Raw genomic sequence first — 46003 nt, 5'->3', positions numbered from 1 at the left:
AGGATCAGAAAGCTTGTTTGAATCGATGTATTTCATCCGCAGATTATGCACGAATGCTAAGAAATCCGGAGTGCAAATATTAACCAAAAAGAAGATCGTTTTTTGATTTATGAAAGAGATCTAATATATTATTTATAATTAAACTATTTAAGTACGTCATTTGTATATGTTTAGGTCTATATAACAAATTTTAAAATGTATTGCTGAAAAAATGATAAAAATGAAATAAGTCCTGTCATACACAAAATTGGTAACATTCATATGTGAAAATAACGGAGAGTTTCAATCTAAGCTGAGTTGAAATATTTATTGGTATATTTGAAGTTCAACTCTGATTCATGGTTTTTCAAAATTTTAGATCTAAATCTGAGGAAGATTGAATCCGCTACATTGTTTAATATAAACTGATTAATAATTGATCATAATAAATTGCTATGTGAGGCACGCTATGTCAAATCAGTTTGATTTCGTCTCAGTTGTAAAAAAGCCTACGGTTCATTATGGCGGTAGATCTGTGAACCATGTATTAAAAATGGAAGATGGTAGTCAAAAAACCATCGGTGTATTTTTGCCATCAGAGCAACCCATGACGTTTGAGGCGCATGTGAAAGAACGTGTTGAAATCACATCGGGGCAGTGTGTTGTGCAAATTGGGGAGCAGGTCGAGTTTGTTCAATATACTTTTGGCGAAAGCTTTATTGTTCCACAAGATTCAATTTTAAAAGTGCAATATACTGATGTTGTCGACTATGTATTCCATTTTGATTAAGCATGCTTAGACAAGTTTGCAGTTGCTTCAGCTTACACCTCAAGATGTTTTAATCGCTAGTGATCGAATTTGATATTTTTTCTTAACCCTGCATTTAGCAGGGTTTTTTATATGATTTAATGAATGATTTAGCTTTCTTATGCGAAATCCTGTAGTTACTAAAATTAAAGAATTTAACATCACCTATAGTCACTGTTTGGCAGAGTTAATGTACTTTAGTTTTGCCGTGAATAAATATTGAATTAGCAAAAGGGGATGTGCAAATAATCACTACGCTGTATTTCATACAGCACATGACGGTTTAATGGGTGTTCTGCTGGTACAAGCGGATGATTAAACTCGCGTACTTTATGCATACCTATGCGTTGCATGACACGTTCTGATGGTGTGTTCAAACTTGCAGTGAAGGAAATAACTTTATCTAGTCTTAAGTTTCTAAAAGCATGTTTGAGTACAGCTTTTGCTCCTTCGGTAGCATAGCCTTGATGCCAATATTGTGGCAGTAGTTGTCAACCAATTTCAGGGGCATCAGCTATTTCGAACTCGGGTGGATGTGCGTGTAAGCCGATAAAGCCAATAAATTCTCCTGTAGCTTTAAGCTCGACAGCATATAAACCCCAACCGCGTATTTCTATTGCATCGTGTAGGCGTTGCATAAATGCAGTGGCTTCGGAAGCATCAAGTTTGTTAGGGAAATAGCGCATGACGTCATCATCTGCACACATGTGGATGAATGGAGCAGTATCGGAGTCTTGCCATTGGCGTAGGATCAGGCGAGGGGTTGGGAGTTGTATCATATATGTAATACTATAATTTCCTTATTCTTATTATAAAAAGACCGTGAGTAGATGTGATGTATATTTTTGAAATAATTATACTTGGGACTTGGCTTGATTATGAAGATCGTGAATGGAGTTGGGCGATTGAAAGTCAGCTTCGTTCGTTAGAAGCGCAATTTTTTGAGGCAAATTTAGCTTTAAATCTGTTTCATTCAATGGTTCACCAAGAATCAACTTCTAAAGATGATTGGCTTCGAGAAAATAATAGAAGAAGTGAAATAAGGAAGGAGATTGAAGTTGAGATTTTACAAGAGGGTAAGAATCATTGGGATTATATGGAAGAGATTAATTTAAAAACGGAAATTATTTTTAAAAGAGAAAAATGGAGTCAAGGTCGTATACCTAGGGAGTTTAATCATAATTTAGCATTTATATATGCACGAGCATTTTTATATGCTTTGGATACTTTTGATAAATTTCTTAAAGTGTTATCAAATAATAAAGATGTTCCAACGGAGCTGAAAACTACGTATTTGAAAATGTCAGAATATTTTCCTGATTTACGTGGTGTTAGGAATACCGCCCAGCATCTCGAAGATAGATCAAGGGGATTGGGGGCATATAATAAGCCTTTGGATTTAAAGCCTGTTGAGAATAGTTTTATTAATGCTCAACAAGGTGCATTAATATTAAATTGTTTAAATGGCTCTAAGTATGGATCAACTATGGCAGATGGTCATTATGGTGAAGTAGATGTTTCACCAGAATCAATGAATCACTTGCAGTCAATTTTGACAGAAGTTTTAAATTCTTTTAAATGGAAAGGAAGCCCTCAACACAAACCTAGTGCATAGAAATGTGACAATTAAAAAAAACCCGCATTTAGCGGGGTTTTTCTTAATCAAATGAATGATTAGGCATTTTCACGTGCAATTGCGCGGTAACCAATATCTTTACGGTATTGAACGCCGTCAAACGTTACTTTTTGGCACAGCTCTAATGCTTTCGCTTGCGCTTCGCCAATGGTGTTGCCTAGAGCAGTAACGCAAAGAACACGACCGCCTGCAGTCACAATATCACCATTTTCAAGTGCTTTAGTGCCTGCATGGAAAATTTTCGCATCTGCCATTTCAGTGTCTAAACCTGAAATCACATCACCATTGCTAGACGTTTCAGGGTAGCCACGTGACGCAAGTACGATACCTACAGTCTTGCGCTCATCCCATTCAGCTTCCGCAGGTAAGTTACCCGCAATACCTGCTTCAACTAGGTCAACTAAAGATGATTTTAAACGCATCATAATGGGTTGAGTTTCAGGGTCGCCAAAACGACAGTTGAACTCGATCACTTTAGGCTGACCTTGTTCATCAATCATTAAACCTGCGTATAAGAAACCTGTATAAACATGACCGTCTTTTTTCATACCTTCAACGGTAGGACGCATCACTTCATTCATGGTTTTTTCAAATACGTCAGCAGTCACAACAGGAGCAGGAGAGTAAGCACCCATACCGCCAGTGTTTGGGCCTTGGTCGCCTTCAAAGATACGCTTGTGATCTTGAGACGTTGCCATTGGCAAAATGTTGTCGCCATCAATCATACAAATGAAAGAAGCTTCTTCACCTGCAAGAAATTCTTCGATGACAACGCGTGAGCCAGCATCACCAAATTTGTTGCCTGCAAGCATGTCATCAATCGCATCAAATGCTTCTTGATTGGTCATGGCAACGATTACGCCTTTACCTGCAGCAAGACCATCAGCCTTGATTACAATTGGCGCACCATTTTTTTCAACAAATGCTTTCGCTGCATCTACTTCTGTAAATACATCATAGAAAGCAGTTGGAATGTTGTGGCGTTTTAAGAAGTGCTTTGCAAATGCTTTAGAGCCTTCAAGCTGTGCAGCAAATTGAGTTGGACCCCAAATTTTTACACCTGCTTCACGGCAAGCATCCACAACGCCATTTACAAGCGGTGCTTCAGGACCAACCACGATTAAATCAACGGCATTGTTTTTAGCAAAGTCGATAATCGCAGCATTGTCTAAAATATTTAGTGCAACATTTTCGCATTTATTTTCAGTTGCAGAACCCGCATTACCTGGTGCTACAAATACTTTTGTGACTTTATCATCTTGTGCGATTTTCCATGCTAATGCATGTTCACGACCGCCATTACCCAAAACTAAAATATTCATCGGTTCATACTCCATGAATCGAAAATGACATAAAGTCCTCAACCTGAAAGCAGGAGAGGACTTTATGCAAGATTATAAATCTAGTGTATTAAGCAAAAAACTGTGCTTAATTGTCATGATCACGTTGCCAACTTAGTGACGGAAATGACGCATGCCAGTGAAGACCATTGCAATACCAGCTTCATCAGCTGCAGCAATTGTTTCTTCATCACGCATAGAACCACCCGGTTGGATAATGCATTTGATGCCCGCTTTTGCAGCGTTATCAATGCCATCACGGAATGGAAAGAATGCATCAGATGCCATTACCGCACCTTCAACCACTAAACCAGCATGTTCAGCTTTAATTGCTGCAATACGAGCAGAGTTAACGCGGCTCATTTGACCTGCGCCAACACCAATGGTTTGACGACCTTTTGCATAAACAATCGCGTTAGACTTAACGTATTTCGCAACTTTCCAAGCAAAGATCAAGTCATCAATTTCTGCTTCAGTTGGCGCACGTTTAGTCACAACTTTAAGGTCATCTTTCGTGATCATGCCTAAGTCTTGGTCTTGAACCAACAAACCGCCATTCACACGTTTGTAATCTAACTGAGCTTTACGTTCAGTAATTGCAGGAAGCTCGCCGCATACGAGTACACGTACGTTTTTCTTCGCGCCAGTCACTTCAAGCACGCCTTCAGCAACGCTTGGAGCAATGATCACTTCAACAAATTGACGGTCAACAATGGCTTGCGCAGTTGCAACATCTAATTCGCGGTTAAATGCAATGATGCCGCCGAATGCAGATTCAGGGTCAGTTGCATAAGCAAGGTCATAAGCCGCTTGGATGCCGTCTAAAGATACTGCTACGCCACATGGGTTTGCGTGTTTTACGATGACACATGCAGGCTTAGCAAATGATTTTACACATTCAAGTGCTGCGTCAGTGTCTGCGATGTTGTTATAAGATAATTCTTTACCTTGAAGTTGTTTCGCAGTAGAAACAGATGCTTCAGTTGCTGTGTCTTCTACATAGAAAGCAGCAGATTGATGCGGGTTTTCACCGTAACGTAAGTCTTGAACTTTGTTCAATTGAGTATTGAAAGTACGCGCAAATTTATCTGCTTGACCTTCTTCCTTACCTACGCGAGCGCCTAAGTAAGATGCAATCATGCCGTCATACTGTGCAGTATGTTCAAATGCTTTAACTGCAAGGTCAAAACGGGTTGCATGTGATAATGCGCCTTCAGCTTTTAACTCTTCAACAACAGTTCCATAGTCAGATGCATTTACTACGATACCTACAGATGCATGGTTTTTCGCAGCAGCACGAACCATAGTCGGACCACCGATATCGATGTTTTCAATCGCATCAGCAAGTGAACAGTTTGGTTTTGCAACAGTTGCAGCAAACGGATAAAGGTTAACAACTACAAGATCGATTGCATCGATGTTGTGTTCAGCCATCACAGCTTCGTCTAGACCGCGACGAGCTAAGATACCACCATGAATTTTCGGATGTAGCGTTTTTACACGGCCGTCCATCATCTCTGGGAAACCTGTGTGCTCTGAAACTTCAACTACGGCAACATTATTGTCTTTCAACAATTTGTATGTTCCGCCAGTAGATAAAATTTCTACCCCTAGAGCAGCAAGTTCTTGTGCAAATTCAACAATTCCAGTCTTGTCAGACACAGAGATTAAAGCGCGTTTAATAGTCATGATCTTCGTCACAGTTTTCAAGGAACAGATTAAAACAAAATTAGCAAAATGCAGGTTAAAAAAAATGCCTGCGGAAGCCGCAAGCATTTTATCATTTATTCACTCATTAAACCGTGAGCTTTCAACTTTTTACGTAAAGTACCACGGTTTAAGCCGAGAATCTCAGCAGCACGGGTTTGATTACCACGTGTATATTCAAGAACTACAGATAGAAGAGGCTTCTCCATTTCCGCCAGCACCATATCGTATACCTGAGATGGTTGCTCGCCTTGCAATTGTGCAAAGTAATGGCGAACTGCGCGATCTACGTGAATACGAAGAGCGACATCAGATTGTGCAGTAAAAATAGGAGATTTGCTATTCATGCGAATTAATCCGAAAAATCAAATATCACTTGGGTAAAGTGATTTGTTAAAAGTGGTCTATAAACTTGAATGAACTCCGTTTTAGTTCCTAATGCGGAGTTCTAAAACTTGTACATTACTTGTAGCTTGACACAACTCGCAAAATTGTTCGAAAAATAAGCGTAACAATAGATTAATAATTGTTACAGCCTAAAAAACAAACAAAAAATCTACTCAATACGCAATAAATATTAAAGCGCACGGTTGGGATTGTATTTGTTGTGAAAAATTAGCGAGGAGTTTGCAGCACAAAGCTTTCGTGGCGCGTATCATACCATTGTCTAGGAAAAAGTGAGCAAGAAAACTGCATTTTTTTTATGTTTTTTTTACTTTTTTAATAGTTTTTTTCAATATTAGGGGCGAATCAACTCAATTGAATAATTATCGAAGCTTTTGCGTGCAATTGGTAGGCTAAATTGGAATTTAAAAGGACTACTTTTTGGGATCCGTTGGATGCCATGCAGACTTTCGTCCAAATACTCTTCAGGTAAAAGCGTATAGTTTGCTATTTCAGTACCATTTTCTTTTAGTGAAATTTTCATATTGGGTAAGGCAAGGCTACGGTCATGAAAATTGATCATTTCACCAGTAAAACGTGTTTCATTATTTCCAATGCTACGAATTTTGACTTTTTTGGTACTAATTAAACTGTAGTGTTCTTCGAGACGTGAACAATTAAAGACATCACACACTGCTGTGAATGCAGCACCCATTACTGGGCTGTTTTTTAAATATTGAGGATTGAACCAGAAAAACTGGAATATAAGTGCACCAAATAAGAAGGCATTAATACAGAACCACATAAAATAGTTCAGTGGGGTACGTTTTTTATCCTTTTCAGCCTGTTCTGCCCAATTTACAGCAGGAAGGTTGCCGATCGGTTCGGTGCTGAAATAATTTAAGTTATTTAAATAAGTTTTTAGATCGATATTAGAGTTTTCGACTTTTTGATCAAATAGTTTTAATAAATGGTGGGTTGGTGTTTCTTCAACAGTCACTGGTGTAAGCGTATTATTAAATTCGCTGACATTAATAATAGTATTGGAGTTTTTTTGAGGTGCATTTTCTTGCTCAGGGGTAGAAAAAGACAACGCTTTATCTACCACCAAATGAGACAGTGAATTAAAAGATGTAGAGCACTTTGGGCAACAAACCATGCCCTGAGCGACAGTAAGCTGCGGAACAGTTACTTTATATGTTGTAAAACAAGTTGGGCAGTTAGTTAATTTGTCGCTCATAAGTACACATTTTAAATTTTAATACTGTTGGCGTTTACCCGAAATTCGGCACCATGTTTCGTCACGTTTTTCTACGTCTAATATATCAAAAAAATCAGAATAAACACTAGAAACATCAGAAACTTGCTCTTCAATTACACCTGCAAGTGCGAACTCTCCCTCAGATTTAATTAAAGTTGAGAATTCTGCAGCCAAGGCCATTAGAGGGCCTGCAAGAATATTGGCAACAAACACATCGGCTTTTTGTCCAGCGAGCTCTTGGTTGAACTCTTCAGGTAGGCCTACATACAGATTTTCCAATACACCATTCAATTCGGCATTTTGTTGTGTTGCTAAAACCGCTTGTGGGTCAATATCAGTGGCATAAACTTTTTTGGCACCCAAAAGTAAAGCTGCAACACCTAAAATACCAGAACCACAACCGTAGTCGATGACGATTTTATCCTTAAGATCAACTTTACCTAACCATTGTAGGCATAGGAATGTAGATGCATGGTTACCAGTACCAAAAGCAAGACCTGGGTCTAGTTTGATGTTAACGGCATCTGCTTCTGGCGCTTCCATCCATTCTGGGACAATCCAATATTTCTCACCAATTTGAATAGGCTCATAAGCATCCATCCATGTGCGTTCCCATTCTTGGTCTTCAATGAATTCGCTACGCATTGGTGCTTCAGGAAGTAGAGCTTTAATAAATGTTTCTAATGCTGCAACATCAATTTCTTCATTATCTTCTTGTGCATATATACCAGTTACGATCACTTTATTCCAAAGTGGTGTTTCACCTGGAAGTGGTTCAAGTAAATCCTGATTTTCTGCATCATCTAGCGTGACACTGACTGCACCTAAAGAACTGAGCAGCGTTTCAGTGTAATCAACTTGAGCTTTTTCAACAGTAATATGAATTTGTAACCACTTCACGGACATAACCTAAATGAGTTTTATAAAAAGCTATTGTAACGGAACTCGGCAACTTGCAGCTAGCGATTATCAAAATTGACAAAAAATAAAAGGATGCACGTGGCATCCTTTTAACTTTTCAGTGCCTTAACTTTTAATTGTTTCGGTTGTCGTTGTCGAGATTGGTGCAAAACGTGTAATTAGGAAGCCAAATACAGCGGCAAAGATGTACATAAAGATTGAATATACTGCCGCAGGCATTGCAACTGCAGAGCTGGCCATCACTGTTAAGGCGATGGTCATGGCCAACGTGCTGTTATGAATCCCGATTTCAAATGCACATGCACGTGCCTGAGCACTATTGATGCCGAAAAGTCGCGGAACAAAATAACCGATACATAAGCTGAAGATGCAGAATAGAACCGTTGCTAAGCCAACTTGAGTTAGATAAGCCGCAATATTTTGTCGTTCAGAGTAAATAGCACCGATAATAATTAAGATGAGAAAGACCACAGCAAAGATACGGAGTGGTTTATGCAGTTTCTCAGTCAGTTTAGGTGCATAGTGACGAAGCAGCATGCCTATACCGACAGGGATGATAATGATGCCGAAAACTTGGAGGATTTTTCCAAACTGCAGACTGATTTGTTGCCCTTCTTGCATGAAGTGCATGATCGAAAAATTCACGATCAATGGAAGGGTTAATGCTGCAATGACAGAGTTGATGGCTGTCAGGGTAATATTTAAAGCCAAGTCACCTTTAAATAGATAACTAAATAAGTTCGCTGTACTACCACCGGGTGAGGCTGCAAGTAGCATCAAGCCGACTGCAAGCAGTGGTGGTAAAGCCAGCAGTTTACATAATAAAAAGGCAATGCCGACAAGCAACACGAGCTGGCAAAATAATGCAATCAACACGGCTTTAGGGTGCTTGGTGACACGTGCGAAATCTTTGGGGGTAAGTTCTAGCCCAAGCCCGATCATAATAAAGGCCAGTGCTAATGGCAAAAGAACTGTAATAATTTCAGAATCCATATTATTTATTCTCCTTGAGCATATTTAATGGTTTTTCACCAAAGTCCTTATGGTGATTGCGTTAGAAAAAATAGTTTAGGTTTTCACTTGTTGAATCAGGTGACTGCCACGGCGCGTCAAAATAAAACCAAATAAGGTCGCCAATAAATACATAAAAATAGAATAAACACCGGCAGGTATCGCCACTGTGGTGTTTTCAAGCACACTCAGTGCGATGGTTAGGGCGATACTAGTGTTATGAATGCCAATTTCAAAAGTACACGCACGTGCCTGTTTTTCCGGCACGCCCGCGAGGAATGGAATTAGGTAACCCAAAAATAAGCCACTGAAACAGAGTAAACAGGTTGCAATGCCGACGCTGGCAAAATACGTAATAATGTTGGATTGTTCACGCAAAACTGCGAGTGTAAAGATAAGAATTAATAAGAAAATAGATAACATTCGCATCGGTTTGTTGATGTGATATGCAATGGTCGGAAAGGAGTTGCGAATAAACATACCGAAACATACCGGTATCAAAATAATCAGAAATACATGTGTGATCTTATCAATAGGCATGCCAATACTGGTACTTTCACCAACAAAATGCAAAATGGATAGGTTGACAATAAACGGCAGTGTAAAGCACGAAACAACTGAGTTAATGGCCGTTAAGCTAATGTTTAATGCAACGTCACCTTTATATAGGTAGCTGAATAGGTTTGCTGTGGGGCCACCGGGTGAAGCCGCAAGCAACATGAGCCCCACCGCAAGTAATGGGGGTAACTCAAGCAACTTACACAGGAAAAACGCAATACTGGTCAGTAGAATAAGCTGAGTAAATAAAGCGATGAAAATAACTTTTGGATAGCGTCCAACGCGTAAAAAGTCTTTGACTGATAGTTCAAGCCCCAAACCCATCATCATGATGGCTAAAGCTATGGGCAGAAAAAATGCAAATAATCCCGAATCCATGGAATTTCCTGATATTTTTATCCTTATAGTATTTTTTGAGTTTATCTCAGTTTAATAAATAAGCAATAAATAAAAGCGAGTAAAAACTGATGTTTTACCCGCTTTATTTTTGATCTGTTAATTGGTCGATATTTTCATTGACAACTGTTTATTTAGGACGAGGGGGAGTGAACCCTAAAGCACATTTTCCTTTAATTTCTTGTCCATTAATCGTTGCAGTAGTGGCTTTTGCATCTGCACTACATGTGCTTAATAATTCTGCTTCTTCGCCATGCAGATTTGCATTTTTGGAAGAGCTAAAAAATTGTGGTTCGCAGGTACCATTCCAGATAATACCGCGATAGGCAAATGATACTTGAGCGCCTTGGCTTTTACCTTTACAGACTTGTTGATATCGCTGTGCATCATACACTTTCTCAACTTTATCATTGGCTGAGGCAGCAAGTGTTGATAAACATAAACCGCATAAAACCGTGGATAGCAAAATATTCTTATTCATGCTTATAGTCCTTATGATTCTCATGGGATCTATAACAGAATAAAAAATCATCAGAATAAAACAACAATCTTCGAGTAACATTTGCTTGAGAAATGTATATTTTTATATGGAATATGCAAAGTATGTATGTTCATAAAGAAATATATAGGCATAAAACAGTAGTCAATAACAATAAAATCGAGTTAATCAGTCAACTTATCGGTGAAGTTTTGCTATAATCTTCCGTCATCCTTTTTTAATCTCCTTTACCACTATGCATTATCCTAAAGTTTACGATGTCATTGTTATCGGCGGCGGTCACGCGGGTACTGAGGCAGCTCTTGCTGCGGCACGTATGGGTCGACAGACTTTACTCTTAACTCATAATATTGAGACTTTAGGGCAGATGAGCTGTAATCCAGCCATCGGTGGTATTGGAAAATCACATTTAGTACGTGAAATTGATGCTTTAGGCGGTGCAATGGCATTGGCTGCCGATAAAGGTGGTATTCAATTCCGTATTTTAAACTCACGTAAAGGTGCAGCAGTACGAGCGACTCGTGCCCAAGCTGACCGTGTACGTTTTAAAGCTGCGATTCGTCATACTTTAGAAAACCAGGCGAATTTGGATATTTTCCAACAAGCCGCTGATGACCTTATTGTTGAAGGCGATACCGTTAAAGGTGTAGTCACCCAAATGGGTATTCGCTTTGATGCGAAAACTGTTGTATTAACTACAGGTACATTCTTGGGTGGTGTGATCCACGTAGGTTTAAATAATGCTTCAGGCGGTCGTGCGGGCGATCCTCCTTCAATTTCATTGGCTGCGCGCCTTCGTGAATTGAACTTACCTGTAGGTCGCTTAAAAACTGGTACACCACCACGTATCGATGCACGATCAGTTGATTTCTCTGTGATGACGCCACAGCCGGGTGATTTCCCATCTCCGACTATGTCGTTCATGGGTGATGCATCGATGCACCCTGAACAAATCAACTGTTACATCACGCATACCAATGAAAAAACTCACGATATCATTCGTGGCGGCTTAGACCGTTCACCAATGTATACTGGTGTGATTGAAGGTGTGGGTCCCCGTTACTGCCCATCGATTGAAGATAAAATTCATAAATTTGCCGATAAAGATTCGCATCAAGTGTTCTTGGAACCTGAAGGTTTGGACACACATGAGCTTTATCCAAACGGTATTTCAACTTCTTTACCATTCGATGTTCAGTTTGAATTGGTGCGCTCGATTCGTGGTATGGAAAATGCGCACATTTTGCGTCCGGGTTATGCAATTGAGTACGACTATTTCAACCCACAATCATTGAAATTCTCTTTAGAAACCAAATCGATTAATAACCTGTATTTTGCTGGTCAAATTAACGGTACAACGGGGTATGAAGAAGCGGGTGCGCAAGGTTTGCTTGCAGGCTTGAACGCAGCACGTCGTGCATGGGATCAAGAGCAATGGACACCGAAACGTGATGAAGCGTACATGGGTGTATTGGTTGATGACTTGATTACTCTCGGTACAAAAGAACCGTACCGTATGTTCACTTCACGTGCGGAATACCGTTTGATGTTGCGTGAAGACAATGCCGATCAGCGTCTAACTGCCATTGGCCGTGAAATGGGTCTTGTGGATGATGCGCGTTGGGATTCGTTCTGCCAAAAAATGGAAGCAATTGAAACTGAAAAAGGTCGTTTACAACACCTTTGGGCCGCGCCAAACAATCCACTAGGCAAAAAATTCGTTGAAATGACGGGTGATGACCTGTCTAAAGAAACCAATGCGATCGATTTGCTCAAACGTCCAAATATCAACTTTGCGCAAATTGCTGAATTGACGGGTTCAGAAGTTTCAGCATTTGTGGGTGAGCAAATTGAAATTGCTGTGAAATATGCGGGTTATATTAACCGTCAGCAAGAAGACGTTGCGCAAATGAAACGTTTGGAAGATACACGTATTCCTGCTGATTTTGATTACGATGTAGTTTCTGGTCTTTCACGTGAAATCACCATGAAGCTGAAAAATGTATTGCCTGAAACATTGGCACAAGCAAGCCGTATTCCGGGTGTTACACCTGCGGCTGTTCAATTGGTGATGATTACGATTCGTAAGAATAACCAAGCGAAAAAATCTGCATAATTTTTCAGCTGAAAGAAAAACCCGCTAGATGCGGGTTTTTTATTGCTTAAAAATTATTGGCTGTTGGTATTTGATCGGATTAAATGAATATTTTGATCATCATTAGTTTTAGCTATGGTTTGATTATTAAAATCTTCCATAAACCTAAGTGATTGATAGTAAAATATAAATACAAAAAATAAGATCTAAAACTATTGATATACAAAGTTTTAAGTCTTAATGGTGGGCTTTTGGTCGTGTGAATTCCGACCTTTGTAGTGGTATTTATTCTACCCAATAAAGCCGAAACTTCAGGGCATGGCGTACAAGTGGGTTTACGCTACATGAATGGAGTTCGATTATGGCAAATCAACAATCGGGAAAAATGCAAAAATTTCTAACGGTATTTTTGTGTTTCTGGGTGGCATTTTTTGAAGGTTTTGACCTACAAGCACCCGGTATCGCAGCAAAGGGAATCGCAGCGACATTTTCCTTAGATCAGGTACAAATGGGCTATGTGTTTAGCTTAGGTGTGTTTGGTATGTTATTTGGCGCGTTCTTTGGGGGGCGTGTCGCTGACTATTTGGGACAGAAGAAAGTCCTGATGTTGTCGATTTTTATCTTCGGTGTATTTATGTCTATCACGGCAGTTGCACCAAGCATTGAAATTTTATATATCGCACGATTCTTTACAGGTTTAGGTTTGGGTGCTGCGATGCCAACGATGATCTCGGTGGTGGGTGATGAAGCGACGGATGCTAACCGTGGGCGCTTAAATAGTTTGATGTACTGTGGCTTACCCGTAGGTGCAATCTTTGTTGCTGGCTTGGGTATTGTCTTTAAAGATATCTCATGGCATACACTATTTTTAATTGGTGGTTTAACGCCTTTAATCTTGATTCCATTCATGGCGATTATCTTAAAAGATAAGCGTACAGAAAAAGTTCAGGCAGAAACCAAGGAAACGGTTCCACCGATGGGGCAAATCCTTTTTGCTGAACAGCGTTATAAATATACATTGCCGCTCTGGCTGAGTTTCTTCTTTACCTTAATGGTGAACTATATTCTGATCAGTTGGTTGCCTAACTTGCTTATGGAACAAGGGTTGGAAAAGCAACAAGCTTTTATGATCATGTTGATGTTCCAAGTGGGCGCAGTGATTGGTACGCTGGGTTTAGGCTACTTGCTGGATCGCCTAAAATTATGGCAAATGGCAGTGATTATCTATTCAGGTTTGTTTGTAGCATTGTTTGTGCTGTTTACAACAAATTCCATTCCTGTACTCATTGCTGCAGGCATCATGGGCGGAATTTTCTCTACAGGTGGTCAATCGATTTTGTATGGGATCTCTCCAATTTTCTATACACCAGCTGGGAAAGTGACAGGTGTGGGAAGTGCAATTTCATGGGGACGTTTGGGTGCAATGACAGGTCCATTACTTACAGGCAAGATTTTGGCGCTAGGTCTAGGAACGACAGGTATTTTAATTGCAAGTGCGCCGGGTATTGCTTTGTCGGCTATCGCGGTGGCTGCATTATCTGCCTATAAATCATCCCTCAAGAAATAATCGAAATCAGTCATATTTAAAGGAGCTACGGCTCCTTTTTTATTGAATAAATATCTTTAGCTGAAACTAAGTTTTGTTAGAATAAATCTAATATTCATGAATAAATTTACTTCTATGTCTTATCAATTGATCGAACTTGATATTTCTCCTTCAGATAACATTCAGTGTCCACATTGTCAGCAGCAAGTGATTGATTGGTCAGAAGAGCAGTATGTACAGCCATGTGAGCATGTGCTGTTTATTGCAATGGATATTGGTTTTGAGTTTATTACCGATGAATTTGAGCAAACTATGCAGCATACAGTCGATGACTTGCATGCCAATGATGATCAATATCATATGTTTACTGAAATTACCGCCTCAAGTTTCCCTGAGTTTCTGATATATAAGTCTGATTTAGGGGTGGAAGGTTATTCACGTTATGTCGGCTTTACGGCATAAAATATTGCTAAAAAATCTCAAAATAAAAAAGCCAGTTAAGTGACTGGCTTTTTTAATGAAAATCAGAAAATTAACTTTCTAATTCTTCTTCGACATCATCTTCGGCACTGTCCATACCGAGTTCTTTAAGTTTACGGGTTAAGGTATTACGACCCCAACCTAAAAGTTCTGCTGCATGGCGCTTACGCCCACGTGTTTGCTGTAGTGCAGCATTGATGAGGGTGCGTTCAAACATTGGTGTGGCAATGTCGAGAATTTTCATCTCACCATTTTTAAGTTTTTGCACAGCCCATTGACCAAGTAATTCATCCCAATGATGCACCCCGATACGATCAATCCCTTGAGTAGCAGGATTGCCATCTGTGCCTTGAATTGGAATCTGTTTTAATTCAGAAGGTAAATCTTCTGGATAAACTTCACGGCCTGTGATCATGACTGTTAGCCAGCGACAGGTATTTTCGAGCTGACGCACATTACCTTGCCACGGCAGTTTTTGCATGTATTCTTGCGTTTCAGGACGCAGAATCTTCGGACTTACCCCAAGTTCTTTACCTGCACTTGCAAGGAAGTGCTGTGCAAGCATCGGAATATCTTCACTACGATGTGCAAGTTTTGGAATATGAATACGAATCACGTTTAGACGGTGGTACAAGTCTTCACGGAAGCGACCTTCATGTACTAATTTTTCTAAGTCTTGGTGTGTCGCTGCAACGATACGGACATCCACCTTGACTGGGATGTGACCACCGACACGGTAGAATTCGCCATCCGCTAAAACACGCAGTAAACGTGTTTGGGTTTCAAATGGCATGTCGCCGATTTCATCTAGGAAAAGTGTTCCGCCATTGGCTTGTTCGAAACGACCTTGACGCTGTGTGTTGGCACCGGTGAACGCGCCTTTTTCATGACCAAATAATTCAGTTTCGATCAAATCTTTTGGAATTGCCGCCATATTGAGGGCAATAAAAGGTTTGTTGCCACGTGGTGAATGCTTATGCAATGCATGCGCAACCAATTCTTTCCCCGTGCCTGATTCACCATTAATTAATACGGTAATGTGTGATTGAGAAAGACGACCAATGGCACGGAAGACTTCCTGCATAGCAGGAGATTCACCAATAATCTCTGTAGATTGAATCGGTTGAACAGTTTTAGCAGATTCTTGTTGTTGTAATTTGGCAATATGCAAAATTGCACGGTTTACAAGCGCTAAGGCTTCATCAATATCAAAAGGTTTTGGTAGATATTCAAATGCACCCGTTTGATAGCTCGACACAGCAGATTCTAGATCTGAATGTGCGGTCATGATGATCACAGGTAAGTCTGGGTAGTTGCCTTTGACTTTACCTAAAAAGGTCAGTCCATCAATACCTGGCATACGAATGTCCGTCAAAATAACATCTGGCGCATCGACACTTAACTGATCTAAAGCGGATTGTGCTTCTTCAAAACTGGTAACATCAAAACCTTCTTCTTTGAATGTTTTTTCCAGCACCCAACGCATGGCGCGATCATCATCGATGACCCAAATCTTATTACGCGACATGATCTGACTCCCAAGGTAAATATAGGCTAAATACTGTTTTTCCAGGAACTGATTGGCATTCAATCATTCCGTTATGTTGATGCATAATATTTTGTGCAATGCTAAGGCCGAGACCTGTGCCTTTCGCTCGTCCTGTCACTAAAGGGTAAAATACGGATTCTAATATTTCTTGTGGGACACCCGGTCCATTGTCCTCGATGTCAATGCGTACCGCAGAACGTTTTAATACACCGTTGATGGTGACTAAGCGTTGAATACGTGTGCGCAAGGTCAGTTCTGGTTGATGCTCAACAAAGAACTCTTTATTTTCAGTCATCGCCTGAACAGCATTAACACTGATATTCAGCATGACCTGAATTAATTGATCACGATCTGCCAGTACATCTGGTAAAGAAAGGTCGTAATCACGGGTGATTTTAATTTTCTTTTTAGTTTGGTTGACGATCAGTGAACGAACACGTTCAAGGGGTTCATGGACATTGACTGGTTCGTAACTTGGTAATTGTCTTGAACCAAGCATAGTGTCAGCAAGATTACGTAATCGGTCCACTTCACTAATAATAATGTCGGTGAATTCGCTGTACTTCGGATCATTTAAACTACGCGCTAAAAGTTGTGTCGCCCCACGGATACCACCAAGTGGATTTTTAATTTCATGGGCAACGCCACGAATCAGTTGTCTTGCGACTTGATGTTGTTGAATTAGGTTTTCTTCTTTAGAAATTTTCAACATCCGGTCGATTTGATTCAGCTCAATCAATAGCAAAGGGTGGTAGGGTTTGCCAGAGTTGAGCTGTGACACGGTGTAATCGACATGAATGTCTTTAAAGTTGACATTAATCGTTGCTTCTCGGCGCGTATAGTGTTGACCGGAAGTTAATGTATTCATTAATGCATCATGCGTATTGAATTCATCATCGGGCATATGGAGTAAATTTAATACAGGCTGACCTGATGCACGAAGTAAGCTGATGTCAAAAAGCGCTTCACAAGATGAATTTAAATAAAAAATATTCAGGTTGCTATCGACCAATAAAATGGCAGTGGTTAAATTATCCACTAAAAGCCGGTAATCAATCGTCATAGTCTGATCCATTAGCGAGAGGTTCCTGTCTTAAAATGGCGCAATGGCATCTTCATAAAGCAAATCGTTCAATCTAATAAGGTTCGAATTGATGCAAGTTATGCAAGATATAAGCCAACTATTTGAGAAATACGCTAAGTTTTGATGCTTATTTGAATAAATGCGCTTATTTAAGACTTTAAATAAAGTGTATAGCCGATTAAAAACAGGCTGTAAATCTAAAATGCATTAAAATGGTGCAAATGAAATTATATGGATGAATTTATAGCATTATTTTGGTGCGTGATATAAAGAGTGGACTTTTCACCTGTTTTTATGTTTTGAAAAGACATACAATACGCGGATTATAGTGGAGCGCAGATTCATGAAATCCCCCAAAGTCGGTTTTGTTTCTTTAGGTTGTCCTAAGGCATTGGTAGATTCCGAACGAATTTTAACTCAGTTAAAGACTGAAGGTTATGATGTAGCATCAGATTATGATGGTGCAGATTTAGTAGTTGTAAATACCTGTGGTTTTATTGAATCTGCAGTACAAGAGTCGCTAGATGCCATTGGCGAAGCGATGAGTTCAAACGGTCGCGTAATTGTGACTGGTTGTTTAGGTAAAGACGAAGACAAAATTCGCAAAATGCACCCAAATGTCTTAAAAGTGACAGGTGCTGCGGCATATCAAGAAGTGATGGAAGCTGTGCACGAATACGTGCCTGAGCCACCAAAACACAATCCGTTTATTGATCTAGTACCTGAACAAGGTATTCGATTAACACCAAAACATTATGCTTATTTGAAAATTTCAGAAGGTTGTAACCATCGTTGCACATTCTGTATCATCCCAAGCATGCGTGGTGATTTGGTTTCTCGTCCAGTAGGTTCAGTGTTGACTGAAGCTCAAGCACTGAAAAAAGCAGGCGTAAAAGAAGTCTTAGTGATTTCTCAAGATACATCGGCTTATGGCGTAGACACTAAATACAAATTGGACTTCTGGAACGGTCAGCCCGTTAAAACCAAATTCTATGACATGTGTGAAGCATTGGGTCAATTGGGTATCTGGGTGCGTCTGCACTATGTATATCCATATCCACATGTAGACGCTGTGATTGACTTAATGGCACAAGGCAAAATTTTGCCGTATTTGGATATTCCATTCCAACACGCAAGTCCTAAGATTCTAAAACTCATGAAGCGTCCTGCGCACAGTGAAAATACACTGGAGCGTTTAAAAGTTTGGCGTGAGAAATGTCCTGATCTTGTGATTCGTTCTACATTTGTTGTGGGCTTCCCGGGTGAAACTGAAGAAGACTTCCAAATGTTGCTTGATTGGTTAAAAGAAGCGCAGCTTGATCGTGTGGGTTGTTTTACTTACTCACCAGTTGAAGGTGCGACTGCAAATGATTTGCCAGATCATGTGCCTGAAGAAATCAAACAAGAGCGTTATGAACGTTTCATGCAAGTTCAGCAAGAAATCTCTGCTGCAAAATTGCAAAGCCGTATTGGTCAGAAAATGACAGTACTTGTGGATGATCTTGAAGAAGAGTTCCCAGTTGCTGTTGCGCGTTCTTATGCAGATGCACCTGAAATTGATGGTAATGTTTTTGTTGAGGATATCGATAAGTCAGTGATTAAAGCAGGTGATTTACTTGAAGTAGAAATCACAGATGCAGATGAATATGACTTATTTGCAAAACTGATCTCGGTTAAGTCTGCTTAAACGATTCATTAAAAATAATTGAAATTAAATAATTCGGAGTTGATGATGCTTGATTCTAAAAAACCACGTTTTGGTCGCATCCTGCTTAAGCTTTCAGGTGAAGCTTTAGCGGGCAATAAAGAGATGGGTATCGATGCACAAGTGCTCGATCAAATGTCACTCGCAATTGCGCACCTTGTTGGTTTAGGTGTTCAAGTGGGTATCGTTGTCGGCGGTGGTAACCTTTACCGTGGTAGCCAATTACAAAAAGATGGTTTGGTTGGCCGTGTAACAGGTGATCAAATGGGTATGTTGGCCACTGTAATGAACGGTTTGGCACTTCGTGATGCTTTGGTACGTCGTAATATCAAAACTCGTCTAATGTCAGCTTTACCCATTGGTGCTGTAGTTGAATCATATTCTAGCCGTGATGCAATTCGTCATTTAACTCGTGGCGAAGTTTGTGTATTTGTTGCAGGTACGGGTAACCCATTCTTTACGACAGATACAGCAGCATGCTTACGCGGTATTGAGATTGAAGCCAATCTTATTCTTAAAGCGACTAAGGTTGATGGCGTATACAACAAAGATCCAAGCAAGTATGAAGATGCAGTGAAATACGATGCATTAACATTTGACCAAGTTTTAGATGAAAAACTGGGTGTGATGGATTTAACAGCGATTTGCTTGTGCCGTGACCACAACGTTCCACTTCAAGTATTTGATATGAACAAATCAGGTTCATTACTTTCAGTGGTAATGGGTGAAAAAGAGGGTACTCACGTTACGAACTAATGTACGTGGGCCCTAAAGCTCTTTATACTACAAGCTATTTTAGAATTTACATCTTTTCGAATTAAGTAAGGAAGATCACATGATTAACGATCTTAAAAAAGACGCAGAAGACCGTATGAACAAATCTCTAGATTCTCTAGAGCATGGTTTTGCCAAAGTTCGTACAGGCCGCGCGCACCCATCAATTTTAAATGGTGTTATGGTTCCTTACTATGGCTCTGATGTGCCATTAAACCAAGTAGCGAACGTGGGTGTAGAAGACTCTCGTACTCTACTTGTTCAGCCTTTTGAACGTTCAATGGTTGCTGCAATTGATAAAGCAATTCGTGAATCTGACTTGGGCTTAAACCCGATTACTGCTGATGCCATCCGTGTTCCTATGGCTGCATTAACAGAAGAAACACGTAAAGACATGCAGAAAGTTGCACGTAACGAAGCTGAAAATGCAAAAGTTGCGATCCGTAACATCCGTCGTGATGTTTTGGGTGATATCAAAGCATTGTTGAAAGAAAAAGAAATTTCTGAAGATGATGAGCGTCGTGCAGGTGATGACATTCAAAAAATCACAGACAAATTCGTTGCTGAAGTTGAAAAACGTCTGGCTGCAAAAGAAGCTGAATTGATGAAGGTCTAAGTTTTAATGACCTCATCTGAAGAAACTTCCCGTCTTCCAAAACATGTTGCCATCATTATGGATGGCAATAATCGTTTTGCCAAAAAAAATCAAATGCAAAAAGGTGAAGGGCATCGTTCTGGAAAGGACATCCTAGATCCCATCGTTGAACATTGTCGTAAAAGAAATATCCAAGCACTGACGGTTTTTGCTTTTTCGAGTGAAAATTGGAATCGTCCTCAGTTTGAGGTTGATTTGTTGATGGCTCTTCTTGAAGAAACCATTCATGAACAGTTGCCACGCATGGAAAAATTTAACATTTCCCTACGTTTTATTGGTGATCGTTCTCGCTTATCTCCTAACTTACGTGACTTAATGTTGCAAGCTGAACAAAGGACTGCTAATTTCGACAGCATGACTTTAACTATTGCAATTAGTTACGGTGGTATGTGGGATATGACACAGGCTGCAAAAAAAATCGCAGCAGATGTTTTAACTAACAAAATAAATCTTGAAGCAGTGGATGCTGAAGTCTTTGGTCAATATGTCAGTTTAAGTGATCTACCTCCGGTAGATTTGTTAATTCGTACAGGTGGTGATTTCCGTCTCTCGAACTTCTTGCTTTGGCAAGCTGCGTATGCAGAACTTTATTTTACCCAGACATTATGGCCCGAATTTACCATTGAAGAATTTGACGACGCACTAGCGGTATTTGGTGGTCGTGAACGTCGTTTTGGTAAGACTTCAGAGCAGATTCAACAAGAGCAGTTTGAGAATAAATAAATGTTAGAGCGGATAATAACCGCATTGGTACTGGTTTCAGTTGTACTGAGTTGCATGTTTGCAACCGAGTCTAAATACCCAATGCTTGTGCTGATGATTATTGCATCAGCTGTCGCGGGTTATGAGTGGTTCAAACTCATGCCGCGGAATACACAAAATGTGATTAAACCTTTCGCTTGGGGCTATGGTCTAGTCACTGCTATTCTTTCAGCACTAGCATTGCATTTTACAGATGTTGCATTACTGCTTTGGGCGGCTTCGATCTTTACTTGGATCTTAAGTGTCTATTGGGTGAAGTCTTATCCTGATTACGATAACTGGTATAACCCGAGTCTGAGTGGTATTGGTTTAGTCTTAGTTCCTGCTGCGGTAACTGCTATTTTTTCTGTGTGGATGAACTCACCGTGGTGGCTCATGTATCTGTTCCTGTTGGTATGGGGTGCAGACAGTGGTGCATACTTCGTGGGACGTAAATTTGGTAAGAAAAAACTTGCACCAGATGTGAGCCCAAATAAATCGATCGAAGGTTTATATGGCGGTCTATTCACTGCAATGCTAATTGTTATTGTTGTTGAAATTATTTATCTTGATTTAAGCATCGCTGAACATATTTTATTTTTAATACTTTCAGTAATAACAGTATTTAGTTCAGTACTTGGTGATTTATTTGAATCGATGATCAAGCGTCGTGCAGGGATCAAAGATTCTGGTCGTATTCTTCCCGGACATGGTGGTGTGCTGGATCGTATTGACTCGTTGCTTGCTGCAGCACCTATCTTTGCAGCAGGTATGTATGTTTTAAAATTAATTGGCGTAGATTTATAGATGTCACAATCTGTTTGTATATTGGGTGTAACAGGATCCATTGGTCAAAGTACTTTAAAGATTCTGCAACAGCACCCCGAAGAGTATTCAGTTTTTGCAGTCACTGCACATAGCCGAATTGTAGAACTTGTCGAAATATGCAAACAATATCGACCGAAAATCGCAGTTGTTCCATTCAATAAAGTGGATGAACTGCGCCAATTACTCGTAGCTGAAAAATTAACTGATATTGAAATCCTGCATGATGAAGAAGGATTAATCGCAGTAGCAGAACATCCACAGGTTGATGTGGTCATGGCAGCTATTGTTGGTGCGGCAGGGTTGCTACCTACATTGGCTGCTGCGAAAGCAGGTAAACGCGTGTTGCTTGCAAATAAAGAAGCGCTGGTGATGTCGGGTGACATCATGATTCAGACCGCACGTGAAAATAATGCTTTGTTGCTGCCAGTCGATTCTGAACACAATGCAATCTTCCAATGCTTACCTGAAACTTATCTACAAGGTGAGCGTCATGGTCAGCCAAAGCTAGGTGTCAAACAAATTTTACTTACCGCTTCTGGTGGTCCATTTTTACATCATAGTTTAGAACAATTGCAAAGTGTAACGCCGGCCCAAGCCTGTAAGCATCCAAATTGGTCGATGGGGCAAAAAATTTCAGTTGATTCTGCAACGCTAATGAATAAAGGCTTGGAATTAATCGAAGCCTGTCATCTTTTTGCAGTTGAAGAACAATTTGTAACAGTTGTTGTCCATCCACAGAGTATCATTCATTCAATGGTTCAATATGTAGATGGTTCGACTTTGGCACAAATGGGAAATCCTGATATGTGTACGCCTATCGCTCATGCATTAGCGTGGCCAAAGCGTATTCAAACACATGTGCCTCCATTAGATTTATTTGTTCATTCACAGTTAAACTTTGAACAGCCTGATATACAGCGATTCCCAGCACTAAAATTAGCACGTCAAGCCATGAAGGCTGGGGGCTTAGCTCCTACGATTTTAAATGCAGCCAATGAAATCGCCGTGGCAGCATTTTTGCATGAGAAAATTGGCTTTACTCAAATCCCGCAAATTGTGGAACATGTGTTGGGGCAAGTTGAAAACTCAGCTGCAAATAATATTGATGTTATTTTGCATGCAGATAAATCGGCACGTATGGTTGCTGAAAAAGCAGTATTGAATTCAGGAAGTTAAGACATGAATGCCTTGTTTATGATTATTGCAGCAATATTGCTACTTGGACCGCTGATAGCGATTCATGAATTTGGGCATTATTTCGTTGCACGTAAACTGGGCGTAAAGGTTTTGGTGTATTCGATTGGTTTTGGCCCAACACTACTTAAGTGGACGTCAAAGAAGTCGGGTATTCAATATCAACTGTCTGCATTACCACTCGGTGGTTATGTCAAAATGTTGGATGAACGAGAAGGTGATGTCGCAGCAGAAGACTTACCAAAAGCATTTAACCGACAACACCCTTGGAAGCGTATTGCAATTGTTGCGGCAGGGCCACTCATCAACTTGGCTTTTGCTGTGGTGTTGTTTTGGATTTTATTTTTACCTGCACAGGAACAGCTGAATACGCGCGTAGGTAAAATTTTACCAAATACACCAGCAGCGGCTGCGCAAATGCAGTCTGGTGATAAAATTACTGCCGTAGATGGTACTCAAGTATCCACTTGGGAGCGCTTGAATTATGCCTTGGTTGATCGTGTGGGTGAAACTGGCAACATTCAAATTCAAGCTGAACGTGCAGGGCAAATTCAAAACTTCAGTTTACCAATTCAGAGTTTTTTGCGCGATCAAACTCAGTCACCACTCGATGTTCTTGGTTTTACGCCATATCGTCCTGAAATTCCTGCAGTGGTTTCAAAACTCAGTGAAGATGGCGCAGCGATTCGCCAAGGGATGCAAGTGGGTGATCGAATTGTTTCGATTGATGGCGTAAAAATGAAAGACTGGTTTGATGTTGTACAAGTTGTACAAGCTTCTCCAGAAAAGTTACTTAAAATTGATGTTTTACGACAAAATAAAATTGTGCATTTAAACGTGATGCCGCAAGGTAAGCATGACCAAATGGGTAAAGTCACAGGGCTTTTAGGTGTACAAAGCGATCCGGGTAAAGTCAATATTCCAGCCGAATACAAACAAACCATTCAATACACGCCTGTAGAGGCGATGGGAAAAGCGGTAGAAAAAACAGGTCAAATCTCTAGTATGATCCTGAATTCTATTGTAAAAATGGTGCGTGGTTTGGTGGGTTTGGATAATTTATCTGGTCCGATTACCATTGCGAAAGTGGCTGGACAAAGTGCCGAAATGGGGTGGCAAACCTTCATTTCATTTATGGCACTGATGAGTGTGAGTTTAGGTATTTTAAATTTACTACCGATTCCTATGCTCGATGGCGGTCATTTAATTTACTATTTTATTGAATTAATTCGTGGTAAACCTGTTTCTGAACAAATACAATTGGTTGGATTAAAAATTGGTATGGTATTGCTGGGTAGCATGATGCTACTGGCTCTATTCAATGACATTATGCGTTTATAAGAACGTTATACGAAATAAATTAACAGCGGAAAAGACTGGCATGCAGCACAAACATTTATTTATGCCATTGGCACTGGTTAGTGCTATGGCCGTAGCACAACAAGTATATGCAGCAGATGATTTTGTAGTACAAGATATTCGTGTTGATGGCTTAGTGCGTTTAACTCCTGACAATGTAGCCGGAATGATCCCATTCTCCGCTGGTGATCGTGTCAATGATCAAATCATTTCAAACTCAATTCGTAGCATGTTTGCATCGGGTTTGTTTGATGATGTGAAGTCTTCACAAGTCGGTAATACCCTTGTATATACAGTGGTTGAACGTCCAGTTATTTCTAAAGTTGAGCTAAAAGGCAATAAACTTATTCCTAAAGAAGCCTTGGAAGAAGGCTTAAAGAAAATGGGTCTGTCCGAAGGTGAGGTTTTAAAGAAATCATCTTTGCAAACGGTTGAAACTGAATTAGAACAACAGTACATGCAGCAAGGTCGCTATGATGCTGATGTCAAAGTTATTACAACCGCTCAACCGAATAACCGTGTCAATGTCTTAATCGAGTTTGAAGAAGGTCAATCTGCCAAAGTATTTGATATCAATATCATTGGTAATACGGTCTTTAAAGAAAGCGAAATTAAACAAATTTTTGCATTAAAAGAAAGTGGTTGGAACTCGATCATTTCTCGTAATGACCGCTACGCACGTGAAAAGATGGCTGCGAGTTTAGAAGCTTTACGTGCGATGTATCTCAACAAAGGTTACATCAACTTCAACATTACCAATTCAAGTCTGAATTTGAGTGAAGATAAAAAACATGTCTTTATCGAAGTTTCGGTGGATGAAGGCGAACAATTTAAGTTTGGTGAAACCCATTTCTTAGGTGATACGCTTTATACGCAAACTGATTTAAACGCTTTAAAACTTTATAAAGATGGCGATTTATATTCACAAGAAAAAGTGAATGGTGTGAAACAGCTTTTACTTCGTAAATACGGTAACGCAGGTTACTACTTTGCAGAAGTGAACATTGTTCCTGAAATCAATAAAGACACCAAATTGGTTGATTTAAATTACTATGTGAATCCGGGGCAGCAAGTCACAGTTCGCCGTATTAATTTCACAGGTAACTCGAAAACAGCTGATGAAGTTCTTCGTCGTGAAATGCGTCAAATGGAAGGTGCATTAGCAAGTAACGAAAAAATTGATTTGTCTAAAGTGCGTTTAGAACGTACTGGTTTCTTTAAAACCGTTGATGTTAAGCCTGCACGTATTCCGGGCACGCCAGATCAAATTGATTTAAATGTGAATGTTGAAGAGCAGCATTCGGGTACAAGTACTTTAGCTGTTGGTTTCTCACAAAGTGGCGGTGTGACTTTCCAAGCAGGTTTGAGTCAAACCAACTTCTTGGGTACAGGTAATGCGGTTTCTATCGATTTGTCTCGTTCAGAGACTCAAGATTACTATAACCTCAGTGTAACTGACCCGTACTTTACTATTGATGGTGTACGTCGTGGTTATAACATGTACTACCGTAAAACCAAGTTAGATGATGACTATAACGTTAACAACTACGTTACTGATAGTTTTGGTGGTGGTATTAACTTCGGTTATCCGATCGATGAAAACCAAAGTATCAGTATGGGTTTAAATGTAGATCAAACCAAGGTAACAACAGGTGAGTATGTATCTACATATGTGCGTGATTATTTGAAGGCAAATGGTGGTAAAACCATTGATTCTAATTCATTTAATACATGTTCAATTGTAAATCCTGATCCTAGCAATCTTGAATGGACATGTCCTGAAGCGAACATAGTTAATAATGATTACGAAAGTGCGTTTGAAGGAAAGTTTTTAACCTATAACTTAAACCTAGGTTGGTCGTATAACACGCTTAACCGTCCTGTATTCCCAACATCAGGTATGTCGCATCGCGTAAATACTGAAATTGCTTTACCAGGTAGTGATGTTGAGTATCAAAAAGTCACTTACGATGCACAAGCTTATTTCCCACTAGGTAAAGACTTTGTGCTCCGTGGCTATGGTAAGTTGGGTTATGGTAATGATTTACCGTTCTATAAAAACTTCTATGCAGGTGGTTTTGGTTCGGTACGTGGTTATGACAACAGCACCTTAGGTCCAAAATATGACGGTGTCTATTATGATGCTCGTGGTGAAAAAGATTATGACCCAGAAGAAGTCGGTGGTAATGCTTTAATTCAATTTGGTACTGAATTAGCTTTACCTGTGCCATTTAAAGGCGATTGGGCGCGTCAAGTTCGTCCAGTATTATTTGCTGAAGGCGCACAAGTATTTGATACCCAATGTGACGTTCCTAAATCTAGTGAAGACCGTCAATACTGTAAAGATAACTACGGCTTTGATATGAACAATATGCGTTATAGCGTTGGTGCAGGCTTTACTTGGATCACGATGATTGGTCCAATTTCACTGAGTTATGCATTCCCGCTTAATGACAAAGCTGGCGATGAAACAAAAGAAATTCAATTCGAGATTGGTCGTACCTTCTAAGTACGACCCTTCTGGGAATAACAAAATTACAGGTTGATAAGATGAATAAATTATTTACTGGTTTGGCGGTATTGGGTATGTCATGTTCTGCTGTGGTACATGCAGCAGGTTACGGTGTGGTTGATTTAGAAAAGGTGGTGGATCAAAGCACTTATCTAAAACAACAAAATGCTCAAATTCAACAGCAGTTGAAACCACAAACCACTAAAATTGAATCACTAGCAAAAGAGCTGGAAGCAATGCAACAGAAAGCTCAGCAAGGTGGTGATAAGTTGACTGCTGCGCAAAAGCAGCAAATGGGTCAACAGTATCAAACTAAACTCAAAGAGCTGACTGATTTACAGCAAAAAGTTCAAGCTTCGGTTCAAGGGAATATTCAGTCCTTAAATCGCACGATGGATACTCGAATTAAGCAAGTTGCAGAACAATTGCGCACAGAAAATAAGTTAGATGTTGTTTTGAATAAAAATTCAACACTTGCGTATGACCCTAAGTTTGATTTAACTGATAAAATGATTCAAAAGGTTAATGCAATTAAATAATCAATGAATTCTCAAAAATTCAGTTTAGAAAAGCTTGCTCAACTTGTTCAAGGTCAATGTATTGGCCAGCTAGACTTGCAATTCAGTGGAATGGCAAGTTTAGAGAGTGCTCAACCGCATCAGCTTGCATTTTTAAACGCAGATAAATATCTGAATGAAGCTCAACAGTCTCAGGCTGGTGCGCTGATTGTGACTGCAGACATGCAGTCACAAATCCCTTCACAGCAAAACTTTATTGTTGTACCAAATCCGTATCTGGCTTTCGCTATTCTGACGCATGTTTTTGAAAAAAAATCTGTAGAAAAAGGAATTGAAAGTACTGCCCAAATTCATCCTTCTGCAATCATTTCTGATACTGCTTATATTGGGCATTATGTGGTGATTGGTGCGAATAGCGTGGTGGGTGAAGGAACTCGAATTGAATCACAAGTGAAGATTGATCATGGTGTTGAAATTGGTAAAGATTGTTTTATCGATTCGCATGTGACGATTACTGGTGAAGCTAAGTTAGGTGATCGTGTACGTATCCATGCAAATACGGTGATCGGTGGTGAAGGGTTTGGTTTTGCGCCTTATCAAGGGAAATGGCATCGTATTGCTCAATTAGGTTCTGTACGCATCGGGAATGATGTGCGTATTGGTTCAAATTGTAGTATCGACCGTGGTGCTTTAGATGACACAATTTTGGAAGATGGTGTCATTATTGATAACCTTGTGCAAATCGCGCATAACGTCAAAGTGGGTGCAAATACGGCAATGGCAGCGAAATGTGGCATTGCAGGTAGTACAACTATTGGCAAAAATTGTGTGCTAGCAGGGGCTGTTGGTATCGTAGGTCATATTAATATTGCAGATAATGTGACAATTACCGGTATGTCAATGGTCACAAAAAGTATTTCCGTTGCTGGAAGTTATTCTTCAGGTACGCCAATGCTTGAAAGTGGTTCTTGGAAAAAGGCAGCAATCCGCTTTAAACAATTAGCAGATGTGCCATTGACCCAATTGGTCAAACGACTTGATCATATGCAGTCTCAAATTGAGTCCCTTGAATCAACATTTAAATTGCGTAAATAATTATGATGACAGAGTCGAATACCCCAGCTTTCACAAAACCTGAATTACCAATGACTATTCAGACTATTCGTGAATATTTGCCACATCGTTATCCGTTTTTATTGGTTGATCGTGTTGTTGAAGTGACTGACAACGGGATTGTAGGCTATAAAAATGTAACGATTAACGAAGAATTTTTACAAGGCCATTTCCCTGAATACCCAATTATGCCGGGTGTGCTGATTGTTGAAGCATTGGCGCAAGTGTCGGGTATCTTAGGTTTCATCATGAATAATGAGAAACCTTCAGCGGGTTCGTTGTTCTTATTTGCTGGTGCAGAAAAGGTCCGATTTAAAAAACAAGTCGTTGCAGGCGATCAACTTGTATTAAAATCAGAATTAGTGATGCAAAAGCGTGGCATTTACAAATATAATTGTGTTGCCACTGTAGATGGCGTAGTCGCAGCAACCGCGGAAATTATGGTTTCGCATCAGAAAACAGAGACAGCATGAGCAATAACGAATTAATTCATCCTACCGCCATTATTGACTCATCAGCAGTAATTGCTCCGGATGTGCAAATTGGACCATATTGTATTATTGGTCCTAATGTCACAATTGGAGCGGGTACTAAACTGCATTCACATATTGTGGTGGGTGGTTATACCCGTATTGGTCAACATAACGAAATTTTTCAATTTGCCAGTGTTGGTGAAGTCTGCCAAGACTTGAAATATGCTGGTGAAGAAACGTGGTTAGAAATCGGGGATCACAACTCGATTCGTGAACACTGTAGTTTACACCGTGGTACTGTTCAAGATCAGGGTCTAACTAAAGTTGGTAGTCATAATTTATTGATGGTGAATACACATATTGCACATGACTGTGTGGTAGGTGATCATAATATCTTTGCTAATAACGTCGGCGTTGCAGGTCATGTCCACATTGGTGATTATGTCATCGTAGGTGGTAACTCTGGTATTCATCAATTCTGTAAAATCGATTCTTACAGTATGATTGGTGGTGCATCTCTTATTTTGAAAGATGTACCTGCTTATGTCATGGTATCTGGTAATCCAGCCCATGCTTTTGCCATGAACATTGAAGGAATGCGTCGTAAAGGTTGGTCTAAAAATGTGATTCAAGGTTTACGTGAATCCTTTAAATTGATCTATAAAGATGGATTAACGACGAATGAAGCGATTGAACGTATTCGTACTGAAATTTTGCCTGAAGTGGCAGAAGCGCAATTGTTGATCGACTCACTTGAGCAGTCTAAGCGCGGTATCGTACGCTAAATGCTGCGAATAAAAAAAGACACCTTATAAGGTGTCTTTTTTTTGCGTTAAAAATAGGACTATTTTTTAACAAAGCCTGCTTCTTCAGATTTTGGATATTTTTGGGTAAGCTTGGTTTTGAGCTGCGTTGCTAAACTGCTATTTCGATCGACGTCTTTTGCAATGCTATACAGTTGATATAACGCTCTAGGCGCGCGGGTCGACTCAGGGTATTGATCTACCACGATACTATAGTTCTTTTTCGCTTCTGCGTAGTTGGTCGGTTCAACAGCAAGGTTGAACTCAGCTAACCAAAAATATGCATTGCTAATGTAGACGCTATTAGGATTATTCTTAATAAAGTTTTTCATTGGTGCAATGGCTTTTTTCGCACCACCTTGTCTATATGCATCTAAAGCAACGGTATAAGCTGCTTTCTCAAGCTCAAGTGAGTCACCACCTGCATTTACAGGTTGTTTTGCAGATGAGCTTAATGTTGCTTGGGTCGTAGGTTGTTTAGCTGGTGTAGGGGCTATATTAGCTGCTACTGGGTGCAGTACCTTGTTGGTTATCCTCCGCAGCCTCTGTGTCTTCACTCGGATCTACTTTTTGTTGGAGTAGCTCTAAACGTTGATCTAAATCTGCATAGCGGTTTGTAAGTTCACTTTTTAATTGTTCGATAATATTGTCTTGCTCTTCCATTTTACCGCGTAAGCTACGCAATTCATTTTCAAGCTGTTGGTTCTTCTGCATAAGCTGCCAATTTAAATTGGTTGGCGTAGGTGTAGAGCCAGCACCTGTTTGAATGGCTGTATTATTTGCTGTATACACAGTGCCATTATCTGCGCCACTCAAACCGCGAGATTCGATTGGAATATTGGCAAATAGCGTACCTGAGCAAGTCAATGTAAGGGCACACAATACATGCTGTTTAAACATCATAAAAATTCCATGTAGTTGCAAGCATGTCCGTATTGAATAGTTTTATTACAGACTGCTTTAGATAAAACGATAAGCACATTAAAAACGCCAAAGTTCTGAATTGCAATAAGCTTTTACAATCTTGTTGTGTATTAAAGTAAAAATATAGTGATGATGTTTCACGTTTTCTACATCATCGACCATCATATTGATTTATAAATAATCAAACAGTGTTTTCTACTCAGGAATTCTTGGTTTTAGTCTTGCATGTTTATCAAAAATCTCTATACTCTGTTCTTGCAATGGTAGCCCTGCCGGTTACTTCGCAATTGTACTCTACAAACCCCGCCAGGACCGGAAGGTAGCAACGGTAGTAGAAATATGATGTGCCGAAGTCTTGCTGGTAGGGTTGCCACCAGTTTCAATAATAATAAATTAGACTTCCTCTCATTTTTCAATCCCAGATTCTTCTTTATTTTAGTTTTATTAATTCTTCATTTAGATCTATATCTTTGTTATTCGGCATCAAATTCTTTACGTGAAATCACTTTAAAAATCGTATCGAGATCAAAGCCTCGATATTGTAAAAAACGTATTTGTTTGGCTTTTTGTTTTGGATCACGTTCAACAGCTTTGCCAAATTTTTTGATCTTGAGCTGGTAAGCTTCAGCGACCCAATCTGTTTCTTTTAATTCATCCTGAATTAACTCACTGTCTACTTTTTTATTTTTTAAAGCAAGCTTTATACGGTTGGGGCCTTTACCTTTGCGTTTTTGACTCGACAACAGCATTTCTGCTACACGCTGATCGCTTTGATAGTTCTCACGTGCGAGTTCTTCCACCAAGTGTATGACTTCTTCGCGACTATCCGCATACAGTGCTAACTTCTCGATTAAATCCGCTTTTGAGTATTCTTTACGTGTGAGTACTGCAAAGGCGTAGGAGCGTAAATGAGAGCCGCGCAGACCTGGTTTTTTTTCAGTATGAACATCTTTACCATTGGCATCAAAATGCAATGCAGTGTGATCGATCACCGAAGCATTGTCATTCGGAATGTCAGTTTGTGCAGCATGATTTACGCAGGTAGTTTCTTCAGCTTCTGCAAACTGTTGTTTCAGTGCTTCATAATCAAGCAAGAGTGGAAAATGGTCTTTAGTCATGGGGTCATTTTAATACAAATTTTGAGTGCAAAACAAAACGCCCCGTAGGGCGTTTCGTCTGCTATTAAAGTATGCTGTAATTAAGCATCTAAAAAGTCTGGTTCTTCTTCGTCTTTGTCTTCTACAGGTGCTGTACCCGTAGTCAGAAGTTGTTCACGAATCAGTTTTTCGATAGTTTGCACAAGTTCAGGGTGTTCTTCTAAGTGGCGAATGGTATTGTTTTTACCTTGCCCAATCTTGTCACCTTGGTATGAATACCAAGCACCTGCTTTTTGAACAATTTCTTGTTGTACAGCGAGGTCAACAAGCTCACCTAAATGGTTCACGCCTTTACCATAAAGAATTTGGAAAATCGCTTCACGGAATGGAGGAGCCATTTTGTTTTTCACAACTTTCACTTTGGTTTCTGAACCAATGATTTCGTCGCCTTCTTTCACTTGACCAATACGGCGGATATCTAAACGTACAGATGCATAGAATTTAAGTGCATTACCACCAGTTGTGGTTTCTGGGCTACCAAACATTACACCAATCTTCATACGGATTTGGTTAATGAAGATCACCATACAGTTCGAACGTTTCGCATTACCGGTAATTTTACGCAGTGCTTGGCTCATCAGGCGAGCTTGTAAGCCCATGTGTGAGTCACCCATTTCGCCTTCAATTTCGGCGCGAGGGGTCAGTGCAGCTACAGAGTCGACAACGATCAGGTCAATGGCACCTGAACGTACCAGCATGTCTGCAATTTCAAGTGCTTGTTCACCATTGTCTGGCTGTGAAACAAGTAAGTTATCAATATCTACGCCAAGTTTACGTGCGTATTGAGGGTCTAATGCATGTTCAGCATCGATGAATGCACAAGTACCGCCAGCTTTCTGACATTGTGCAATAGCTTGTAATGTCATAGTCGTTTTACCAGAAGATTCAGGACCGTAGATTTCTACGATACGACCTTTAGGCAAACCACCAATACCTAGTGCGATATCTAATGTTAAAGAACCTGTAGAGACAGCTTCAACTGCCTGCACGGTATTATCACCAAGACGCATAACGGTGTTTTTACCAAACTGCTTTTCAATTTGGCTTAAGGCCGCATTTAACGCCTTGCTTTTATTATCATCCATCTTACAACCTCAATACGATGTCACGAAACAATATACTCAAGTGGATGTATTCAGTTTAGATCTGTTCCACGAGGGTATAGTGACAGAAATCATCCTTTTGTTCTATGAAAATCACAACAGGTGCGACATGTTGTGACGCTTTAACTTAATCATCATTATAAGACCATTGCTGGTCAAACTGTTGATCATTTTCTCTTTTAAATTTACCAATATCTCGACGATCTTTTTTACTTGGTCGATGATCTGGCCGAGCTAGATTATGCAACTTTCTTTGGGATGCGAGCAATTCCCGTTTTGCAATACTGACCTCAGTTTCATCATAAAGCAGCTGAGCGGTGGGGGCAGGCCCACGAACATCCGACAGTGCTTTCACCACCACGGTTTTTTTCTCAAGGCCTTGGGCAATGGTTAATTCCATGCCTACACGAACTTCACGAGAAACTTTAACGCGTTCGCCATTATGATGAACTTTACCGCCTTCAATCGCATTTTTGGCAATAGAGCGTGTTTTAAAAAAACGTGCAGCCCACAACCATTTGTCTATACGCATACCAACCGCATCTTCGGCTAGATTTGATTTACGCATATTTTTTCTGTTCCTCGGCTTGCTCAGTCGTTTGAGCTTCTAAAATAGGGATTAAATCTGTTAATGCGGACAGCATTGGGTAATTGCAAGTCTCGCGAGGCGCTTTGGCAGATGAAGGTTGCTGAATCGAATAGAGCTGTTCAATCCCAAAAAGTTTTGCACCATTGAGCACTTTTTCTGTGTCATCAATGAAGTAACAGTTTTTTGCATAGAAGGGGTGTTTGCTTGCTAATATTTGCCAAAACTCAATAAACTCTTTGGCATGACCGAGAGTTTCTGAACTGACGATAACATCAAAATAATCACGAAGACCGGTTTCTTCGAGTTTGAATTGTAAGCCTGCAAAGTCGGCATTGGTCGCAAGCCAAATAGGATAGCCATTTTCTTTTAGATAGGTAAGCAGCTTAATGCAGCCTTCGCGTTTGGCTACTTTGGCTTTTTGTTCTATTTGCATTGCCAAAACATCAACGCCAACTTGTGACGTCCAAAAGCGAGAGGAGTACCATTTTAGGGTATGATTATGCTGTTGATAAAAACTAAATAGCGTTTGCTTGCTTTGTTCGAGTGAGCATTGATGCTGTTCAGCATAACGAATTGGCAGCAGCTCATTCCAAATGAAATCATCATAAGCAAGATCGAGTAAAGTACCGTCCATATCGAAAATGATCGTCGGCTTTTCTGAGTAATTTGGCATATAAAGGTATTCTATGTTTAAAACAACAACAGCACCGCAAGACCCACTGATTTTGCAGTTGGTTCCCATTGTGACACAAGCTTGCGAAATTTTGCGAGAAGAATATCAGCGTTATTGCTCAGGTGCAGATTTTGATGTGGAACGTAAAAGTGATGATTCACCTGTAACGCAAGCTGACTTTCGTGCAAATAGCTATATTACCCAAGCATTATCTAAAGTTTCTAGCTTGCCTTTATTGTCAGAGGAAGGTGACAAGTCTGAACGTATGCAATGGCAAAAATTTTGGCTGCTTGATCCTTTGGATGGTACCAAAGAGTTTTTACATAAAAGACCTGAATTTACCATTAATCTGAGTCTGGTTGAGGGTGCTAATACTACCTTTGCCATATTGGCGATCCCTGGGGAATACAGCGTATATATTTGTCCCTTTGAGGGACTGCCGCTGAAATATGATAGCCAGTCAACCACATGGTATGAATATGTTCAAACCTCTGTAGAGAATGTCGTACACGTTGGCTTGAGTCAAAGTGCTAAAAATAAGCCGATTTATAAGCACTATCTAGACGCTTTAGAAAAACTTAGTCCTTATCAGGCCTACCATGCTGGTAGTGCATATAAGTTTTGTATGATGTTAGAAGATCGAGTGGATATTTACCCGCGTTTTCATCCTACCTGTGAATGGGATACGAGCGCTGGACAATGTTTAATCGAGCGTATTGGTGGTGGTTTGGTTGATTTTAAAGGTCGCGCTTTTTTATATAACCAGCGCAAGACTTTATTAAATGGTGGATTTATTGCATTTAAAAATGCCGAAATGAAAGAATTGGCCTTAAATGCTTTGGCAAACATGCCTGACAAAACTTGAGCTAAATCGGGTTCATGCTATAGTGTCAGCACACTCCGTTAAATCTCCTGCATTTAAGAACTGTCAATTATGGCCCTAGATTTGCTCCCTCCTAGTATGCTGAAAGCAATAGACTTATTGCCGGATGAAAAGACGCCTGTAACATTGTTTACACGTCATTCCATTCGTGAAGTTGTACAAGGACAAGGCTTGGCCGGTTATGACTTGCAACTGACCCATCAAGGACGAGATTTAGCCGAAGCGTGGGGCAGCTATTTGGTTGAAAATACCGATCGTGTTATTCAGCACTGTATTTCGAGTCCAATTCAGCGCTGTGTGGATACGGCGGCATTGATGATTCAAGGTGCAGATAATGTCACGATTGAACCGAATACCCACCATATCGAGATCATTGAACAAGGATTATTGGTCGAGCCGGGAAGTTTTGTGCTCGATATTAAAAAAGCAGGACCATACTTTCAAAAGCAAGGTGCTTTAGGCTTTATCAATAGTTTTGTGAATAATGCTTTGCCGGGTATGAAACAGCCCATTCATGGGGTGGTAGATGTTTTGGAGTTGATTTACAACACTCATCCAACCAATGATTATGGTCTGAGTCTAGCGGTGAGTCATGATACGATTTTGGCTGCAATTCTTGCCATTATTTCAGGTAAAAATATCGTGACACGCGAAGACTGGCCGAAAATGATGGAAGGTTTATTTGTTTGGTTTGAAGGAGATGTATTCCTTGAGTCAAAACTGAAATGGATTTGGCGTGGAGAACTAAATGAATTAAATATTCGTGAATTTCAGCAGGCTGAGCAGCAACTCTAAGTATTTTTGCGCATACAAAATATTTAAAAAAGGCATCCATGTACGGGATGCCTTTTTTATCTGCTTCAATATTTCATTAAATAAAAGATTAAATATTGGCTTTAATTCGTGCAGGATACTGATTTAAATCAATACTTGAACCGTCGTCACTATAAGGCCAGCGGCTAGTATTAACTGGGAGGTGCTGTTGGTGGATTCGACTATATTTGTCAGCGGCAATCAAAGTCGCAATGTCATGATCTTTAATGCTATACGCTTGCACGAGTTCAGCTGGATATTGTGTGCGTTCAAAAAATTCAGCTTCTGTTTCCCCTTGATGCAGTGCAAAGATACGTTCTACAGCTGGTAAGTACACGCCATATGCTAACCATGAGTCTACACCTTGAGAGGCTTGAATCTCAGCGGTCGATTTCATATTTGAAATGACTTTACCTAAAATGTCTTTTTCACCTTTAGATGTAAAATATTCAATATATTGATTTTCTGCTTCTGCAAATTTTTCTAATGATGGCAAAAATTGGTTAATCGACATTTTTATCCCTCTTTTCATTTGTACAGCAATGGCTGCCTAGGATGAAAATTAAAATACCATAAAAAATATATGGGATTAAACCATTTCTAAAAATTTTTATTTACAAAGTTTCTAAAAATATCCTGACAATTTTTGTCGGGAATATACGATTGTATTTAAAGGACTACACCTTAATTTTAGTTGATAAGTGAAGTACCTGTCACAGCAATCGTGATTCAGCCAATACTAAATATTTAGATTTAATTTGAATTGTTAATAAGTGACAAAACGCGGCAATTGAATGATTAATAAAAAGAAAATAGCATTATATTTGTTGTAACTTATTGATTTATATATTTTATGTAAGTCTCTTAATTGGATTTTTTTGTGGCTAATTGGGGAATAGTAGTGAAAAGTGTGATAGGTTTTCCATATAACAAATTATCAATTTGTATTGTGTCATTAATGTTAGTTGCTTGTGGTGGCGGAGGTGGTGGTGATAGTTCAAGTGGCACTGCATCATCTGCCAGTTATCCAGAACCGACCCAAGATATAGTCGATGAAACAAGCATTGGTTTTTATGACTACGATGCCAATGATGCTGTTCGTGAAATACGTAATGATTTAGTCGGTAGCTTTTCCGCGCAAGTTCAATTTGGTCAAAGTCATGTCGTCGATCCGAATGCGAACGAAGCCAAGAAAATGCCACGGTTAACCAGTGAAAAAGAAGCGCTGCTTATCGTGACGCCAACACTTGATATGCAAAACATCAAGCAACTCAAAGTAGAAATCTATCAAAACAACCGCTTAATTCGTACCGCGACATTGGATGATCCGACGCAAATGCCTGTTTCAGACCAGAGTGGGCAAAGAGGTCGTCCAGATGTTTGGTACAGTAAACGCGCGTGGACCACGAAACTCAATTGGGATGAAGTTAAACCCGGTCTAAGATTAAAATTTATCGATGCAAATAAAGTCAGCGGTGAATTGGCTGAAGATAAAATCGATTTTGCTGCACCAGGTGAATTGGTTTTAAATAATATCCGTGTTGGTATGTTGGCAGATAAGCCAAATTCTACCGGTCACTATATGCTGCTTGAGCCTGAAAAAGCGGGTACCGATTATTTCCAAACCATTCCTGCAGCAGAAATGACGGTTGCACAATATGATGATATTCAGTTAACACGTGCAATGGTATCTTCAGGTGTTATTTATGACAGTAAAAGTGCCGGAGATGGTGGTGTTTATGCAGGAGACATGCGTGAGGATGTCGGTAAATCAACCTTTAGTGTTGGTATAAACCTTGCTAACTGGGGTATTACCAGTGCATCTATGGCCAACCAAAGTCAGCCACAATTAACCCAAACAGTAGTTGTCCATCATACGAAGGGGAACTATGTCAATGGTGTGCATACTCATGGACTGAGTGGTGGTAATGGCATGCTCACGCTTTATGATTCTGTAGGGAATGAATTTAGCCATGAAATTGGCCATCACTATGGTTTAGGACATTACCCTGGTCAGGTAGGTGACAATCTATTTTGGGCTGCACATCATGCGGACAGTGGATGGGGTTATATTGCCAATCGCAATATGATGCGCGGAAATCTATCATGGACGGCGACATGGAAGTGGGATGGAGCGAATGGTATCCCAAATTTTAAAAATTTGTTCCCGTACGGAAAAGATGCCATGTCCGGCGGGTATCCTGATAGTAATGTATCACGCTACACACACTATACGGGTTACAGCACATTCCTGAAAATTCAACCACACTTTGACCGTTATGTCTGGGATGAAACTTCGCCTACCGGCTACAAAAAGTGGAACAAAACCACTCGTGAAATGGAAGTCGCTCAACCGAAGATGCCAAATTCTACGGCTCCGGTTTGGTATAACGCAGATCAAAATTATCCACGACCACGGGTTTTTGGTCAGCCTGTCATTACCATTTTAGGGGGCTATGATCCAGTCAATCAAGTCGGTTTGTTATATCCTGCGGCACGTTCAAACTGGGGTAATGTTTATGATTTAACGGCGGCCAATACGGCCTTAGACCAAGCTGCATGTTGGTTGAATGTGCAATACACGAATAAAGTCAACAATATTGCTTTAGCACCTGTACGACTAGGTAGTAATGCCAATAAACTGCATGTCAATTTAGCTTTGGCAGATCAACCACAGAAAGTTGATTTGTATTGTAAAAAAGCAGGTGAAGAAGCCAAATTATTAGCAAATATTGATATTCCAGTTTACAGCACAGCGATCAAGCCGGCTGTCAAAATTGGGCGTCAGCATGGTTATAGTGCATTGCGTGCTATCGAACTTCCTCAATTAGAAAGTGCTTTGGAAGCGCAAGCTGCAAATGCTGTTGTTGCACTAAATCCAACTGAAAAAATGCTGTATGAGTCATATAAAAATGACAAGTCATTGATGAATAGTGTGGCGCGTCAGCAATTAACCCGTTATGAGTCGCAACAAAACACAGCATACCGACTAAATCGTTGGATGAATGTATATGCACAAGACCTAACCAATCAAGTACCTGAGGCGCAAAGCGCGCTCGAAGCATTTATGAAAAAGCTTTCAGTCACTCAAGAAGGTTTGTTCGAGCAGGCGACATTGATCAAAAATGGTAACAACTGTTTGAAATCTGAAACCTTAACTGATGGAACATTAAATTTATACATCAGTGGCCCAAGCGGTTGTACGGCGGATGATACTGAACAGTGGGTATATGATGCCATTGGTCGGATACACAGTAAGTCAAATCCAGATCAATGCATAACAGGCAACGGTGGTTCAGCTAAAGTGACGCTAGAACGTTGCGTGTTAAACCAAACCAACCAAATTTGGACCATGGACCCTGCGACTACAACGATTCGTCAAAGTGGTCAATGCATGGATTTAAATACGGGACGTTTGCAAAATAACCGTGCGGATTTAATTCGATATAGCTGTACCAACGGTGGCAATCAACGTTGGACAAATTTGACAGCAAGCAAAAACTTATTATGGACATATTTATCAGCGACGAATATGAAACTGATTAATAAATAATCTGTAAATAGAAAATAAGGTCCAATAAGGACCTTATTTTTTTGCTTTTAAAAATCAATAGGCACAAAAAAAGCCCTAAAAAGGGCTTTTTTCATCGCAACAAATTAGTTAGCTAAAGCTTTAACTTGTGCATTTAAACGGCTCTTATGACGAGCAGCTTTGTTTTTATGGATGATGCCTTTATCAGCCATACGGTCGATTACAGGAACAGCTTTTTTGTAAGCTTCTGTAGCGACAGCGTAATCACCAGCAGCAATAGCAGCTACTGTGCGTTTAAGATAAGTACGAACCATAGAACGTAAGCTTGCGTTGTGTTGACGTGCTTTAACGTTTTGACGAGCACGTTTTTTTGCTTGAGCAGAGTTTGCCACTCGTGCACTCCTTGAAATAGATTGGTCTGGGCGGGCTGAAATTACATCTGAAAACCAACATCAGAAGAACTATCACCAGCCCGTAAACAAGTGCCATATTGTGATTAAACTAAGCGCTTAAGTCAAGTCTTGACATGCTTTGACAACATTTTAGATGCAGAAAAATTTTAAAGAAAACGTTAGATTAGTCTAAAGTAATTGAGATTGTATGAAAAATGACTAAAAGTATAGAGAATGCGATTGTCATCGGAGCAACAGGATTGGTCGGGCGGGAATTGGTTCGTCAGCTCAGTCAAAATGCAAGATGTAAGAATATTACTGCTGTGGTACGTCAGCGTGATCATGAACTGAATGGACTGGCAAAAGTTCAACAAATGGTGATCAGTGACTTTCTTTCCCTGACTCAGGATGATGTGCGAGATTATAGTCATGCCTTTAGTTGTTTAGGCTCGACGATTAAAAAAGCAGGGTCTAAAGATCATTTTTATCAAATTGATTTTAGCATCAATGCACATTTCGCTGAATTATTAGAATATACAGACACACATCTGATCATTGTCAGTGCAATGGGCGCAAAAGCCAATTCCGCGTTTTTTTATAATCGAGTCAAAGGTGAATTGGAATATTATTTAAAAACCTTAAAGTTAAATCAACTTTCGATTTTAAAACCTTCGCTGTTACTTGGTGAGCGTCATGAATCTCGACGTTTAGAAGATGCGACACAGAAACTTTATATGCGCTTTTCGCATTTTGTACCTGATCGTTTCAAATTTAAGCCAGTGACAGCACAGCAAGTGGCTAATACTATGGTCGAGGCGGCACAAACTCAGACTGAAAAGTTCGAGATTTATGATAATTTACGCATACTAACAATTAAATGAGGGAAATACCGTGTCTACAGTTCCATTCGTCACCTGTGATTTACTTGATGATCATCCAGACAAAGAATTACAAGTGGTGATCCCGTCTTTGGATGGTAAATTCTTTCAAAGTTATGGTGCACGAAAAAGTTTTGGCGGTCAGGTGGTGACGGTTAAATGTTTTGAAGATAACTCTCGTGTTAAAGAATTATTGGCAACCGATGGTACGGGTAAAGTATTGGTTGTGGATGGTGGCGCTTCGATGCGCTGTGCCTTGATGGGCGATATGATTGCTGAATCTGCAGTCAAGAATCATTGGAATGGCGTCATTATTTACGGCTGCGTGCGTGATGTTGATGCGATTGCCGAACTTGATTTAGGTGTGCATGCTTTGGCCGCAATTCCACAAAAAAGTAACCGCAAAGGCGTGGGTGAAACAGATATTCCATTGAGTTTTGGTGGTGTAAACATTCAATCTGGTGATTTTATCTATGCTGATAATAACGGCATCGTTGTTTCAAAAGAGCAATTGGTTGTTCTATAAGCGTACTTGAATTTTTAGTCGTGGAATGAAAGCGTAATTCTTGCTCATACACGACGATATAAATGTGAAAAAGAAAATACAAACATCAGCTGAGGACTCTCGGCTGTTGTATAAAAATACGAAATAAAAAAAGAAAGGAAAAAGTATGTTGTTGCATCAATTAAAAGTGGCGCAAGCGTTGCTCTCAGGCGTAGCAGAAGGCGGACGAGGTACAAATGGGACGCCTTATCCGAAACAACCTGAAAAAGCCCTTAAGCTGTACGAATTTGAAGGGTCTCCCTATTGTCGTCGTGTACGAGAAGTACTAACCACACTCAATTTGGATTATGAGGTCTACCCATGTCCCAAAGGGGCTAAAAAGTACCGTTTAGAGGTACAGAAATTAGGTGGAAAACAACAATTTCCTTTCTTGGTGGATGACAATACTGGGGATCGTTTGTACGAATCTCAGCAAATTATTCATCATTTATTTAAACATTATGGCAAAACAGGTCAGACTCCTAAGAAGTATGCCAATTATCCTAAAATTCCGTATGTTGCCTATGTTGGAACTTTAATTAATGGGGCTCAAGGGGTGTGGGTGCAGCGTAAAGTTATTCATCGTGATGCACCAACTCAACTCTTAGAACTATGGGGTTTTGAAGCGAGTCCATATACACGTATCGTACGTAGCGCATTGTCTGAAATGGAATTGGCATATATCTTTCATAATGTGGCTAAGGAACGTTGGCAAGATCAGGGATTAGCGGTAATGCGCTTAAGACCTGGTAAATATGTACCCCTGAAAGGTGGCAAGCGTGAACAAGTGTTAAAAATCATGGGGAACAATATTCAAGTGCCATATTTGAAAGATCCTAATACTGGTGTAGAACTTTTTGAATCTGAAAAAATTGTAAAATATCTGAAGAAGCAATATTTGAGCTAATCACACTCAAGTTTAAGCTAAGTGCAGTGTATAGTCAGACTGATGGCTATACACATATTGTAATGTTAAATGGATTTAAAATTAGAAGAAAAATGCATCATAGCTGCATCAATTGAATTAGAATAAATTGTTAAAAAATAAGAAATTTACTTAATTATAGGGATATCCTAAAAGGATTAAACTCATTAATGTAAAAGACATTTCATTTTTTCGGGGGAAGTAAATCATGTCACCACAAGAAGTCATACTACCCGTACCGGTGCTCGTCGTTGAAGATGAGGAAATTATTCAATTACGTTTACGTCAAATTTTGACAGAGCTGGGTTATAAGCGGGAAGAGCTTATCTTCACCAAAAATGTTAAAGAATCTATTCAAGCCGTAGAGACCCAACCGATATCCTTAGCCTTAGTTGACTTAGGTTTGCCTGATGGAAGTGGTATCGAAATTATTGAAAAAATACGTTCCCTCGAAAGTAATACTATGATCTTGGTTGTCTCTGCATGGAGTACACAAGAAAGCTTATTTGCTGCGATTAAAGCAGGCGCAACAGGCTATGTATTAAAAGAACGTGATGATGCTGAAGTACTTTTATCTATTCGGAGTATTTTACGTGGTGGGGCGCCGATTGACCCATTTATTGCACGAGAAATCCTAAAACAAATATCCGAAACTGAAGCACCAAGTCCAGAACAAACAGTCGCCGATGAAGCAGACTTAAACCTGCTGACCAGTCGTGAAAAAGAAATTTTATGTTTGGTTGCTCAAGGTTTGAGTAATCGTGAGATTGCTGAACAGCTTTTTGTTTCACGCTATACGGTAGAAAGCCATATTAAACATATTTATCGCAAATTAGCCGTAACGAAACGTACCAAAGCCGTGAGTACAGCAAGATCTATGGGTATTCTATAATGCGTAAAGGAGGATATTTTTTCTTATTTATCCTCTGTTTAGTATGGGGGAGCTTGAGTCATGCAGAGCAAGTTTTCCCTGTAAATGATCAATGTAATGTAACTGTGAATAGCATTTCACGGGTGAAGACACCATCCAATCAAGAATTACCCAGAACGGGATGGAAAACCACGCAATTACCTGACCGTTGGAAAGAAGATAAAGACTGGGAGGGTTATCAAGGTGGTGCTTGGTATAAATTAGACTGGTCTTGGTACTGTAAAAATAATGCGCGTTTGGCAGAACCCATCGCACTATATGTTGATTACATTATTAATACGGGTTCAGTCTTTCTGAATGGCGACTTGCTGTGGACCAATAAAAATCTTCAAGAACCGGTCTCTAAAAGTTGGAATGTTGCACGCTATTGGATTTTACCGATAAGTGGAATCAAGCATGATCATAATGAAACCTTGATCTATGTTTATGGCTACTCGAGTCTAAATGCTGGCTTGGGTCCGGTGAAATTTAACAATGTCATGGCAACAATAGAGCAGGCCGAAGAAGCCACTTGGACTCGTCGAACCATATTACAATTAAATATTTTTCTTTCTGGGGTCTTGGGTCTAATTTGCTTTATCATTTGGTTGATGCGTCCTCGTGATACCAGTTTTGGCTGGTTTGCGCTTTCAACAGTGTTGTGGATTTTATTTCTCAGTAATGCTCTGACTACTGAAACCTTTCCATACCCAGATTCGGTTTTTTCTGCCAAAGCTAATCTGATATTTGTAATGCTGTACTTTCAGTGCTTTAGTATCTATATCTTGCGCTTTCTTGGGCGTAAGTTTCCACGAATAGAACTGTCATTTACTATGTTGACTGCTGCACTGATTGGTGTGGTGTGTATCTGGCCATTCGAACAAAATGCAGATATTTCGAGCCTTATTTTCTTTTTATATTGTGCATTCTTTTTTATCACTTACCTCTATCTGTGTAAAATTAGTTTCAAAGAACGAAGAAGAGACTATATTTTATTAGCAATCTGTTTGACTGCGATAATTGTGATAGTCATAGGTGATATCACAGTCTTGGTGCTCTTTCCAAAAGAAAATTTTACACCTTTATCACCCTTTACTTCACCGATTATCACCTTATTTATAGTGGTGATCTTGGGGGCGAGACTTAATCGAAATATACAGAAGATTGAAAAATATAATGATGATTTGGCATTTGAAGTTCAGAAAGTCAGTGATGAACTATGTAGTAGCTTGAATGATAAACATCAGCTTGAACTGAGTAATGTACGCCTGCAGGAACGGATTAAATTATCACATGATCTGCATGATGGTCTGGGCGCATCCATTGTGCGCTCGATGATCTTGGTTGATCAGTGTGAAAGTAATATTCCAAATAGACAGTTCTTGTCGATGTTGAAATTATTGCGCGATGATTTAAGGCAAATTATTGATAGTGGATCATCTTTAGACAGTAAAGTGCCAAATTCACCTTTGCTCTGGATCGCACCTGTTCGACATCGCTTTAGTCAGTTGATGGATGAAGTGGAAATGAATGCCAAATGGTGTATTCCTTCGCAGTGGGCGATCAAACCAACGGCAATTCAGTGTCTGACTTTAATACGAGTGATTGAAGAAAGCCTGACCAATATTGTGAAACATAGCCAAGCAAATCATGTCAATGTCACGCTGTCACAGTTCGAAAATGGCGCATTGCTATTAACCATTGAAGATGATGGTGTCGGTTTCGATGTTGAGAGTGTTTCAAATCATGGCATGAGTATTGGGATGCGAAGTATGAAAATGCGTGTAGAACGGATAGGCGGAAATTTCAAAATTCATTCTCAGCAAGGCTGTACCATTATTCAAACAGAAATTAATTTAAAATCAGCTGCATAAAATAATATGTTGAAATAATAAAAATGATGATCAATTCGATATTAAGTCATCTAAAGCGCATTGCATTGTTCTGCTGTGTCACTTTTATAGCAGCTTGTGGTTCGCAGGATCATGCGCCTAAACCAGGTGAGTATGGGCAGATTTTGTTCCAGCATGCGGTGTTAAGTACCGAAGAAATTCAACAATTACTCAGTGAAAGTCAAAGCGATACAAATACATTAAACACTAAAAATTTTGCAGTGGATTACACGGCGACATCCAATCAAAACCCATATCGTGCAGTCTTGTTGGTCAAAGGTAGGGCAATGACCAGTGGTGAGGTATCCGTTAAATTTCAAATTGATAACTACAATGCCGCTATTCAACAAACCTCAAGCAATCTCATGCAAATGGACGCAGGTGTTGATCAGATTGAACGATTAGAAACATTAGATGCAGGACAAGATTTTAACTTTGTTATGGACGGTGCGCCTTTCTCAGTCAATGCTGCCAATGATCCAAATAGTATGACCAGTCAACTGAGTTTGTTAGAGTCAAGGAATGTGGAGTTTCAAAGTATTGAATTACAAATTTGGCAAGGCAAAGGTAGTCAATACGGCGTAATGCGTTATCTTTGGTTTATTGGATTGGTGTTATTGATTGTATGGGTTTATCGCGTCATCGTGGAGAAAAAAGCCGATCAAGTCGAAGATTTTTTAAATCGTAGAAAGCGAAAATAATGCTATTCAGCAGTATAAAAAGGGAGCATGACGCCACTGCTGTCCCATAGTTTGCTTTAAATAAAAAAACCTGAGTCCTAACAGTTAAAATATGAGTGCAAACAAACACTTTAACGACCAGGATTCAGGTTTTGTCACATCAGAATACCGTATTTCAT

Annotated in this window: 42 protein-coding genes, 1 other RNA gene and 2 pseudogenes; 27 read left to right on the top strand and 18 right to left on the bottom strand. The window is 39.8% G+C overall.

The window, feature by feature from the left end:
* Window positions 1–448: 448 nt before the first annotated feature.
* Window positions 449–769, top strand: coding sequence for a pyrimidine/purine nucleoside phosphorylase (locus tag FTV03_RS09215; protein WP_180041131.1), 321 nt, complete (start codon window positions 449–451; stop codon window positions 767–769).
* A 242-nt stretch (window positions 770–1011) separates the two neighbouring features.
* Here FTV03_RS09215 and FTV03_RS09210 read toward each other — a convergent pair.
* Window positions 1012–1566, bottom strand: a pseudogene (locus FTV03_RS09210) (GNAT family N-acetyltransferase).
* Window positions 1567–1622: 56 nt separating this feature from the next.
* Here FTV03_RS09210 and FTV03_RS09205 point away from each other — a divergent pair.
* The gene (locus FTV03_RS09205; protein ID WP_180041129.1) at window positions 1623–2402 is read left to right on the top strand and encodes a hypothetical protein; all 780 of its coding nucleotides are present in this window, start codon (window positions 1623–1625) and stop codon (window positions 2400–2402) included.
* A gap of 59 nt (window positions 2403–2461) precedes the next feature.
* On the opposite strand, the gene purD is transcribed toward FTV03_RS09205, so the two are convergent.
* The 8 genes from purD to FTV03_RS09165 all read right to left on the bottom strand — a co-directional run bounded on the left by purD (window position 2462) and on the right by FTV03_RS09165 (window position 10482).
* Complete coding sequence (purD, locus tag FTV03_RS09200) at window positions 2462–3745, bottom strand: phosphoribosylamine--glycine ligase (RefSeq protein ID WP_180041127.1); 1284 nt, start codon at window positions 3743–3745, stop codon at window positions 2462–2464.
* A 132-nt stretch (window positions 3746–3877) separates the two neighbouring features.
* On the bottom strand, window positions 3878–5452 hold the full coding sequence (gene purH, locus FTV03_RS09195) for a bifunctional phosphoribosylaminoimidazolecarboxamide formyltransferase/IMP cyclohydrolase (RefSeq protein ID WP_180041125.1): 1575 nt from the start codon (window positions 5450–5452) through the stop codon (window positions 3878–3880).
* A gap of 95 nt (window positions 5453–5547) precedes the next feature.
* On the bottom strand, window positions 5548–5817 hold the full coding sequence (gene fis / locus FTV03_RS09190) for a DNA-binding transcriptional regulator Fis (RefSeq protein WP_001086304.1): 270 nt from the start codon (window positions 5815–5817) through the stop codon (window positions 5548–5550).
* A gap of 392 nt (window positions 5818–6209) precedes the next feature.
* On the bottom strand, window positions 6210–7094 hold the full coding sequence (locus FTV03_RS09185) for a DUF3426 domain-containing protein (protein WP_180003876.1): 885 nt from the start codon (window positions 7092–7094) through the stop codon (window positions 6210–6212).
* Between the two features lie 18 nt (window positions 7095–7112).
* The gene (gene prmA / locus FTV03_RS09180) at window positions 7113–8015 is read right to left on the bottom strand and encodes a 50S ribosomal protein L11 methyltransferase (protein WP_180041123.1); all 903 of its coding nucleotides are present in this window, start codon (window positions 8013–8015) and stop codon (window positions 7113–7115) included.
* Between the two features lie 126 nt (window positions 8016–8141).
* Window positions 8142–9029, bottom strand: coding sequence for a bile acid:sodium symporter family protein (locus FTV03_RS09175; RefSeq protein ID WP_180041121.1), 888 nt, complete (start codon window positions 9027–9029; stop codon window positions 8142–8144).
* Window positions 9030–9104: 75 nt separating this feature from the next.
* Window positions 9105–9983: a bile acid:sodium symporter family protein gene (locus tag FTV03_RS09170; RefSeq protein WP_078188732.1), complete on the bottom strand. Its 879-nt coding sequence runs from the start codon at window positions 9981–9983 to the stop codon at window positions 9105–9107.
* A 148-nt stretch (window positions 9984–10131) separates the two neighbouring features.
* Window positions 10132–10482 (bottom strand): hypothetical protein, encoded by a 351-nt coding sequence (locus FTV03_RS09165; RefSeq protein ID WP_180041119.1) that lies wholly within the window; start codon window positions 10480–10482, stop codon window positions 10132–10134.
* Between the two features lie 253 nt (window positions 10483–10735).
* Between FTV03_RS09165 and mnmG the strand changes: the two genes are divergently transcribed.
* The 3 genes from mnmG (at window position 10736) to FTV03_RS09150 (ending at window position 14603) form a co-directional block, all read left to right on the top strand.
* Window positions 10736–12616, top strand: a complete 1881-nt coding sequence (mnmG, locus tag FTV03_RS09160) for a tRNA uridine-5-carboxymethylaminomethyl(34) synthesis enzyme MnmG (RefSeq protein WP_180041117.1) — start codon at window positions 10736–10738, stop codon at window positions 12614–12616.
* Between the two features lie 340 nt (window positions 12617–12956).
* On the top strand, window positions 12957–14162 hold the full coding sequence (mhpT, locus tag FTV03_RS09155; RefSeq protein ID WP_180010134.1) for a 3-(3-hydroxy-phenyl)propionate transporter MhpT: 1206 nt from the start codon (window positions 12957–12959) through the stop codon (window positions 14160–14162).
* Window positions 14163–14276: 114 nt separating this feature from the next.
* On the top strand, window positions 14277–14603 hold the full coding sequence (locus tag FTV03_RS09150) for a hypothetical protein (RefSeq protein WP_078193710.1): 327 nt from the start codon (window positions 14277–14279) through the stop codon (window positions 14601–14603).
* A gap of 70 nt (window positions 14604–14673) precedes the next feature.
* Here the strand turns inward: FTV03_RS09150 and glnG are convergent, their stop codons facing one another.
* Both glnG and glnL read right to left on the bottom strand, forming a co-directional pair.
* The gene (glnG, locus tag FTV03_RS09145; protein ID WP_078188728.1) at window positions 14674–16149 is read right to left on the bottom strand and encodes a nitrogen regulation protein NR(I); all 1476 of its coding nucleotides are present in this window, start codon (window positions 16147–16149) and stop codon (window positions 14674–14676) included.
* Entirely contained in the window at window positions 16139–17245 is a 1107-nt protein-coding gene (gene glnL / locus FTV03_RS09140) for a nitrogen regulation protein NR(II) (protein WP_078188727.1), read from the bottom strand. Before glnL ends, glnG begins: the two co-directional genes overlap by 11 nt.
* 352 nt (window positions 17246–17597) lie before the next feature.
* On the opposite strand from glnL, the gene rimO reads away from it, so the two are divergent.
* The 12 genes from rimO to lpxA all read left to right on the top strand — a co-directional run bounded on the left by rimO (window position 17598) and on the right by lpxA (window position 29911).
* On the top strand, window positions 17598–18941 hold the full coding sequence (rimO, locus tag FTV03_RS09135) for a 30S ribosomal protein S12 methylthiotransferase RimO (protein ID WP_180041115.1): 1344 nt from the start codon (window positions 17598–17600) through the stop codon (window positions 18939–18941).
* Between the two features lie 45 nt (window positions 18942–18986).
* Window positions 18987–19715, top strand: coding sequence for a UMP kinase (pyrH, locus tag FTV03_RS09130; protein ID WP_078193535.1), 729 nt, complete (start codon window positions 18987–18989; stop codon window positions 19713–19715).
* 79 nt (window positions 19716–19794) lie between these two features.
* Window positions 19795–20349 (top strand): ribosome recycling factor, encoded by a 555-nt coding sequence (frr, locus tag FTV03_RS09125; protein ID WP_078188724.1) that lies wholly within the window; start codon window positions 19795–19797, stop codon window positions 20347–20349.
* A 6-nt stretch (window positions 20350–20355) separates the two neighbouring features.
* A complete protein-coding gene (uppS, locus tag FTV03_RS09120) occupies window positions 20356–21111 on the top strand; it encodes a polyprenyl diphosphate synthase (protein WP_180041113.1) in 756 nt (251 codons plus the stop codon).
* On the top strand, window positions 21112–21936 hold the full coding sequence (locus FTV03_RS09115) for a CDP-archaeol synthase (RefSeq protein ID WP_078193533.1): 825 nt from the start codon (window positions 21112–21114) through the stop codon (window positions 21934–21936). It abuts the gene before it with no gap.
* Window positions 21937–23133, top strand: coding sequence for a 1-deoxy-D-xylulose-5-phosphate reductoisomerase (gene ispC / locus FTV03_RS09110; protein ID WP_180007768.1), 1197 nt, complete (start codon window positions 21937–21939; stop codon window positions 23131–23133).
* Window positions 23134–23136: 3 nt separating this feature from the next.
* Window positions 23137–24492 (top strand): RIP metalloprotease RseP, encoded by a 1356-nt coding sequence (gene rseP / locus FTV03_RS09105; protein WP_180007769.1) that lies wholly within the window; start codon window positions 23137–23139, stop codon window positions 24490–24492.
* Window positions 24473–27019, top strand: coding sequence for an outer membrane protein assembly factor BamA (gene bamA, locus FTV03_RS09100; protein WP_373685138.1), 2547 nt, complete (start codon window positions 24473–24475; stop codon window positions 27017–27019). Before rseP ends, bamA begins: the two co-directional genes overlap by 20 nt.
* A gap of 41 nt (window positions 27020–27060) precedes the next feature.
* On the top strand, window positions 27061–27561 hold the full coding sequence (locus FTV03_RS09095) for an OmpH family outer membrane protein (protein WP_180041109.1): 501 nt from the start codon (window positions 27061–27063) through the stop codon (window positions 27559–27561).
* A 3-nt stretch (window positions 27562–27564) separates the two neighbouring features.
* Window positions 27565–28635, top strand: a complete 1071-nt coding sequence (gene lpxD, locus FTV03_RS09090) for a UDP-3-O-(3-hydroxymyristoyl)glucosamine N-acyltransferase (RefSeq protein ID WP_180041107.1) — start codon at window positions 27565–27567, stop codon at window positions 28633–28635.
* Window positions 28636–28640: 5 nt separating this feature from the next.
* Window positions 28641–29126: a 3-hydroxyacyl-ACP dehydratase FabZ gene (gene fabZ, locus FTV03_RS09085; protein WP_171263789.1), complete on the top strand. Its 486-nt coding sequence runs from the start codon at window positions 28641–28643 to the stop codon at window positions 29124–29126.
* Window positions 29123–29911: an acyl-ACP--UDP-N-acetylglucosamine O-acyltransferase gene (lpxA, locus tag FTV03_RS09080; RefSeq protein ID WP_180041105.1), complete on the top strand. Its 789-nt coding sequence runs from the start codon at window positions 29123–29125 to the stop codon at window positions 29909–29911. The genes fabZ and lpxA overlap by 4 nt, the downstream gene beginning before the upstream one ends.
* A 59-nt stretch (window positions 29912–29970) precedes the next feature.
* Here the strand turns inward: lpxA and FTV03_RS09075 are convergent.
* Window positions 29971–30832 (bottom strand): annotated as a pseudogene (locus FTV03_RS09075) (YbgF trimerization domain-containing protein).
* Window positions 30833–31123: 291 nt separating this feature from the next.
* Between FTV03_RS09075 and ffs the strand changes: the two are divergent.
* Window positions 31124–31220: signal recognition particle sRNA small type (gene ffs / locus FTV03_RS09070), an RNA gene on the top strand.
* Window positions 31221–31326: 106 nt separating this feature from the next.
* Here the strand turns inward: ffs and FTV03_RS09065 are convergent.
* The 4 genes from FTV03_RS09065 to FTV03_RS09050 all read right to left on the bottom strand — a co-directional run bounded on the left by FTV03_RS09065 (window position 31327) and on the right by FTV03_RS09050 (window position 34375).
* Entirely contained in the window at window positions 31327–31971 is a 645-nt protein-coding gene (locus FTV03_RS09065; RefSeq protein ID WP_180041103.1) for a regulatory protein RecX, read from the bottom strand.
* 80 nt (window positions 31972–32051) lie between these two features.
* Complete coding sequence (gene recA / locus FTV03_RS09060) at window positions 32052–33095, bottom strand: recombinase RecA (RefSeq protein WP_078193524.1); 1044 nt, start codon at window positions 33093–33095, stop codon at window positions 32052–32054.
* A 145-nt stretch (window positions 33096–33240) separates the two neighbouring features.
* Window positions 33241–33681 carry an RNA-binding S4 domain-containing protein gene (locus FTV03_RS09055; RefSeq protein WP_168377604.1) on the bottom strand — a complete coding sequence of 147 codons (441 nt, stop codon included), beginning with the start codon at window positions 33679–33681 and terminating at the stop codon, window positions 33241–33243.
* On the bottom strand, window positions 33674–34375 hold the full coding sequence (locus tag FTV03_RS09050; protein ID WP_180007774.1) for an HAD-IA family hydrolase: 702 nt from the start codon (window positions 34373–34375) through the stop codon (window positions 33674–33676). The genes FTV03_RS09055 and FTV03_RS09050 overlap by 8 nt, the downstream gene beginning before the upstream one ends.
* Window positions 34376–34388: 13 nt before the next feature.
* Here FTV03_RS09050 and FTV03_RS09045 point away from each other — a divergent pair, with 13 nt between their 5' ends.
* Both FTV03_RS09045 and FTV03_RS09040 read left to right on the top strand, forming a co-directional pair.
* Complete coding sequence (locus FTV03_RS09045) at window positions 34389–35240, top strand: 3'(2'),5'-bisphosphate nucleotidase CysQ (RefSeq protein ID WP_180007775.1); 852 nt, start codon at window positions 34389–34391, stop codon at window positions 35238–35240.
* A gap of 69 nt (window positions 35241–35309) precedes the next feature.
* Window positions 35310–36053: a histidine phosphatase family protein gene (locus tag FTV03_RS09040; RefSeq protein ID WP_078188709.1), complete on the top strand. Its 744-nt coding sequence runs from the start codon at window positions 35310–35312 to the stop codon at window positions 36051–36053.
* Window positions 36054–36141: 88 nt separating this feature from the next.
* Here FTV03_RS09040 and FTV03_RS09035 read toward each other — a convergent pair whose 3' ends face one another.
* Window positions 36142–36585 (bottom strand): hypothetical protein, encoded by a 444-nt coding sequence (locus tag FTV03_RS09035; RefSeq protein ID WP_078193520.1) that lies wholly within the window; start codon window positions 36583–36585, stop codon window positions 36142–36144.
* 444 nt (window positions 36586–37029) lie between these two features.
* On the opposite strand from FTV03_RS09035, the gene FTV03_RS09030 reads away from it, so the two are divergent.
* A complete protein-coding gene (locus tag FTV03_RS09030; protein WP_180041101.1) occupies window positions 37030–39624 on the top strand; it encodes a M66 family metalloprotease in 2595 nt (864 codons plus the stop codon).
* A gap of 104 nt (window positions 39625–39728) precedes the next feature.
* On the opposite strand, the gene rpsT is transcribed toward FTV03_RS09030, so the two are convergent.
* Window positions 39729–39995 (bottom strand): 30S ribosomal protein S20, encoded by a 267-nt coding sequence (rpsT, locus tag FTV03_RS09025; protein ID WP_078188707.1) that lies wholly within the window; start codon window positions 39993–39995, stop codon window positions 39729–39731.
* Window positions 39996–40210: 215 nt separating this feature from the next.
* On the opposite strand from rpsT, the gene FTV03_RS09020 reads away from it, so the two are divergent.
* The 6 genes from FTV03_RS09020 (at window position 40211) to FTV03_RS08995 (ending at window position 45845) form a co-directional block, all read left to right on the top strand.
* A complete protein-coding gene (locus tag FTV03_RS09020; RefSeq protein WP_180041099.1) occupies window positions 40211–40876 on the top strand; it encodes an NAD(P)H-binding protein in 666 nt (221 codons plus the stop codon).
* Between the two features lie 10 nt (window positions 40877–40886).
* The gene (rraA, locus tag FTV03_RS09015; protein WP_180023800.1) at window positions 40887–41399 is read left to right on the top strand and encodes a ribonuclease E activity regulator RraA; all 513 of its coding nucleotides are present in this window, start codon (window positions 40887–40889) and stop codon (window positions 41397–41399) included.
* A gap of 145 nt (window positions 41400–41544) precedes the next feature.
* Complete coding sequence (locus FTV03_RS09010; RefSeq protein ID WP_180041097.1) at window positions 41545–42324, top strand: glutathione S-transferase N-terminal domain-containing protein; 780 nt, start codon at window positions 41545–41547, stop codon at window positions 42322–42324.
* Between the two features lie 226 nt (window positions 42325–42550).
* Complete coding sequence (locus FTV03_RS09005) at window positions 42551–43234, top strand: response regulator transcription factor (protein WP_180041095.1); 684 nt, start codon at window positions 42551–42553, stop codon at window positions 43232–43234.
* Between the two features lie 53 nt (window positions 43235–43287).
* A complete protein-coding gene (locus FTV03_RS09000; RefSeq protein ID WP_306669778.1) occupies window positions 43288–45126 on the top strand; it encodes an ATP-binding protein in 1839 nt (612 codons plus the stop codon).
* A 23-nt stretch (window positions 45127–45149) separates the two neighbouring features.
* Window positions 45150–45845 (top strand): hypothetical protein, encoded by a 696-nt coding sequence (locus FTV03_RS08995; RefSeq protein WP_180041092.1) that lies wholly within the window; start codon window positions 45150–45152, stop codon window positions 45843–45845.
* Window positions 45846–46003: the final 158 nt, after the last annotated feature.

This window comes from Acinetobacter sp. YH12218, from assembly GCF_013417925.1.
Classification (GTDB): Bacteria; Pseudomonadota; Gammaproteobacteria; order Pseudomonadales; family Moraxellaceae; genus Acinetobacter; species Acinetobacter amyesii.
Note: the sequence above shows the minus strand (reverse complement) of the source record. Positions and strands in the feature narration are given on the sequence as shown.

Excerpts from the sequence above, each read along its gene's own strand:
- uppS (WP_180041113.1), top strand. The coding sequence starts at position 20,356 with ATGACCTCATCTGAAGAAACTTCCCGTCTTCCAAAACATGTTGCCATC.
- recA (WP_078193524.1), bottom strand. The coding sequence starts at position 33,095 with ATGGATGATAATAAAAGCAAGGCGTTAAATGCGGCCTTAAGCCAAATT.
- FTV03_RS09165 (WP_180041119.1), bottom strand. The coding sequence starts at position 10,482 with ATGAATAAGAATATTTTGCTATCCACGGTTTTATGCGGTTTATGTTTA.
- FTV03_RS09050 (WP_180007774.1), bottom strand. The coding sequence starts at position 34,375 with ATGCCAAATTACTCAGAAAAGCCGACGATCATTTTCGATATGGACGGT.
- FTV03_RS09095 (WP_180041109.1), top strand. The coding sequence starts at position 27,061 with ATGAATAAATTATTTACTGGTTTGGCGGTATTGGGTATGTCATGTTCT.
- FTV03_RS09185 (WP_180003876.1), bottom strand. The coding sequence starts at position 7,094 with ATGAGCGACAAATTAACTAACTGCCCAACTTGTTTTACAACATATAAA.
- lpxD (WP_180041107.1), top strand. The coding sequence starts at position 27,565 with ATGAATTCTCAAAAATTCAGTTTAGAAAAGCTTGCTCAACTTGTTCAA.
- FTV03_RS09065 (WP_180041103.1), bottom strand. The coding sequence starts at position 31,971 with ATGACTAAAGACCATTTTCCACTCTTGCTTGATTATGAAGCACTGAAA.
- ispC (WP_180007768.1), top strand. The coding sequence starts at position 21,937 with ATGTCACAATCTGTTTGTATATTGGGTGTAACAGGATCCATTGGTCAA.
- lpxA (WP_180041105.1), top strand. The coding sequence starts at position 29,123 with ATGAGCAATAACGAATTAATTCATCCTACCGCCATTATTGACTCATCA.
- purD (WP_180041127.1), bottom strand. The coding sequence starts at position 3,745 with ATGAATATTTTAGTTTTGGGTAATGGCGGTCGTGAACATGCATTAGCA.
- FTV03_RS09045 (WP_180007775.1), top strand. The coding sequence starts at position 34,389 with ATGTTTAAAACAACAACAGCACCGCAAGACCCACTGATTTTGCAGTTG.
- rseP (WP_180007769.1), top strand. The coding sequence starts at position 23,137 with ATGAATGCCTTGTTTATGATTATTGCAGCAATATTGCTACTTGGACCG.
- pyrH (WP_078193535.1), top strand. The coding sequence starts at position 18,987 with ATGCTTGATTCTAAAAAACCACGTTTTGGTCGCATCCTGCTTAAGCTT.
- FTV03_RS09055 (WP_168377604.1), bottom strand. The coding sequence starts at position 33,681 with ATGCGTAAATCAAATCTAGCCGAAGATGCGGTTGGTATGCGTATAGAC.
- bamA (WP_373685138.1), top strand. The coding sequence starts at position 24,473 with ATGACATTATGCGTTTATAAGAACGTTATACGAAATAAATTAACAGCG.
- frr (WP_078188724.1), top strand. The coding sequence starts at position 19,795 with ATGATTAACGATCTTAAAAAAGACGCAGAAGACCGTATGAACAAATCT.
- mhpT (WP_180010134.1), top strand. The coding sequence starts at position 12,957 with ATGGCAAATCAACAATCGGGAAAAATGCAAAAATTTCTAACGGTATTT.
- rimO (WP_180041115.1), top strand. The coding sequence starts at position 17,598 with ATGAAATCCCCCAAAGTCGGTTTTGTTTCTTTAGGTTGTCCTAAGGCA.
- FTV03_RS09010 (WP_180041097.1), top strand. The coding sequence starts at position 41,545 with ATGTTGTTGCATCAATTAAAAGTGGCGCAAGCGTTGCTCTCAGGCGTA.
- FTV03_RS09035 (WP_078193520.1), bottom strand. The coding sequence starts at position 36,585 with ATGTCGATTAACCAATTTTTGCCATCATTAGAAAAATTTGCAGAAGCA.
- FTV03_RS09205 (WP_180041129.1), top strand. The coding sequence starts at position 1,623 with ATGTATATTTTTGAAATAATTATACTTGGGACTTGGCTTGATTATGAA.
- fabZ (WP_171263789.1), top strand. The coding sequence starts at position 28,641 with ATGACAGAGTCGAATACCCCAGCTTTCACAAAACCTGAATTACCAATG.
- FTV03_RS08995 (WP_180041092.1), top strand. The coding sequence starts at position 45,150 with ATGATGATCAATTCGATATTAAGTCATCTAAAGCGCATTGCATTGTTC.
- FTV03_RS09030 (WP_180041101.1), top strand. The coding sequence starts at position 37,030 with ATGTTAGTTGCTTGTGGTGGCGGAGGTGGTGGTGATAGTTCAAGTGGC.
- FTV03_RS09170 (WP_078188732.1), bottom strand. The coding sequence starts at position 9,983 with ATGGATTCGGGATTATTTGCATTTTTTCTGCCCATAGCTTTAGCCATC.
- FTV03_RS09005 (WP_180041095.1), top strand. The coding sequence starts at position 42,551 with ATGTCACCACAAGAAGTCATACTACCCGTACCGGTGCTCGTCGTTGAA.
- FTV03_RS09115 (WP_078193533.1), top strand. The coding sequence starts at position 21,112 with ATGTTAGAGCGGATAATAACCGCATTGGTACTGGTTTCAGTTGTACTG.
- FTV03_RS09150 (WP_078193710.1), top strand. The coding sequence starts at position 14,277 with ATGTCTTATCAATTGATCGAACTTGATATTTCTCCTTCAGATAACATT.
- FTV03_RS09175 (WP_180041121.1), bottom strand. The coding sequence starts at position 9,029 with ATGGATTCTGAAATTATTACAGTTCTTTTGCCATTAGCACTGGCCTTT.
- glnL (WP_078188727.1), bottom strand. The coding sequence starts at position 17,245 with ATGGATCAGACTATGACGATTGATTACCGGCTTTTAGTGGATAATTTA.
- FTV03_RS09040 (WP_078188709.1), top strand. The coding sequence starts at position 35,310 with ATGGCCCTAGATTTGCTCCCTCCTAGTATGCTGAAAGCAATAGACTTA.
- glnG (WP_078188728.1), bottom strand. The coding sequence starts at position 16,149 with ATGTCGCGTAATAAGATTTGGGTCATCGATGATGATCGCGCCATGCGT.
- purH (WP_180041125.1), bottom strand. The coding sequence starts at position 5,452 with ATGACTATTAAACGCGCTTTAATCTCTGTGTCTGACAAGACTGGAATT.
- FTV03_RS09020 (WP_180041099.1), top strand. The coding sequence starts at position 40,211 with ATGACTAAAAGTATAGAGAATGCGATTGTCATCGGAGCAACAGGATTG.
- FTV03_RS09215 (WP_180041131.1), top strand. The coding sequence starts at position 449 with ATGTCAAATCAGTTTGATTTCGTCTCAGTTGTAAAAAAGCCTACGGTT.
- fis (WP_001086304.1), bottom strand. The coding sequence starts at position 5,817 with ATGAATAGCAAATCTCCTATTTTTACTGCACAATCTGATGTCGCTCTT.
- mnmG (WP_180041117.1), top strand. The coding sequence starts at position 10,736 with ATGCATTATCCTAAAGTTTACGATGTCATTGTTATCGGCGGCGGTCAC.